We start from the raw sequence: 54053 nt of genomic DNA on the forward strand, positions 1-54053 counted from the left end.
GATGGGCCGGGAAAGGAGAGATCAAGGCGGCGGGCCTGCTCGATCCCGATGGTGTTGTTCTCGGCCGTTACGAGAAGGACTATCTACGCCATGACGGGCCGGAGCATGTCCTGTGCTTTGCCCCGACACGTTCGGGCAAAGGCGTCGGCCTCGTCGTCCCGTCGCTGCTGACCTGGCCGGGGTCGGCCATCGTCCACGACATCAAGGGTGAGAACTGGCAGCTCACCTCCGGCTTCCGCTCGCAGCACGGCCGCGTGCTGCTCTTCGACCCGACCAACCCGAAATCCTCGGCCTACAATCCGCTGCTGGAAGTGCGCCGCGGCGAGTGGGAGGTGCGCGACGTCCAGAACATCGCCGACATCCTCGTCGATCCGGAAGGCAGTCTCGACAAGCGCAACCATTGGGAAAAGACCAGCCATTCGCTGCTGGTGGGCGCCATCCTGCATGTGCTTTACGCCGAACCCGACAAGACCCTGGCAGGTGTGGCCAAATTCCTGTCCGATCCGAAGCGCCCGGTGGATTCCACGTTGCGCGCCATGATGAAGACCGCGCATCTGGGCGAAGCGGGGCCGCACCCGGTCGTTGCCAGCGCCGCGCGCGAGCTGCGCAACAAGTCCGAGAACGAGCGCAGCGGCGTGTTGTCGACGGCGATGTCGTTTCTCGGCCTGTATCGCGATCCGGTCGTGGCCGAAGTCACACGCCGCTCCGACTGGCGCATCAGCGATATTGTGGGAGGCGATCAGCCGGTCACGCTTTACCTCGTCGTGCCGCCCTCCGACATCAACCGCACCAAGCCGCTGATGCGATTGCTGCTCAATCAGATCGGCCGTCGCCTGACCGAAGACCTGCAGGCGAACGCCGGGCGGCATCGGCTCCTTCTGATGCTGGACGAGTTTCCGGCGCTGGGCAGGCTCGATTTCTTCGAGACCGCGCTGGCTTTCATGGCCGGCTACGGTCTGAAATCATTCCTGATCGCGCAGTCGCTGAACCAGATCGAGAAAGCCTACGGGCCGAACAACTCGATCCTCGACAACTGCCATGTCCGCGTCAGCTTCGCCACCAACGACGAGCGCACGGCGAAACGGGTGTCGGATGCGCTCGGCACCGCCACCGAGATGAAGGCGATGAAGAACTATGCCGGCCATCGCCTGTCGCCCTGGCTCGGGCACCTTATGGTCTCGCGCTCGGAAACCGCGCGCCAGTTGCTGACGCCGGGCGAGATCATGCAGCTTCCCCCACATGAGGAGATCGTCATGGTGGCGGGCATCCCCCCGATCCGGGCGACGAAGGCGCGCTATTACGAGGACGCCCGGTTTCGCGAGCGCGTTCTGTCACCGCCTGAATTGAAAGGTCCCGAAGAAACGCGGCCCGACGACTGGACCAAGCTTCCGATCCCGGCGCGACCGGAAGGCGCCACGGATCACGGCGACCAGAGAACCAATGACGAAGATCCGACCGAATCCGAACGCCGATTGCAGCCTGAACTCAGCCGCGTAAAGCCCGTGGAGAAGAAAAAGCCCCTCGAGAACGAATTCGAGATCGCGCCGCCCGATGAAGTTGAGGAAGAGGCCATGCAAAATCGGCGCATGATCCGCCAGGTGCAGGGCATTGCCCGGCAGGTTGCCATGGACCCGAACGACGGCATGGAGCTGTAGCGCCATGGCCAATCTCCGGAAGAAGAAAAAACTCACCGTCTATCTGGACCCCGATGTCGAAAAAGCCCTGACCGAGTTTGCCGCGCGGCGGGACCGGTCGCAGTCGATGATCGGCGAGGCGGCCATCGCCTCATTCCTGTCTCCCGACGATGCCGAACGCCGAGAGGCGATAATCGCCAAGCGCCTCGATCGACTCGATCGCCGCATGGACCGGCTTGAACGAGACGTCGGCATCGCCGTCGAAAGCCTGGCGGTCTTCATCCGCTTCTGGGTCAACACCACACCGGCCTTGCCTGAGCCGGCGGCAAAGGCCGCGAAGGCCAAATCAGCGGAGCGATACGAGGCGTTCATCACCGCGCTCGGTCGCCGCCTCGCACAGGGACCGAAGCTGCGGCAGGAGGTGTCGGAGGATGTGACGGATCAGAGAGTTGAATTTGGCCGCCTTAGTCGTTGACACGAGTTCCCGCTCCCGGTTGGCTGAGCAGTAACAAGGATCCGCCGGAAGCGGCCTTCGCGACTGTCGCGGTCTTTGGGATTTTCGCGAATTATCCTAAGGTGATGGCTGTATATTCACTCGACTTTGGAGGAACAGCCTTGAGACTTGCCATTGCCAGCCTGTTCGCCATCGGTCTCGCCGTCCCTGCCTTCGCCCAGACGGAACCGCCCGCAGATTTTGACGAAGCCGCATGGCAGGCCGAATGGGACGCGGGCGACACGGATGGCGACGGCAAGCTGAGCCGGGAAGAGGCGAAAGCCGGGAATCCGAACATGACCGATGAAGTCTTCGACCAGATCGACACCGATGGCGACGGTTTCATCAGCCCCGCGGAAGACAAGGCCGCGCTCTTCGAAGCACGCGGCAAAACCACAAATGAATAGGGTATGGGCGGGGGCTTTTGGCGCAACGGTGTTTGTCGCGGCAGCATCCGTGGCAGGCGCGGAGGCGCCCACGTCCGCCAGACCGGCCGGGTTGCCTGAGAACTATGTTCCTGAAATCCCCTCGCATGAGATGGAGCCGGACACCGGCCCGCTTTCGGCCGCCCTACAGGAGCGTTTCCGCGACCGTATCGCCGGTATCTTCATCGAGCGCGAGCCCGATTTCCATGTCGTCGTCAGGCTAACGGGAGACCGGGATGCGGGCACGCTTCAGTACCAATTGGGCGAAGATCGGGTGCGTGTCGAAGTCCTGACAGGCGCATCCCATACCGTCGATCAACTGGTCGCCGCGTTGGATGACCGCCAGATGATTACGCGCGTTCTTCCCGATGGCTACGGCGGATATGTCGATGAGCGCACCGGATATGTGGTTCTTACGGTTCTCCCCGGAACAGAGCTTGCCGGTGGCAGCGAAGCATCCCTTTCGGCTGCTTTGGGCGTGCCGATCCGCATCATCGAAGGGGAACCCGCTACAATCGGTCCAGCACCACAGCAGCGGGAAGAGCGGTAATCCATTGCGGCCCGGATTCCGGGCCGCGACGTGTCGCAAAAATCAGTCGCACAATTTTGACTTTCGCACGCGACATTTGCGACAGAAATTCCCCTGAAAATTCAACGTTGGCCTGACCTGCTACAAAAATCAGGGATCTTCGTGACGGCTTCTCAAAACTTATCGTTGCTTCCCGCTTCTCCTTTGATCGGCCCCCATAACAGCGCGACGAGGGCGAGATTGGCGATGGCGAGAGCTGCCAGCGCCACAAGAGTTTGATCGGTGCCCCCGACCGAAAGCAGGATCGCACCCACGGTTGGGCCGGCAGCTTGGGCGACGAGACTGGGCCGGGCAAGCCGCCCCATGATCGGCGCATAGCGGGAAGGTCCGAACAGGGCGAGCGGGAGCGCACCCTTGGCGATCGAGAAGATGCCATTGCCGGCCCCGTAGAGGATGAGCGACAGGCCGATGATGAGAAAACCTGCCGCGAGCATCGTCACCCCTGCCGCGCTCAGGACGGAGGCGGCCGCGAGTGTCCAGAAGGGATGATGCCTCCCCCCGCTCGCCATTTCGCCAATTCGGCCGGCGACTTGGGCCGGGCCTATCAGCGCGCCGAGGGCTACAGCTTCGCCCAGCGACAGCCCGCGTTGCTGCAACAGGGTCAGCAGATGCACCGATATGATGGTGACGCCCAATCCGGCCAGCACCACGATCGCCGTCATGATCAGATAGGCCCGGCGCTCATGGTCGCGCAGCTTGATCGCAGGAGCTTGGTCTTTGCCACCGATCGGCCTGGGCTTGCCGTTGCTCGGAAGGACCAGCAGCACGAGCGGCAGGCAGATCGCGAGATGAATGCCGGCATAGGCCATGCAGGCCCCGCGCCATCCCAGATGCTCCAGAAACAAGGCCGAGAGCGGCCAGCAGACCGTGCTTGCGAAGCCGCCCCACAAGGTCAGTGTAGTGATGGCGGATCGCGCGGAACGGCCATAATAGCCCCCGAGCGTGGCAAATGCCGCATCATAAAGGCCGGCCCCCATGCCGATACCGAGCACGATCCATCCGGCGACGAATACCCATAGGGACGGCGCAGCCGCAAGGATGACGAGGCCGGCAGCGAACAGCAGGCAAGCCAGAGCAAGGATGGGACGCCCGCCGTGCTGGCCAATGGCGTCACCCACGCGCGGGGAAACGACGCCGGCCGCGAGCAGGCCAATGGAGAGAGCGCCGACGATCCATGAAAGCGGCCAACCCGTATCGGCCGCGATCGGGGCGGCGAGAACGGCGAGCAGGTAATAGGAGCTGCCCCATGCAAATATCTGTACGATGCCGAGCGCGGAGATGACGGGCCACCTTCTCGCGTCGGGAGACAGGCCCGTTTGAGCCGGCAGGTTTGTCGTCACCGGACGCGCTTGAGCGCCATACGCTCTTCCAGCTTTTGGGCGGTTTCCTTGCGCTCGCTGTAGCGGTCGGTGAGGTAAGGAGCGACGTCGCGGGTCAGAAGCGTGAACTTCACCAGTTCCTCCATCACATCGACCACCCGGTCGTAATAGGATGAAGGCTTCATTCGACCCGCTTCGTCGAACTCCTGATATGCCTTGGCGACCGAGGACTGGTTGGGGATGGTGATCATCCGCATCCAGCGGCCGAGGACGCGAAGTTGGTTGACGGCGTTGAAACTCTGCGAGCCGCCAGAGACTTGCATCACGGCCAATGTGCGGCCCTGGGTGGGGCGAACTGCGCCAACCGCGAGCGGTATCCAGTCGATTTGCGCCTTGAGGACTCCGCTCATGGCACCGTGACGTTCGGGGCTGGTCCAGACCTGCCCTTCGGACCATTCCGAAAGTTTCCGAAGCTCCTGCACCTTCGGATGATCAACGGGCGCACCATCAGGCAGCGGCAGGCCGTGCGGATCGAACACACGGGTTTCCGCGCCGAAGTGGTTGAGGAGCCGTTCGGCTTCGAGCGTGAGCAGCTTGCTATAGGAGCGTTCACGCAACGAGCCGTAGAGCAGGAGAATGCGCGGCGGATGAGCAGAGGGCGTCGTTCGTAGGCGTTCAGCCGATGGGCTGTCGAGCACCGCGCGGACCACATTAGGAAGGTCGGAAACCGTCATGGCTTGGCCTCGGCCGGAACGGCAACGGGCGTCCCTTTCTCGGGAAACCACTTCGCGCCGAGCCTGAGCGCGACATGAACGAGCAGGATCAGTGCGGGCACTTCCACGAGCGGGCCGATGACGGCGGCGAAGGCCACCGGCGATGCGAGACCGAATGCCGCGATGGCGACCGCGATGGCCAACTCGAAATTATTGCCGGCAGCGGTGAAGGCGATGGCCGTGGTGCGCGGATAATCCGCCTCGATCAGCCGGCCCATCGCGAAGCTGATGAGGAACTGGATGACGAAATAAAGCGCCAGGGGAATGGCTATGCGCAGGACATCGAGAGGCAGCGACACCACGTCCGCGCCCTTGAGGCTGAACATGGCGACAATGGTGAACAGCAGCGCGGCTAGCGTTATGGGGCTGATGCGCGGCAGAAATTCGTGCTCATACCAGCCCGCGCCTTTGCGAGCGATGAGGATGCGGCGCGTCAGGAACCCGGCGAGGAAGGGAATGCCGAGATAGATCAGCACCGCTTCGGTAATGGTCCAGAAGCTCACGTCTATGACGCTGCCCTCAAGGCCGAAGAGGGGTGGCAAGACGGAAAGGAAAAACCACGCATAGGTGGAGAAGAACAGAATCTGGAATATCGAGTTGAAGGCAACCAGACCGGCGACATATTGATTGTCGCCGCGCGCGAGTTGGTTCCAGACCAGCACCATAGCGATGCAGCGGGCGAGTCCGATCAGGATCAGTCCTGTCATGTATTCCGGGTGGTCGCGCAGGAAGATCACGGCCAGCGCGAACATCAGCGTCGGGCCGATGATCCAGTTTTGTACCAGCGAAAGGATCAGCACTCGCTTGTCGGAAAAGACCCGGTGCAGTTCTTCGTAGCGCACCTTGGCGAGCGGCGGATACATCATCAGGATCAGGCCGATGGCGATCGGTATGTTGGTGGTGCCGACCGACATGGCGTTGAGAGCTTCCGGCAAGCCGGTGAATATCGTGCCCAGCACGACGCCGAGTGCCATCGCGGCGAAAATCCACACCGTCAGATAGCGGTCGAGGAAACCAAGGCGGGAAGCTGGCTTGAGGGAAGCCATCAGTATTCTCCAATCGCAGGCTGAAAGTCAGGCGGAAGCAACGCGCCGTCCATGTTCGTCAATGATCCGCTCGCCATCCTCTTTGACGAACTCGCCCCGTTGTGGGGGCAGCAGATCAAGAACGGCTTCGGACGGTCGGCAGAGCTTGACCCCTTGGGGGGTGACGACGAGGGGGCGATTGATGAGGATCGGGTGCGCCATCATGGCGTCGAGCAATGCGTCATCGCTCAATTCTGGATCGCCAAGGCCGAGGTCGGCATAGGGCGTTCCTTTCTCCCGCAAGATCGAGCGGGCCGTCAGGCTGGCGCGCTCGATGAGTTGCGCGAGCAGCGCCCGTGAGGGCGGGGTTTTCAGATATTCGATGATATGCGGCTCGACGCCGGAATTGCGGATCAGGCCGAGCGTATTGCGCGAGGTGCCGCAATCGGGATTGTGGTAGACAATGACATCCATGGATTGCCTCACGCCGCGCCAGAGCGGGGCGAGGCTGCCCCTTCGGATTGACCGATTTCGTTGAGCTTCATATTGAGCGACGATTTATCGAGGCTGGCGACGGGCAAGGCCACGAAGACCGAAATCCGGGTTTTCATGTAGCGAAACGCCGTGACAAAAGCCGCCATGCGCTGAATCTCGGTGCCCTCGACGGTGGCGGGGTCTTCGATACCCCAATGCGCGGTCATCGGCTGGCCCGGCCAGACCGGACAGGCTTCGCCGGCCGCGTTGTCGCAGACGGTGAACACGAAATCCATCACCGGCGCGTCGGGGCCGGAGAATTCTTCCCATCCTTTCGATCGGAAGCCTTCAGCCGGGTAGTCGTAGCTTTCGAGTACCTTCAGGGCGAGCGGGTTCACTTCGCCTTTGGGCTGGCTTCCAGCCGAATAGGCCCGGAAGCGACCCGCACCATCCTTGTTCAAGATGCTTTCGGCAAGGATCGAGCGGGCGGAATTTCCGGTGCAAAGAAACAGCACGTTGAAGATTCTATCGGAGTGATTGGCCATAGGCTCAGGCATGGGTGACGCCTTTCGTCGGTTTGCAGCAGGACAGCGCGGCGACTGCCGGGTTGCACACGTCCGGGTGGCCTTGGCAGCAATCGCGCATGAGAAATTCGAGCAGGCCGGACAGCGCCGGATAGGAGGCGCTGTAGATGATCGAGCGCCCGTCGCGCCGCGACTCGATGAGGTCGGCTTGTTCAAGGTGGCTCAGGTGGAAGGACATGCGCGACGACGATGCGCCGTCCATCGCTTCCCCGATCGCGCCGGCCGGCATCCCTTCCGGGCCGGCCGTCACCAGCAGGCGCACGATGCGCAGCCGGGTTTCCTGCGAGAGCGCCGCGAAGGCAGAGAGGGCTTGCTTTTCGTTCATGTATGCCTCAACATCTCAAGAGTAGTTGAATCATGGATACACGGACATGAACGCTTACGCCAGCCCCTTAATCACAGAATTTCCTGATGTTGCCTCGCTCGGGGCGATCCTCGATATTTTGGAGGGCCATGCCGACAAGGTTCTTGTGCTCGCCTATGGCGACGGGCAGCAGGTGCAGGCCGGCTATCACATCACGGAGGTCAAGGCCGGTTCCTTCGTCACGCTCGATTGCGGCGGCAATCCCGATGCGTGGCGGGAGACGGTCTTGCAGGTCGAGGATATTCCCCCGACCGAAGGCAGCATGCCGATGACCGTCGCCAAGTTCCGGTCAATCTTGGGAAAGGTCGGCAGCAGGGTCCAGCTTGACACGGACGCGCGGTTGACATGGGAGGTGAGCCGGCCCGGTGAGCCGATGCAGGTCTATGACGGGGCCGGAATCGAGATCGAGAAAGACCGGACGATTGTGCGTCTCAGCCCGCGCCCCGCAATCTGCAAGCCGAGGCATCGCGCGCAGCAGACGAGAGCGTCTGCCTGCTGCGGCTAAGCCCGCCCGAGCCATTGCCATGTCGCACTACTTCTAAATCCCGCTACGTTGCAGGTTCCGGGAATTTTGCGGCGATAGTTTCGGATAGCTGGCGAGGACTTCTGTTCATGCAGCCTTTGTTTTGCCTCGTGCCAGAACGCTCTCCACCAGCAAAAGCCCGACCCCACAGACAATCGCCACGTCGGCAAGGTTGAAGGCGGGCCAATGATAGCTGCCAATGTAAAAATCCAGGAAATCCGCCACCGCACCCTGCCGCAGCCGGTCGAGCAGATTGCCGAGCGCCCCCCCAACCACGAGCCCGAGGGCGGATGCCGTCAGGCGGCTGTCGCTTCGATGGATCCAGACAAGGAGGCCAGCGACTATAGCGAGCGTGAACGCCATCAGGAGCCAAGCCGGCGCCTGGCCGAACAATCCGAAGCTCACGCCGGTATTGAAGCCGAGCACGAGATTAAAGAAGCCGGTGACGGGGATGACCTGAGGCGGGTTCATAACATGGTTCAGGACCCACCACTTCGTCGCCTGATCAAGGAAAAATCCGCCAAGGGCGATGGGAAGGCCGAGCCTGAGCATGTCCAAATGTCCTTTAAACTCCGGCTTAGCCGATCCGGCCGAGGGCCGGGAAAGTCTGGAGCAGCCATATCGCAAAGCTGGTTAGATGGCCGGTGATCATGGCGATGCCCATCACCACCATCACCCCACCAGCGACGATTTTGAGCACCCGGCCAGTACGGCGCATCGACATCATCCGCGCCATGAACCCGCGCATGAACAAAGCGGCCAAGATGAAAGGGAGGCCAAGGCCGAGCGAGTAGACGGCGAGCAGCGTCGTTCCGCTTGCGACCGTGGCGTTGGCGGCGGACAGGGTCAGAATCGCGCCCAGCACTGGTCCGATGCAGGGAGTCCAGCCGAACGCGAAAGCGAGACCGAGGAGATAAGCCGCGCCGGCGCTTCCGCTGCCCGGATTGGCATGGAACCGCGCTTCACGATTGAGCCAGGGCATTGGTACGAGGCCTGTCGTGAACAGACCGAAGAGGACGACGATTACGCCTCCGATCAGGTTCGCTTCGAAAAGATACATGCGCAGGAGCCGGCTCAACACGGTTGCGCTGGCCCCAAGGAGGACGAACACGGTCGTAAAGCCGAGCACGAAGCAGAGGCTGAGGCCGAGAGTTCGGCTTGCCGCCTTGAATTCGGCATCGGCCGCAGTGCCATCCGGGCTAATCGTGCGGCCTGCGACGTAGGAGATATAGCCCGGCACCAGCGGAAGGACGCAGGGCGACAGGAAGGATACGACACCTGCGGCGAAAGCCGTCGCTATTCCGATACTGGAGAACTCCATCAGCCAATCTCGCCCGCCAGGCGGCGGAGCTTCTGCAATCGAATCTCACGCGGCTCGTGCATGTCGAGCGTGCCGACGAATTGGCTCTCGGCATCCATTAGGTAAACGCCGGCGGTATGATCCATTGTGTATTCGCCCCCTTCCAGAGGCACTTTTCGCGCATAGGCCGCAAAGGCCTTCACCACAGCGTCCGTTTCCTGTCGATTTCCCCGCAGTGCGAGGATGCGGTTATCAAAGGCTGTCATGTACTGAGCCAGCAATTCTTGTGTGTCCCGTTCGGGATCGACGGTGAAGAACAGGACGTTGAACTGGTCGGCCACCGGCCCGAGCTCGTTCATGAGATCGCTCAGTTCATAGAGCGTCGTCGGGCACACATCGGGACAATGGGTGAAGCCGAAGAAGGCGAGATAAGGCTTTCCGGCCAGCGCAGCATTGTCGATCGTTTCGCCTCGATGGGATGTGAGCTGGAACGGGCCGCCGATGGCTGCCGTGCCTGTCGAGGACGCGACCGCCACGGTTTGCTGTTGCCAAGGCTTGGATACGGACAGGCCGATGAAAAGCCCGCCGACAGCGGCGACGGCAACCCATGCAACAAGGCGGAAAAGTTTGACGCCGCTCATTGGACAGCCTCTCCGTGTCCGTCATGTTCGTTCGCAGATTCCGGACGAGCGCCCATGTTCTGCACAACGAACTCAACGTCGATCGCAGCGGCCTGCTCGAACACAAGAGTCGCGGCAAACCGCTCCCCATCCTTCAAAGGGCGCGATGGCTTCAAGAACATGATGTGCATACCGCCAGGTTGAAGCTCGACGGTCTCGCCAGCTCCAATTTCGATGCCATTTTGCACAGGCCTCATGCTGGCAACCCCATCGCTCACGGTCGACTCATGGATTTCCACCCGGTCTGACAGAGGTGATGAGATTGAAACCAGGCGATCGGCCATATCGCCATCGTTTGTCAGCGTCAGATAGCCGCCGGCTACCGGCGTGACCGGCGGAGTCGCGCGTGACCACGGGTGATTGATGGTGATCGAACCAGCTTGGAAGTCGTGACCCACAGCAGGAGAGATCGACACTGCAAGGGCAAGGAAGGCGGCGGATAGGGCTCGCAAACTAGTCATGTTCCTTTTCTCCTTTTCCAGCTTCGCCGGCCTTCTCAAGGATTTCGAAGCCGCTTCTGACAACGACTACAACCACACCCAAGCCAATGATCAGATCCGGATAAGGCGAATTGAAAAGAATTACTGCAAGACCAGAAACAGCGATCGCCGAGTTCACGAGCATATCGTTTGTCGTGAATATCCATGAGGCTTGCAGATGCACGCCACTTTCCCGATGTGATTTCAGGAACCACATGCAGATCATATTCGTAAGCGCGCTCGCGATTGCCACGGCGATCATGACCGGCCCGATCGGATCGGAGCCAGTGAAGAAGCGTCGGCCAACCTCAAACAGAAGCAAACCGGCGAATACTATCAGGAGCATACCCGACAGCCGCGCAACGCGAACCTTCGCCGCCAAACCGCGACCTACGACGAAAAGGCTGATGGCGTAGACACCGGCATCGCCAAGATTATCGAGTGCAGAGCCCATCAATCCTGTTGACTGAGCCCACCAACCTAATCCTCCCACAATGGCTGCCTGGGCAGTATTAATCGCAAGTACCCATGCGAGCGCCCATTGTTCGCTCTTCTCGGATGAATTGGCACTGCCCTGGGACTGATTACTCATAAATTATACCTCGGCTTTCTTGGCGAGAAGTGGAAGCCGCGACCTGCATGTGCGCACTGTTCAAGCTCATTTGTCGCGGGTGCCGCGCCAGGTCAGCAGGCGCAGCGCATTGGCCGTAACGAGGACAGTAGCGCCCGTATCGGCGAGGATGGCCATCCAGAGCGTGGTAATGCCGAATAGAGTCGTCACGAGGAAGACAGCCTTCAGACCAAGCGCTATTGCGATGTTCTGCCAGATATTGCCGAGCGTCGCCTGCGACAATCCGATGAGATCAGCGATACCCGTCACCCGGTTTCTGAGCAGCGCGGCATCAGCGGTTTCCAGCGCGACGTCGGTGCCCGCACCCATGGCAACGCCAACGGAGGCAGCAGCGAGCGCCGGAGCGTCGTTGATACCGTCTCCCACCATGGCAATCGGTCCATCAGCCCTGAGGCGGCCGATCTCGGCGAGCTTGGCGTCGGGCAGAAGTTCGGCGCTCGCCTCAAGGCCGAGATGAGCCGCAATGGCGTCGGCCGTGCGCTTGTTGTCGCCGGTCAGCATCAGAGGGCGCACGCCGCGATCTGTCAGCCGCTTCACACCTTCGATAGCGTCGTCGCGCGGCTCGTCGCGCAAGGCGATCAATCCCTCGATGGTCTTGCCCTTGATGAGCACGACGACCGTCTTGCCCTGGCTCTCCAGCCCGGTGATCGTGTCAACGATGCTCTCTTCGAGGCCCGTTTGTTCGGCGGCGTGACGGGGAGACCCGACCGAAGCGAAGCCGTCCTTCAACCGCGCTGTGACCGCTTTGCCGGGTGTGGCAACGCCGCCCCCGAAGGTGGCGGGCAGTTCGAGCCCCCGCACCTTTGCCGCCTCCACGATTGCAATCCCGAGAGGATGGCTGGTGCTGCGCTCGACGGCCGCCGCGATGGCAAGGACGGAGTTCTCATCACCATTGATCGGCACAATGTCCGTCACCTGGGGGTGGCCACGCGTCAGCGTTCCCGTCTTGTCGAAGGCAACGGTTACGACCTTGCCAAGTGTTTCCAGCGTCGCGCCGCCCTTGATCAACAGTCCCTGACGCGCACCGGCGGCAAGACCCGAAGCAATAGCCGCCGGTGTGGAAATCACGAGCGCGCAGGGACAAGCAATCAGCAACGTCGCGAGACCCCGATACACCCATGTCATCCAGTCACCGCCGAAGGCGAGCGGCGGCACGACAACGATCAGAGCCGCGACGACCATCGCGCCCGGCGTGTACCAGCGGCTGAAACGGTCGATCATACGCGCCGTCGGGGCCTTTGATTCCTGGGCTTCCTCGACCATGTGGATGATACGGGCGATGGTGTTGTCGGCCGCGACATGGCTGATCGACACCCGCAACTCGCCATTTGCATTGATGCTGCCGGCATAGACGTTTGCGCCGGCTTCTTTCAGCACGGGCACGGATTCGCCTGTCACCGGGGCCTCATCGACCTCAGAAACGCCGTCAATCACCGTGCCGTCAGACGGCACACGGTCACCAGGCCGAACAACGACAACATCACCGACGGCCAGATCTTCTGCGGCGACCTTCTCAACAACACCATCACGCTCGCGGAACGCGGCCCGAGGCACGAGATCGATCAGTGCTTCAATGCCAGCGCGCGCACGGCCGGCCGCCACGGTTTCAAGCAATTCGCCCACTGCGAACAGAAAGATCACGACAGCAGCTTCTTCGGCCTCGCCGATGGCGACCGCGCCGAGTGCCGCGACCGTCATCAGCGTCTCGATGGTGAAGGGGGAGCCGGACATCGCGCCGGCGACCGCCCGCCTCGCGAACGGGATGATGCTGATCAATGCAGCGCCCGAGTATAGCCATTGCTCCGATTCGGGCAGGACACGCGCGAGGGCGAAGGCAAGGATGAACAACGCGCCGGTAAGGAGCACAAGCCGACCCTTGCTGCCTTTCCACCACGCCTCCGTGCTGCGTTTCCGAGGTGGGCTCGCCTTTGCCTCGGTCTGCTCGATCACTGGTGTGTAGCCGAGCGCTCGGATCTTTTGCTCAATGGTGCCGAGAGCCGTACGGTCCTCATCCAGTTGCAATGCGAGCGTCTCGTTGGCGTAGCTGACATGAATGTCGCTAACGCCCGGCAGGCGTTGCATCACCGTTTCAATTTTCAACGCGCAGGAGGCGCAGTCCATGCCTTCTACACGCAGTCTGTAAGGGCTCGCTGCCGCCATGATGTCACCTCGACTTTCCCGATGTGACATTGTAGATAGACCCTGTAGTAACTATAGGGTCAAGAGATGAACGACAGAATTCTGATGATCGGCCAATTGGCTAGACGAACGGGGACCAAGGTCGAGACGATCCGGTTCTACGAGAAGAACGGTCTCCTGCCCGCACCCTCGCGTACCGATGGCAACTACCGTGCATATGAGCCGGGCCACCTCAACCGCCTCAGCTTCATCAGGCGTGCGCGCGAGCTTGGTTTCTCGCTCGATCAGATCAGGGAGTTTCTCAAGCTGGCCGACGATCGTTCGCAGTCCTGCGCGGCGATTGATGCGATTGCAAAGGAGCACCGGAAGGAAGTCGAGCGAAAAATCGAAGACCTAACTGCGCTCAAGTCGGAACTGGACAGGATGATAGACCAGTGTGGATGCGGGCTGGTCGCAGATTGTAGGATAATAGAGAGCCTGTCTCCGCTGCCAGCCAGAACCTAATGACTGCTCACCGCAGCGCCGGGCCTCTCGATGCCAAAATCTTTGCGGCGATCGGTGACGTAATCATCTGGATCACAGCGAAGAAGGCGGCAGGCACGGCGATTTCCGAGGGCAACCCGGACGCCGCTACGAACGCCGCCGCAATGGAGAACTCCTTTTTGCTCACCGTGAACAGGTAGGCGATCAGCTCTTGCCGGTCGGCCACAAAGACTTTTGCGATGGACCCGACCGCATAGCCGATCAGGTTCAGCGTGAGCGCGGCCAGCGCGATTAGGAGGGCGAACCAGCCATAGCCGAGGATTGTTTCGGCGTTTGGACCCACGACCGCCAGAAGCAGGAGCAGGTAGAGCACCGAACCAAGAGAGGGATAGAGGCCATCGTGTCGGCCGACCGCTTCCGGGTATCGCGTGCGTAGGTAGACCCCGATCACGGTCGGCAGCACCACGATCAGCACTAATTCCATGATGATCGCCCCGATGGGAACTTGCAGCTCGATTCCGGTGAGAAGCAGGAACAGGATCGGCACGATGAAGGGCGAAAGCACTGTGTTGACCGCATTGAGGACCGCCGCGAGGGCGACATTGCCGCGTGCGAGCAGGACCAGCAACGGAGCGGAAACGTCAGTCGGCAGAGTGCCGACAAGGGTTTGACCGGCGGCCAGCGGCCCAGAGCCGAAGAACAGCCGCCCGGTGAGCCATCCGGCGAGCGACATGGGACCATAGACGAGGCCAAGCGCCCAAAGCTGCCGGCTCGGCTTCCGGAAAACCAGCTTCACGGCGTGAGCGTCGAATGTCAGGCTGATGACCAGCATCAGCAATGCCAGAAGCGGGCTTATGCCGCTTTCAAGGACCATGCCGAGCGAAGGGACGAGCAGGCCAAGCGCGGCCGTTACAACGGCCAGCAGCAGGAGATTGTTTTCAACAAAGGCGAGGGCTTTCTGCATCGGCAGTCCTATTCGCAGCGGATCGTACCGGTTGGGCGGCCCTCGCATTTCGCGAACAGGGCAATCGCTTGATCGCAATATTTGCAGTGACCTTGGCAGCAGTCGTGCATGAGGAAGGCGACGAGATCGGAGAGCGCCGGCCAGTTGGCGCTGTAGATGATCGACTTGCCATCTCGCCGCCCCTGCACGAGTCCGGCACGCTCCAGTTCCTTGAGATGGAAGGAGACGCGCGACGGCGGCGCATCATCGAGCGCGCCGGCGATGGCACCAGCGGCCATGCCGTCAGCCCCCGCGACGACCAACATGCGGATTATCCGCAAGCGGTCCTTGTGAGAGAGCGCGGCGAAGCCCGCGAGCGCGTCGTTTTCGTCCATATCATTTCAACGTTTCATGTTTTGTTGAAATTATTGCTTATAGATGGAGCGCGCGCGCCTCAATCTCGCGCAATTCCTGAAACCCGCAATAGATCGGCTGCACCCGGAAAGTCGCGGCTATTCGTTTCACAAGACTTTATCGCAAGTGCTAAGCCACTTGCGACATGATTTCCGAGAGCGGACCACCTGGGGCGAACGTCGGCTCGGTCCCGGCGAGGCGGCCTGACGCCACGGGCCGGTCGAATCAGTCGAGAGCATGCCGGTGTGCCTGCAGATCATCCGACTGGTCAGGCACACCGCCGTTCTCCTGTAATTTTATCCCACACTACTACGACGACCGAAACTTGTTGAAACGACCTGTTTTGTGTCTCTTTTAGTGATCCCCATCCGGGGATCGTCTCTCGCCTCCCCGGTGGAACGGGGACGAGATGCCAGGCATCAACCACAAACAGGCAAATGTGGACCGCGGCGCGCGCATGCTCCGGACAGCGCTCGGGCCTGCCATCTCAACCCTGCTGCAAGACCCGTCTGTCGTCGAGGTCATGCTGAACCCGGACGGACGCATCTGGGTGGACCGGCTGTCCGAAGGGTTGGCCGATACGGGCGAAATACTGTCCGCCGCTGACGGTGAGCGCATCGTGCGGCTGGTCGCCCACCATGTCGGCGTCGAAGTCCATGCGCGCAGCCCGCGCGTCTCGGCCGAACTGCCCGAAACCGGCGAGCGCTTCGAGGGGTTGCTGCCGCCGGTCGTGTCCGCACCCGCCTTCGCCATCCGCAAGCCCGCGGTCGCAGTATTCACGCTAGACGACTATGTGGCCGCCGGCATCATGTCCGCCGATCAGGCGGAAACGCTCCGCGCGGCCGTCGCGTCCCGCGCCAACATCCTTGTCGCAGGCGGCACGTCCACCGGTAAAACGACGCTGACCAATGCGCTGCTCGCCGAGGTGGCGAAGACGCAGGATCGGGTCGTCATCATCGAGGACACCCGCGAACTGCAATGCGCAGCGTCGAATCTCGTGGCGATGCGCACCAAGGATGGTGTCGCCACCTTGTCGGAACTGGTGCGGTCTTCGCTGCGCCTGCGTCCGGACCGCATTCCGATCGGTGAGGTGCGCGGCGCCGAGGCGCTCGATCTCCTCAAAGCCTGGGGCACCGGCCATCCGGGCGGCATCGGCACCATCCATGCTGGTTCCGGCATCGGCGCCCTGCGCCGCCTCGAACAACTCATCCAGGAAGCCGTCGTCACTGTGCCGCGCGCGATGATCGCGGAGACCATCGACTTCGTGGCCGTCCTCGCTGGCCGCGGCTCCGCGCGCCGGCTGGCCGAACTTGCCTGCGTCGAAGGGCTCGGCCCCGACGGCGATTACCGGATTTCCCTCGCTTTTCCCGACACCTCAATCCCTCACGTTCCAGGAGAACCTGCATGATCCGTTGCGCCGTTCGTATCCGTCATCATCTGGCGACCGCCGCCGCCTTCACCTGGGCGAGCCTGATGACTGCCCCCGCCCAAGCGTCTGGCTCCTCCATGCCCTGGGAAGCGCCGCTGCAATCCATCCTTGAATCCGTCGAAGGCCCGGTGGCCAAGATCGTGGCAGTGATCATCATCATCGTCACCGGCCTGACGCTCGCATTCGGCGATACCGGCGGCGGCTTCCGTCGCCTCATCCAGATCGTCTTCGGTATCTCCATCGCCTTCGCGGCGTCCAGCTTCTTCCTCTCGTTCTTCAGCTTCGGCGGCGGAGCGCTGGTCTGATGGCGGTGAGTTTCGAGGCGCTCGACGCGGTTCCGGGATTCAGTGTGCCGGTTCACCGCGCCCTGACCGAACCGATCCTGCTTGGCGGAGCGCCACGCTCCGTCGCGATCCTCAATGGCACGCTGGCCGGAGCCGTGGGCCTCGGCCTCCAGCTCTGGCTGGCCGGCATCCTGATCTGGGCCGTCGGTCACATCGCCGCCGTCTGGGCCGCCAAGCGCGATCCGCTCTTCGTCGAGGTCGCGCGCCGCCACCTCCGCATCCCCGGTCATCTTTCGGTGTGAGGAAGCCCATGATGAATCTCGCCGAATACCGCCGTACCGCATCCCGCCTCGCCGATTACCTTCCCTGGGTAGCGCTGGTCGGCTTCGGCGTTGTCCTCAACAAGGACGGCTCGTTCCAGCGCACCGCGAAGTTTCGCGGTCCCGATCTGGATTCCGCCGTCGCGGCCGAGCTGGTCGCGGTCGCTGGCCGCCTTAACAATGCCTTCCGTCGCCTCGGCTCCGGCTGGGCGATCTTCGTCGAAGCACAGCGGTCGGAAGCCGCCACCTATCCGGCGAGCCGCTTCCCCGATCCCGCATCGGCGCTGGTCGATGCCGAGCGCAAGGCCGATTTCGAGGAGAAAGGCAGCCATTTCGTCTCTGGCTATTTCCTGACCTTCCTCTGGCTTCCGCCCGCCGAGGATGCCGCCCGCTCCGAGTCCTGGCTTTACGAGGGCCGCGAAACGTCGAGCGTGAACCCTTGGGAACTGGTGCGCGGCTTTGCCGACCGCACCGACCGCGTGCTGGCGCTGCTCGACGGTTTTATGCCGGAATGCCGCTGGCTCGATGACGCCGGGACGCTGACTTACCTGCATTCGACGATTTCGATCAACCGGCATCGCGTCCGCGTGCCCGAAACCCCGACCTATCTCGATGCGCTGCTGGCCGATCAGCCGCTGACCGGCGGGCTGGAGCCGCGCCTGGGCAATCAGCATCTCCGGGTGCTGACGATCACCGGCTTTCCGGCAACCACCACCCCCGGCCTGCTCGACGAAATGAACCGGTTGGCCTTTCCCTATCGCTGGTCGACCCGCGCCATCCTCATGGACAAGACCGATGCGACCCGGCTGCTGACGAAGATCAGGCGCCAGTGGTTCGCCAAGCGCAAGTCGATTGCCGCCATCCTGAAAGAGGTGATGACCAACGAGCAATCCGCGCTCGTCGACACCGACGCCGCCAACAAGGCGGCCGATGCCGACATGGCCCTGCAGGAACTTGGCGCCGACATGGCGGGCATGGCCTATGTCACGGCGACCGTCACCGTTTGGGACGAGGACGCCCGCCGCGCCGACGAAAAGCTGCGGCTGGTCGAGAAGATCATCCAGTCCCGCGATTTCAGCGTCATGGTCGAAACGGTCAACGCCGTCGACGCCTGGCTCGGCAGCTTGCCCGGACATGCCTATGCGAATGTCCGGCAACCGCCGGTCTCGACGCTCAACCTTGCCCACATGGTCCCTTCGTCCGCCGTGTGGGCGGGACCGGAACGGGACGATCACTTCGGCGCGCCCCCGCTGCTGTATGGCAGGACCGAAGGATCGACCCCGTTCCGGTTTTCCCTCCATGTCGGCGATGTCGGCCATACGCTTGTCGTCGGGCCGACGGGTGCCGGCAAATCGGTGCTGCTGGCGCTAATGGCCTTGCAGTTCCGGCGCTACGCGCGCTCACAGGTCTTTGCCTTCGATTTCGGCGGCTCGATCCGGGCCTGCGCCCTCGCGATGCAAGGTGACTGGCACGATCTTGGTGGCGAGCTGACCGACGCTTCCGAAACATCCGTCTCGCTGCAACCTCTGGCGCGCATTCACGAGACGGCCGAACGCGCCTGGGCCGCCGACTGGATCGTGGCGATCCTGACGCGCGAGAACATCCAGATCACCCCGGAGGTGAAGGAGCACATCTGGACGGCCCTGACCTCGCTCGCCTCCGCCCCGGTCGGGGAACGCACCATCACCGGCCTCGCCGTGCTGCTCCAGTCGAATGATCTGAAACAGGCGCTCCGCGCCTATTGCGTCGGTGGTCCCTATGGCCGGCTGCTCGATGCGGAGACCGAACATCTTGGTTCAGCAGACGTGCAGGCATTCGAAATCGAGGGCCTTGTCGGGACCGGCGCGGCGCCCGCGGTCCTCTCTTATCTCTTCCACCGCATCGGCGACCGGCTAGACGGGTGGCCCACGCTGCTGATCATCGACGAGGGCTGGCTGGCGCTCGACGACGAAGGCTTCGCGGACCAACTCAGGGAATGGCTCAAAACCCTGCGAAAGAAGAACGCCAGCGTCATCTTCGCCACGCAGTCACTGTCCGACATCGACAATTCAGCCATCGCGCCGGCGATCATCGAAAGCTGCCCAACGCGGCTGTTGCTGCCCAACGAGCGCGCCATCGAACCCCAGATCACCGCGATCTATCGCCGTTTCGGCCTCAATGACAGGCAGATCGAGATCCTCGCACGGGCCACGCCCAAGCGGGACTACTACTGCCAGTCGCGGCGCGGCAACCGCCTGTTTGACCTCGGATTGTCGGAAGTCGGGCTGGCGCTTTGCGCCGCATCGGCCAAATCCGATCAGGCCCTGATCAGCGAAATCCTCACCGAGCATGGCCGCGACGGGTTCCTCGCCGCCTGGCTCAAGGCGCGTGGCGTCGAATGGGCCGCAGAACTGATCCCGGACCTCAGCAATCTCGCGACCGAAAGCGAGGATCTGCCGTCCGTCATTTTCGATGAGGACGCGTTCGAGCTCACCCTGGAAGAAGAGGAAAGTACCCCATGACGCGCACAAAGACCCGGATTTCCCGCATGGCCAGCGCTTCGGCGCTCGCCCTTTCGCTTGCCGCGCCGCTGGCGCTCGCGCCGGACTTCATCACCCCGGCCCATGCCTTCTTCGGCGGGTTCGGCCGGATCGTCTATGATCCGACCAACCACGCGGAGAATCTGCTGACCGCCGCCCGTACGCTGGAGCAGATCAACAACCAGATCACCTCGCTTCAGAACGAGGCGCAGATGCTGATCAACCAGGCCCGCAATCTCGCGAGCCTGCCTCACAGCTCGCTTCAGGCGCTTCAGCAGAACGTCCAGCGGACCCAGCAGCTTCTCGGGCAGGCCCAGAACATTGCGTTCGACGTTCAGAACATCGATCAGATGTTCCAGCAGGACTACGGCAAGCTGTCTTTGACCGCGACCGACACCCAGATGATCGCCGATGCGCGCTCGCGCTGGGAAAACACCGTCGGCGGCCTGCAGGACGCCATGCGCGTCCAGGCCGGCGTCGTCGGCAATATCGACAGCAATCGCACGCAAATGTCGGAGCTTGTCGGCCAAAGCCAGGGGGCGACCGGCGCGCTTCAGGCGACCCAGGCTGGCAACCAGCTTCTCGCCCTCCAGTCGCAGCAGCTTTCGGACCTGATCGCTGTCATCTCGGCCAATGGCCGGGCGAATGCCTTGACCGAGGCCGAACGCGCCACGGCAGCCGAACAGGGACGCATTCAGCGCGAGCGTTTCCTGACGCCGGGGTCAGGCTATCAGCCCGGCAACGCGCGAATGTTCAACTGAGGAAAGGAGGCGGAGTATGGAGGGGAAGGTGCTGGCCCGGATCGCGGCCATTGTGTTCGTGGCCGTGGCCATCACGGCGGCGATCATCGAGATGTCGCGTGAGGAAGGCCCCGCGCCAGCACCTTCCGTCCCAGCGCTTCAGCCCGCCACCGATCCGCTGCGTCTGGAACAGCGGCGTTGCCAGGCATTGGGCGAGGCGGCGGCCAATGATGCCGACTGCCTCCGAACCTGGGCCGAGACCCGCGATCGCTTCCTCGGCAAGACACCCGCGCCAGCGACCCCCGCACAGAACGGGAGACCGTGAGCCATGGGCGGAACGGGGGTCATCGATAATTTTCTCGGCATCTTCACCAGCTATATCGACTCCGGCTTCGGCCTGCTCGGCGGCGAGGTGGCGTTTATCGCCACGACGCTGATCGTCATCGACGTGACGCTCGCCGCACTGTTCTGGGCCTGGGGCGCCGACGGCGACATCATTGCGCGGTTGGTGAAAAAGACGCTGTTCGTCGGCGTCTTCGCCTATCTCATCAGCAACTGGAACAATCTCGCACGGATCGTCTTCGAGAGCTTCGCCGGGCTCGGGCTCATGGCGTCCGGCACTGGCTTCTCGGTTGCCGATCTGCTGCGCCCCGGCCGCGTTGCCCAAACCGGGCTGGACGCCGGTCGCCCGCTGCTGGAATCTATTTCGGACCTGATGGGCTGGATCGCCTTCTTCGAGAACTTCATCCAGATCGCGTGCCTGTTGTTCGCCTGGGCGCTGGTGGTGCTGGCCTTTTTCATCCTGGCAATCCAGCTTTTCGTCACGCTGATCGAGTTCAAGCTGACCACGCTGGCCGGCTTCGTGCTGATTCCATTCGGCCTGTTCGGCAAGACCGCCTTCATGGCCGAGCGGGTGCTGGGCAATGTGATCTCCAGCGGTATCAAGGTGCTGGTCCTCGCCGTCATCATCGGCATCGGCTCCACGCTCTTCGGCCAGTTTACCGCAGGCTTCGGCGGTGCGACCCCGACAATCGACGACGCCATGGCGATCGTGCTGGCAGCCCTTTCCCTTCTCGGCCTCGGCATCTTCGGCCCCGGCATCGCCACCGGCCTCGTCTCCGGAGGCCCGCAACTCAGTGCCGGCGCCGCCGTCGGGACTGGCCTTGCGGTTGGCGGCGCTGCGATCGCAGCCGGTGGCGCGACCATGCTCGCGGCGCGGGGTGGCGCAGCCGCACTCTCGGGCGGGGCAGCACTTGCCCGCGGCGGTGCCTCGGCCGCCGGTGCGGCTTCGTCCGCCTATACCCTCGGCTCCTTGGGCGGGTCCGGCACGGCCGGGGTCGCCTCCGGCCTTGGCGGTGTGGCGCGCGCCGGAGCCTCCGCCGCCGTTTCACCACTCAAGCGCGCCGCCTCCCGCGCCAGCGACAGCCTGAAATCCAGCTATTCCGATGGTGCGAAAGCCGGATTCGCGGCATCCGGCGGCACGTCGACCATGGGCACCGTCGGCAGAGATTCGTCGCCTGCGCCGTCAACCCCCTCAACCCCTGATGGGCCGCCGGCCTGGGCGCAGCAGATGCGGCGTGGCCGGGCCATGAGCCACGGCGTCACGGCTGCTGCTCATGCTGTCCGATCCGGCGACAGCCACGGCGGCGGCTCCTCCGTCAGCCTTTCCGAAAGTGACCGCACATGAACATCTTCAAACGACCGACGACCCATTACGGCAAGGTGCCGGAACCCGAGACTCCCTATCAAAAAGCCGCACAGGTCTGGGACGAACGCATCGGCTCGGCCCGCGTGCAGGCGAAGAACTGGCGCTATATGGCGTTCGGCTGTCTGATCCTCTCGGCCGGCTTTGCCGCCGCGCTCGTCTGGCAATCGGCGCGTGGAACCGTCGTGCCCTGGGTGGTGCAGGTGGACAATCTCGGTCAGGCGCAGGCTGTCGCGCCCGCGAACGCCGATTATCGCCCGACCGATCCGCAGATCGCCTTCCATCTCGGCCGCTTCATCGAGCAGGTCCGCGCGATCCCGGCGGACGCGATCATCGTCCGGCAGAACTGGCTTCGGGCTTACGAGTTCACCACCGACCGGGGCGCGGCGGCCTTGAACGATTATGCGCGGGCCAACGATCCCTTCACCAAGGTCGGCCGCCAGCAGATCGCCGTCGAGGTGTCGAGCGTCATCCGGGCTTCGCCGGACAGTTTCCGCGTCGCCTGGACCGAACGCCATTTCGAGAACGGCCAGCTTTCCACGACCGAGCGATGGACCGCGATCCTGACTGTCGTGATCCAGCCCCCGCGCGATGCCGAACGATTACGCGCCAATCCGCTGGGAATCTACATCAACGCAATTTCATGGTCGCGGGAGATGAGCCAATGACCCGCACGACTTTCCGTAGAGCCGGTTTTCCGGTTTTCCGTAAACCCGCTTTCGCGGCTTTGCTGCTTTCCGCGACCATGTTGGCCGGCTGCGCGACCAACCGGACGCCGCAATTCAACTATGACGCCGACGTGCCGCCGCTGCCCACCGTGCAGACGGTCGCCACCGACGACCGGCCCCGGCCGCTTCACACGCCGCCGGCCTGGACGGTCGCGCGGGGCGGAACTGCTGCCAGCACTCCGGACGGCCGTGTCGAAAACGCCAATGCCGCCGCCCGTGTCGAACCTCGCCGTGAGGGCTATTACAACGCCATCCAGATTTATCCGTGGAGCGAAGGCGCGCTCTATCAGGTCTATGCGGCCCCCGGCCAGATCACAAATATCGCGCTGGCGCCGGGCGAAAGCCTGACCGGCGCGGGACCTATTGCGGCCGGGGATACGACACGATGGATCATTGGCGACACCGAATCCGGTTCGGGCGCGAACCGCCGCGTCCACATCCTCGTGAAGCCGACACGCCCGGACATTTCCACCAACCTTGTCGTGACCACCGACCGGCGCACCTACATGATCGAGCTGCGCGCGCGGGAATCGCTCTACATGCCTTCCGTCGCATGGGCCTATCCCGCGGCGCCGGCGGGAAGCCGTGCCACCACGCCCGCCGCGCCCATCATCCCCGCCGAGGCGGCGCGGAACTATCGCTACGGATTGCAGGTGCGGGGCGACAGCCCGCCATGGCGGCCGCTCTCCGTCTTCGACGATGGCCGCCGCGTCTATGTCATTTTCTCGCGCGGCATCGTGCAGGGCGAAATGCCGCCTTTGTTCGTCATCGGGTCGGACGGAGAAACGCAGATCGTCAACAGCCGTGTCCACCAGAATGTCCTGATCGTGGACCGCCTGTTCGGTGCGGCCGAACTGCGCCTTGGCAGCGGCGATCGGCAGCAAGTGGTCAGGATCGTCCGCATCAACCCGACGCAGGCCGCAGCAGAACCAGCCAGCACGACCACGGGAGGATCGTCGTCATGAGCGATACCGATACCGCCGCCCCCATGCGCCTGCGCGCCGAGCCGCCTCGTGTCACCCGCCTGTCCCGAAAGTTGCTGGCAAGCGTTGGCGCGGTCGCGCTTCTCGGCATCGCCGGAACCTTGATCTATGCGCTCCAGACCCGCGATGCGGGGCCGGGTGGCGGCGAACTCTATTCGACCGAAAACCGACCCACGGCTGACGGCCTCGCCGGTCTGCCGCGCGACTATACCGGCCCCGTCCTGGGACCGGCATTGCCGGGCGACCTTGGCCGTCCGATCCTCGACGCGCAGAACCGGGGGCAGCCAGTCGCGCCTCCGGCAATCACCACACCAGCCGTCGATCCCGAAGAGGAGCGCCGCCGCGCCGAGGAAGAGGCCGCGCGCTTGAGCAACGTGTTCTTCCAGTCCGGGTCGCGTTCTGGCGGGACAGCGGGAACGGCCATGCCAGGAATAGCCGGGATAGGCTTGCAGCCGGACGGCACAGGGCAGAACAGGCACGCGGCTTTCCTCAATAGCCCGGTCGACCGACAGACGGTTGCGCCAGATCGCGTCACGCCGCCGGCATCGCCCTACATCCTTCAGGCTGGAGCCGTCATTCCGGCCGCACTCATCACCGGAATCCGCTCCGATCTGCCGGGCCAGATCACCGCGCAGGTCACCGAAAACGTCTATGACAGCCCGACCGGCTCGCTGCTTCTGATCCCGCAGGGAACGCGCATCATCGGCCAATATGATGACGGCGTGACCTTCGGCCAGCGCCGCGTCCTGCTGGTGTGGAATCGCCTGATCCTGCCGGGCGGCCGCTCCATCGTTCTGGAGCGCCTGCCGGGCGCGGACGCTTCCGGTTACGCCGGGCTTGAGGATGGCGTCGATTATCACTGGTGGGATCTGATGAAAGCGGCAGGGCTTTCCACACTGCTCGCGGTCGGTACAGAGCTGGCGACCAGCGACGAGGACCGGTTGATCCGCGCCATTCGCGACGGCGCACAGGATACCGTCAATCAGGCCGGGCAGCAGATCGTCCAGCGCCAATTGCAGGTCGCGCCGACGCTCACCATCCGGCCCGGCTTTCCGGTCAGGATTATTGTGACCCGCGACCTGGTATTCGAGCCCGCAGGAGGTTGAGCATGACAAAACTGAAACTCGGTCCCATCGTCGAGGACAAGCCCGTCAAGGTTACGGTAGAGCTGCCGGGGCCGCTTCATCGCGATCTTGCGACCTATGCCGAGGTGCTGGCCCGCGAGACCGGCCAACCCGCCGCTGATCCTGTCAGGCTGATCGTGCCAATGTTGGAGCGCTTTATCGCCACTGACAGGGGGTTCACGAAAGCACGGCGCTCCGTCCTGTCTCCGAAGTCGCAGGTCTGACGGCCATTGCTTTCGCCAGACTGAGAAAGCGACGGAAGGCGGGATTGTCGTTGCTCGCCGACCAGACGGCCGAAAAGGGCAGAACCTCGCCGAGGATCGGTCGGTAAACCACACCCGGAAATTGTGCGACGGTGATGGCTTCGCTCACCAAAGTCAGCCCTCGGCCGAGGGCGACAAGCGGCACCAGATTATCCCGACCGACATATTGCACCTGGATCTCGGGATGCCTGCCGAGATCCGCCAGCCGCCGCACCAGATGATCGTAAATTTCCTGTCCCGGAGCAGTCTCGCTGACGATAAAGGACTCGTCGGCCAGATCGCGCCATACGACTTCCTCCCTGTTGGCTAAGGCATGATGGTCAGGCAAGACCACGAACACACGCTCCGACCACAAGAGGACGCGTTCGCAATCCGGCCAGTCTCGTGTTCCAGTGATGAAGGCGACGTCGAGATTGAGTTGCCGGATCGCTGCGACATGCTCTGCGGGGTTCCCGTCAGCCACTTCGATTCTCACCGCGCTATGTCGCCTGCCGTAAACTTCCAGCAACTCCGCCAAAAAGCCGGAAGCGATCGAGGAATAAATACCGATCCGGACACGTCCCTTTTCAGAACGACCTGCGGAGGCAACCTCTCGAGCGCCTTCTCCAACAGTCCTGATGACCCTGCGGGCGTGTACGAGGAATCGCTGGCCGGCATAGGTTTGCGATACGCCCCATGTATGCCGGTGAAACAAGGAGGCGCCAATCTCGTCTTCCAGCTTGGCAATGGACCGACTGATTGCAGCTTGCGACCGTCCAACCGCAGCTCCTGCTTTGCGAAAGCTGCCATGCTCGACCACAGCCACGAAATAGCGGAGATGGCGAAGCTCGACTTTATCCGAACACTTGACCCCTTTCCGCATTATGCGGCCACCTTGCTTCTGGTCGCCAACATCAATGTCTGGAGAAAGCCCAAACGAATCCGTATGTCGGCACCATCATCGAGGTCCGCGGCATCATCTGCATAAACGTACCCTTCCGCGATCAGCGAGCCGAATAATTTGTCGACGGACGAACGGTTCTTCGCTTGGTCCTTCATTTCTGCCGCCTTGCATTGACGAAACGGGTATCAAGCAAGATCGTGCAGCCTCCAACCATTGGAAGGTCAAGACCGAAATTGCTTAAGTCCCGGTCTTAACCGCAGCGTGAAGATTGCCGTGTCGGCGATAAGTGCTGCTGCCTGCTTCAACGAACGCATTAGCGGCCCGCTCTTCAGCGGTACAGGCATCACATCGCCAAGAAGCCTTGTTTGTCAGTCATCAAAGTGCTCCTCGTCGATGTGGGTTGCCATGTCGATCAGCATGTCGCTCACGTGACTGTCTGCCACTTCGTAGAAAACCTGCTTTGACCGACGCTCCCCCCTGACGAGCCGTGCACCTCTGAGCAGGCGTAAATGGTGGCTAACCAGTGTCTGCGACAGTCCCAGGCTCTCAACAATGTCGCCGACGGACTTTGGACCCGGCAGGCAAAAGAGCAGAATTCTCAGCCGTGTAGGATCGCCCAGCAGGCGAAAAGTCTCTGCCAGTACGGTTACGTCGTTCTGCGACAGGGACGGGGCTTGCTTCAACGTTCATGCTCCTGCTTGCTGTGGACATGCTCAGGCCCATGGTTGTGGTGATGCCCATCATGGTCGTGTCGATCCCCATGCGCGTGCCCCGTCAAGGCAGAGGCTTGCGACAGGCTGCACGCGTCCGCATCGTCATTCCAGTCGATGGCGATGGTCGGATGTTCGATCTTAAACTGTGACTTCAACTCACGCTCGACCGCGCGCATCACCGAGCGAGCATCGACATCGGCTTTCGGCCGCACATGTAGGGTGGCCAAGGTCCGCCCGGACGTGATCGACCAGACATGGATGTGGCTCACCGACGCCACGTCAGCGATGTTCTCGACAAGATGGCGTTCGATCTTCTCGGGCGTCGCGTTATCTGGCGCACCTTCAAGCAGGATATGTATCGACTTGCCGAGGAGATTCCACGCGGCGCGCAGGATCAGCAGGGAGACAAACACCGAGAGGATAGGATCGATCAGCGTCCAACCCGTGTACATGATCACGATGGCGGCTGAAACCGCTGCCACAGAGCCGAGGAGGTCGCCCAACACATGAAGGATGGCACCCTTGATGTTCACGTGCTCGGTATCTCCGCGCGTCAGAATCCAGAACACGAGAATATTGATGAGGAGCCCCGCAATGGCGACGCCAAGCATCGGACCCGCGAGGATAACATGCGGTTCCTGAAAGCGCTGCCAGGCTTCATAGACAATCCAGACGACGATCGCGAATAGCGTGATTGCGTTGATAAAACCGGCAAGGACCTCGAAACGCAGATAGCCAAAGGTCCGCTTGGAGTCTGCCGCCCGCCGTCCGAACCGAAAGGCGGCATAAGCTAGCGCCAGCGCAGCCGCGTCGCTCAGCATATGTCCAGCGTCGGCGAGCAGCGCCAGCGATCCTGAGATCAGACCGCCGATCACCTCCACGATCATGAACGTGAGGATCAGGAAGAACGAGAGAAGGACCTTGCGCTCATTATCGCTCGTGACGGTCGGCGCATGGGAGTGATCATGGGAATGGTCATCATGAGAATGACCATGGCTGTGTGAATGGGACATTTCAGGGCTCATGCGGTTGACATACAACACATGAATATGTGTTCATATGTTGTATGTCAACCGCTCCGCTTGCAATTCGTCCAAGCAGGCGTCTGCGCAAGGCCTACGGCGGGTAGCGCGCCACGGAACCGCGCCGTAGGCTTAATGACTATCCTGTCAATGGACAGCGATCGTGCCGGTAGAAACCTGTCCCCTCTTAGCGTTGACCAGAACCGCGGCAATGACTGCGGCAATCACGAGGGCAGCTCCAGCTCCCGCAAGCGCAAGACCATAACCGTGGATCAGCGCATCGCTGGCCGATCTCACTAGCCCGGCGTCACCCGTCTCCCGCCCGCGATAGAGGGCGGCGAGTGCACCCGGCAACCTGCCAGCCGTGGCAGAGACTGCGATGGTCGAAAGGACGGCCAGCCCCAAGGCGACGCCGATCTGTTGCGAGGCGTTGAAGAGCGCCGATGCGATGCCCGTCTCCTGTGTCTGCACGCCTTTGACGGCGGTCAGCGCCAGTGCAATCACGGCCCCCACGAAACCGAAAGCGGTGAGGAAGGCCGCGGGCATGAAGTGCCACATATAGTTGAGTTCCTGTCCGATATTGGCGAGCCAGAACAAGGCAGCGCCGCCTATTAGTGCGGCGGGCGCTGCCACCTCGCGCGGCGCAAACCGCGTGACAAGCTTGGAACTGACAATGGCCCCAACGATAATACCCGCACCGAATGGCAGGAACGCCAGCGCGGTCATGATCGGGCTGTAGCCGAGGATGTGCTGCAAATAGAGCGTCAGCAGATAGATCATCCCCATCGGACCGAAGCCCAGCAGCAGCATGGCGAGGTAGGAACCCGCCCGGTTGCGCTCCTTGAACAGACGTGGCGGCAGAAGCGGGTCTTTGCTGCGCGACTGCAAGATCAGGAACAGCGGCAGCAGGATCGCGGCGGTAGCGAACGAGGCGAGCGTGATGCTGTCCGTCCAGCCATGTTCGCCGCCACGGGTGATCCCATAGACGAGCGCGGCCATGCCCACAATGCTGGTGAGCGCGCCGGTGAAGTCCGGGCGGCCTTTGTGCAGTTCCGCCTCGACAAGCGTTCTTGACCCCGCCAGCACAGCCAGGCCGATGGGAATGTTGATGAAGAAGGCCCAGCGCCAGCCCAGCAGCCCCGTCAGCAGCCCGCCGAGGATCAGCCCGGCGATGATACCAAGGCCGGACATTGCTCCGTAAACGGCCATCGCTCCGTTGCGCGCCTTGCCTTCGGGGAAGGTCGTCGCGATCAAGGCAAGAGCATTGGGGGCCGTCAGCGCCGCACCCACGCCCTGTAGACCGCGTGACGCGATTATGCTCATGCTGTCCTGGGCAAGCCCGACGAACAGGGAAGCAATGGTGAAGATCGCCATGCCCGCCTGCAGCATGCGCCGCCGGCCATAGATATCGCCCAACCTGCCGCCGAACAGCAGCAGTCCACCAAAGGCGAGAACGTAGGCGTTGATCACCCAAGGCAGGCTCGCAGCCGACATTCCGAGTTCGTTCTGGAGTGTCGGCAGGGCGATGTTCGCGATGGTATCGTCAAGCACCACCATGAGCTGAGCCGTCGCAATGACGGCCAGCGGCAATGTCGTGCTTGCAGGTGACGAAGCCACCGGAGGCTTCGGCGTTTGGGGGGAGAGCGTAGACATCCGGAGTTCCTGTTATTTTTCATGGGGCGTTCAGATGTCGCAGACCCCTAATCCTTCCAACGGCTGGAAGGTCAAGAACAAATTGCTTCCCAAATCCGCTGAAACTTGATCTATAAGCCGATGAGCTGCACATCGCCCACATTTTGCATGCGAGAAGCGCCGATCAGGCAATGGCGATCAGTGGTCTAGCTGGCCATGACATGACCAGATTCGTCGTTCACGGACGGGCCGAGCGGCCTGGCGCGGCAGGAACGGGCGGCGGTCAGACGGTCCTAGCAGCAAATTCGCCGGAACAAGGTTCGTCTTGACATGCTTCCTTCCTGATCCATTGCACCCCAGATGGGGCTTCCAACAATGGGAAGGTCAAGGCCGCCTTGGCCGCGATATCATTTTTCCTCGTTGACCCTTGACCTTGCCAACGTGGCAAGGACCAGATTTGTCCGTGAACGCCCAACAGAGGAGAGTTCGCATGTTCCGATTCACTGCTCCCGACATGACTTGCGGCGGCTGCGCGCGCCGGGTCAACAACGCGCTTCTGAGCGTCGATCCGGCGGCTGATGTCACCACCAATCCACCCACCCGCGAAGTGACGGTCACCACGAAGGTGGACGAGCAGGTACTCCCCGCCGCCTTAACCGAGGCAGGCTATCCGGCCGAACGCAAGGACCAGTCGGCGGCCGCGTGAGGCTTCTGGGCGCGGTGGCGGCTCGGCTGCGCCCCTTCGTCTCCGCCATTCTCAACAGCTCGACTCGACGTGCAAGTACACTCAAGAACCGCTCCACCAGAGAAATGCGCCGGCGACAAAGAGATAGCGTGCCGCTTTGCCGATCGACACGAATATGAGAAAACGAGAAAGGTCAACTCGCAGTGCTCCTGCCACAACTGTCAGCGGATCGCCGATAATCGGCAGCCAGGACAAGAGTAGAGACCACACGCCATAACGTCCGTACCAATCTGATGCACGGCTAAATGACCTGTCGTCAATCGGAAACCAGCGATGGTCTCGAAACCCTGAGAGGAACCTGCCCAGCGCCCAGTTCACCAAGGAGCCGAGCACATTTCCTGCCGTTGCGACGCCCACTAGGGTGACGAGGTTGGCCTGTCCCATTGTTAGAAGAGTCAGGAGCGCTGCCTCGGACGACCCTGGTAGGAGGGTCGCCGACGTGAACGCGCTTACGAAAAGGGCGGCATATGCGACAAGATCAGTTCCGATGTCTGCAACCAATGCCGTGCTGCCTCGAAGTTCGTCATGCACGCCGGCTCTGCTCATCGACGCCAATAGCTATTCTCAATTCTCAAGTCTGGCGCCAGAGCTGTTTCGCTCCGGCGCCGCGCTGCTTACTGGTTCGATCCGGCGTAGACTATGCCGTTCGGGCGATCGCCGACCGGCACGGTCTTGAGCACTTCCTGGCTCGCCACGTCGATGATCGAAACGCTGTCATCGGCAATGTTCGTTACGAACACGAATGCCCCGTCAGCCGATGCCGAGACGCCGTGGGCGCCGCTCCCGGTGGTGATCGTCTCGATCACGTTTCCGGACTCAATCTCGATCACGGAGACCGTGTCGTTCGGTTCCGCCTCGGTGCCCTGATTGGCCACATAGACGTAGGCTCCATCCGGGGTGGCGAACATCTGGATCGGGTTCGGCCCGACGTCGATCCTGTTCGTCACCTCGCGGGATGCGGTGTCGATGACGGCCACCCGGTTCTCGTCTCGAAGAGAGACGTAGACCTGATCGCCCGAGGGCGTGAACCCGACCTGAACAGGCGCTGCGCCCACCGGAATGCGCGCAACCTCGGTCAGCTCCTGCGTGTCGATGACGGAGACCGAGCCGTCCTCGACATTGGCCACATAGAGCTCGCTCTCATCCGGGTTGAGGCGCAGCCCGTGCGGATAGGCTCCGGTCGTGATGTGCTCGATCACCGAAGCCGCTGCGAGATCAACGACCGCAATCTCGTTCCCGCCGGACAGCGAAACATAGGCGCGGCCGCTACGATCGGCGACGACATGCGCCGGATGCGCACCGACTTCTACAGTGCCGACGGGTTGTGACAGCTGCTGCGGATCGAGCACCACCAGAAGCCCGTTGCCGGCATCGGCATGTCCCTGGTCATCCGATCCGTGAGCGTGATCGGAGGCAGCGCTCCCGACGGCGAGCAACAGCCTCCCGTCCGGTGTCCGATCGACATTGTGCGGTGAGACTCCGATCTGCACCGTCTCGACCGAACCCGTGCCGAGTTCGATGGCGCTGATCGAATTGTCGCCCTCGTTGGCGGAGTACACGGTTCCGCCTGTCTCGACCAAGCCGGCAGGCTGCTGGCCGGCATTCCTGTCCAGCCACGCCTGCATTTCGGCGATCTCACGTTCCTGTGCTTCAATGATCTGAGACGCCCACTCTCTTGTCTGCGGGTCATCTCCGTATCGCTGCACGATCTTCGCCATGTCGACCGCACCCTGATGGTGCGGGATCATGCCCCGGATGAAAGCGACGTCCGGGTCCTCGGCCATGACGCCCTCCATCATCGGACCGTGCATCTCCTCCATCGCATCGACATAGGCCTTGGTGAAGTCGGCGACATCGGCGTCGGCTGGAGCCGACTCTCCGCCTTGGGGAGCGGCCATCCCACCGTGCATCATGCCGCCCTGCATCATCTGCTGCATGGCGTCCATGCACGCTTGGGGCATGGTCTCCATCATGGCCCGGCATTCCTTCGGCATGTCCTGCATCGAAGGCATCTGTCCTGAAGTGGACATGGAGGCAGGGGCCCGTTCCTCCTGGGCCTGCGGCGTCTGAGGGTGATGGGCGTCATGCTCTGCCTGCTGCGCCAGAGCAGCGCCGGAGACTCCCATCAAGAGACTGGCAGAAAGGGCAACTATTGTTCGGTACGTCATGGTTCATCCTTTGGCACCGGAGAGCCGCGTCTAATTTCTGGACGCGCGCCTACCGTGGCTTCGTCTGACTGTTTGCTGCTTGAGTGCCGAGAAGAACACCTCCCGGCCGATGCGTTCACTACGCAGGGGCGGTCAGACGCGGTGGTGTCAGGAGGACTGAAGGATTTCGGCCCAGATCGCTGGCCTGGAAACCGAGCAATGGCTCGCCGTCCGAGGATGGCATCACAGGCGGCGCCTCGGGTAGCAGGGCAACAATGGTGCAGAGCTGGCCGCAATCGCGGTCCGGCGCCGTTTCAGTGTGACAGCATCGTTCGTCCGCAGCCTTGCTTCGGTCGTCGGAGTAATTCGAATGGGCCTCATGCTGTGCACCCGCAACGGTCTGATCCTGATACGAGCCGTGTGTGCCCGGGCTGGCATGCGCCGCTGCCAGGAAAACAAAAGCGCTGAACGCAAGCAGCAGCAGGCCTGTCAGGAACTGGCGGAGCCAGTCGCCTTTCGATCCGAAAGCCGCAGTCGAGCTCCTGCTCATGGCTTGGCTTCTTTGTCGAGGTCGGGATGGAGAGTTGCCACGCACCAGATGACATCCTTGCGGCCGTCAGTATCCGAGCCCAGGCAACCAGAGCTCCTGACAAAGGCAGGGTCTGCCCCGCAGGCCCGGTTCTGGATCGGACTGATGGCGACCGGATGGATCATGAGCACCGTTCCACTCAGATCTCCCGCGCGCCGCGGAAACGCCCGAAGGTTTTCTGGACGGAAGGGCCGAACAGGAACACCTCGTATGGCTCGGGGACCACGCCGGGAAAGTCCATGCCGGGGGAGCCGGCGGGCATTCCGGGAACCGCAAGCCCTGTCGCGAGCGGGCGCGCGGCCAGGAGGCGGCGAAGCGCGGCGGCCGGCACATGTCCTTCGATGACATAGCCGTCCACTTCGGCCGTATGGCAGGAGTACAACGCCGCCGGGACGCCGAGCCGCTGCTTGAGGCTTTCGACCTCGCTCGATTCCACGACGCTCACCGGGAAGCCGGCCGCCTCGATATGCTCGACCCATGCGCCGCAGCACCCGCAATTCGTATCCTTGGTGACGGTCACCAGAGGCAGTCCTGCCGAGCGAACCGTTCCCGCCGTTGAGAGCAGGAGGGGGAACGCGGTGGCGCTGGCGAGGAAGGAGCGCCTGCTGATCATATGGATGGTTTGCATCTCAGTTCCTCCATCTGGGCCGCAACTTCGTCAAAGCTGGATCACCGGAAAAATACGTATTTGATCAAAGCGGCGGCGGTAAGGAGCACGAGCACCAGAAGAACGATGCCCCACATCATCCCGCCCGACATCATGACATTGCATCATGGCCTGTTCTGCCCTTCCGTCGCAAAGATACTCATAGCGGCCCCCTTCGCCGCAGACTTTGACTTAGCGCAAGGATGGGACGGTATCCGGGCTGTTGGCGCCACCATCGTCACCAATTTTTCCAGATGGAGGACCTTCGCCCACGTCAGCCTCCTACAATCTCGTGACCCGCAGCCGGGAGGCGTTCGCGATGACGCTCACCGACGACAGCGCCATGGCGGCGGCCGCGATGATCGGCGACAGCAGGATGTCGAAGAACGGGTAGAGCACCCCGGCCGCCACCGGCACGCCGAGCGCGTTGTAAATGAAGGCGAAGAATAGGTTCTGGCGGATGTTGCGCATGACAGCCTCCGAGAGCCGGCGCGCGCGGACGATGCCCGTGAGATCGCCCTTGAGCAATGTGACGCCTGCGCTTTCCATTGCCACATCGGTACCGGTGCCCATGGCGATGCCCACATCGGCCGCCGCCAGCGCCGGTGCGTCGTTCACGCCGTCGCCTGCCATCGCCACCACCTCGCCTGCCGCCTTGTGACGCTGCACGACCGCGCTTTTCTGGTCGGGCAGGACCTCGGCCTCGACCTCGTCGATGCCGAGCCGGCGGGCGACCGCCTTGGCCGTGGTCCAGTTATCACCCGTAAGCATGACAACGCGGATTCCCTGCGCCTTCAGCGCGGCAAGCGCCTCGGGCGTCGAGGGCTTGACCGGATCGGCGATGGCGAAGATGGCAGCGATGCGGTTGTCCACTCCCATGAAGATCGCGGTTGCCCCGTCCTCGCGCAGCCGGTCGGCCTCATCCGCCAGTGGGGCGACATCAACGCCTTGCTCGGCTAGGAACTTGGCATTTCCAAGGGGAATGCGCTTGCCTTCGACCGTGCCGTAGGCGCCTTTGCCGGTCGGCGAGTCGAAATCCGCGACCGGTGCGGTCACGATCCCCCGCTCCTCGGCAGCGCGAACGATGGCCAGCGCCAGCGGATGCTCGCTGGCCCGCTCCACGCTGGCGGCAAGCCGCAAAGCCTCGTCCTCGGTGAACCCCGGCGCCGGCACGATTGCGGTGACGGCGGGTCGTCCCTCGGTCAGCGTACCGGTCTTGTCGACTATGATGGTATCGACCTTCTCCATATGCTCCAGCGCCTCGGCGTTCTTGATCAGCACGCCCGCCTGTGCGCCACGCCCGACGCCGACCATGATCGACATCGGCGTTGCCAGCCCGAGCGCACAGGGACAGGCGATGATCAGCACGGAAACCGCCGCGATCAGACCGAAGGAGAAGCGCGGCTCCGGACCCCAGATCGACCAGGTTATGAAGGCAAGGATTGCGACCACGATCACCGCCGGCACGAACCAGCCCGACACCTGATCGGCGAGGCGCTGGATCGGCGCGCGACTACGCTGCGCCTCGGCGACGAGCTGGACGATCTGCGACAGCATGGTGTCGCGGCCGACCTTCTTCGCCTCGATCACCAGCGCGCCGGACTGGTTCATGGTGCCGCCGATGGCGGTGGCGCCGACCTCCTTGGTGACCGGCATCGACTCGCCAGTCACCATCGATTCATCGACGGCGCTGCGTCCTTCCAGAACTTCGCCATCGACCGGCACCTTCTCGCCGGGACGCACCCGCAGGCGGTCGCCGACCCGAACGGTGTCGAGTTGAACCTCCTCCTCGGTGCCGTCGTCACGAATGATCCGGGCGGTCTTGGGGGCGAGGTCGAGCAGCGCCCGGATCGCGCCGCTGGTGCTCTCGCGCGCCCGCAATTCCAACACCTGCCCGAGCAGCACGAGCACAGTGATGACCGCGGCCGCCTCGAAATAGACCGCGACCGAGCCGTCATGCTGGCGGAATGCATCTGGGAAGATGCCCGGCGCCAGCGTGGCGACGACGCTGTATATCCACGCCGTTCCCGTGCCCATGGCGATCAGTGTAAACATGTTGAGGCTGCGGTTGACGAGCGACTGCCAGCCACGCTGGAAGAACGGCCAGCCCGCCCAGAGAACGACCGGCGTTGCGAGGATCAGTTGCAGCCAGTTCGAGACCTGCTGCCCGATGGCATGAGTCAGCCCGAACAGATGCCCGCCCATCTCGAGAATGAACACCGGGATCGCCAGAACGAGGCCGATCCAGAAGCGGCGTGTCATGTCGATCAGTTCGACATTGGGCTCGGCCTCAAGGCTGACCAGTACCGGCTCCAGCGCCATGCCGCAGATCGGGCATGATCCGGGGCCGTCCTGCCGGATCTCAGGATGCATCGGGCAGGTATAGACCGTCCCCTCGAGAATCGGTACTACCTCCGCCGCCGCCGGATCGAGATAGCTTTCGGGCTCGGCCAGGAACTTCGCGCGGCACCCGGCCGAGCAGAAATAATAGGGCCGGCCCGCATGCTCGGCCTTGTGCTGGGCCGTGTGGGGATCGACAATCATGCCGCAGACCGGGTCCTTGACCTTGTGCGTGTCGTCCTGCGCGACGGCCCCGTGATCATGCGCATGACCTTGGGCGGAATGAGCGTGACTCTGATTCTGGTGATCGTGTTCGGTCTTGCTGGCCATTTTCACGCCTCCTCGGCGTCTTATCCTAAGCTTGCTCTTCGCCTATTCTGCGCCTTCCAACCGTTGGAAGGTCAAGAGGTGATCGGAATCCGGGGTTCCTGCCAATCAGTGATTGTCGTGGATCTTTCCGATGCTGGTCCGTTCTTGCCCCGTCTGAGACTGCATGATGTCAATCTCGGCCGCAGAGTCCTCGCCGTCGAGGCAGTATTCCTCGATCTGCAACGTCGAGAAGTAGATGTTGAAACGCTCGCGCAGGAGATTGCTTGCTTGTCGCAGCACCCGTTCGCCTTCCTGAAAGTCCCCAACGCAGACGTGGCTTGAGAATACATTGCGCCCGGATGTCAGACTCCAGGCATGGACGTGGTGCACGTCGGTAACCCCCTCTAGCTGCCGTATGGCCTCGATGGCGGCCTCCAAGTCGAGGTCTTCGGGCGTGCCTTGCAGCAGGATGTGCAATGCCTCGCGCATAATACCCCAGGAAGCCCAGAGCAGCAGCAGTCCGAAGGCCATGCCAAGCAGCGGATCGATGGCCACAAAGCCCGTGAATCGGATCACCAGCGCCGAGACGATGATGAGGAAGCTGCCGACGAAGGTCTGCAGGATGTGCCAATACGCACCCCGCATATTCAGGTTGTCCTTCTGGCGCTCGTACATGAGCCAGAGCGCGACAAGCTCGGTGGCGATGCCGCCCGCTGCGGCGATCAACATCGGCGTCGTGGCCAGTTCGATGGGCTCCATGAGGCGCATCGCGCCCATCCACAGCACGTAGAGAGCCATGGCGACGAGGAAGAGGCCGTTGAAGAGGGCCCCCAGGATCTCCGCCCGAATGTAGCCGAAGGTGCGCGAGGGGCTGGATTTTCGCTCACCCAGACGCATGGCGACCAGCGCAATGAGCACGCCGCCCACGGCCGAGAAGGTGTGGAAGGCATCCGACATGACGGCGACTGAGCCCGTCCAGATGCCGATCCCGAGTTCCACGATGAAGTAAAGGCCGGTAAGCCAGCCCGAAATGACGAGCGCTTTGCGATCACCACTCGCCGGCATGTGGCCGGCATGACCGCCGTGAGACATTGACATAGGGTTCACCTCCTTGTTGCACAGGAGGACGCCGGTGCCGGCGTCCTCCTGCCAGCACGCTGCCTATGCGCTGACCGCGAATTCGGTCATCATGCCTGTTTCAAGATGCGGCATGTGATGGCAATGCAGCATCCAGCGCGCGGCTTCTCCGGCATCGAGTGCCACGTCGACCATCGACATCGGCGGCACATACACCGTGTCCCGCTGCGCGCCCGTGACCGCACGTCCATTCAGCCCGACGACCTGGAACACATGGCCGTGGAGATGCATCGGGTGACCCATCATCGACATATTGTGGAAGGACAGCACGATCCGTTCGCCGCGCCTCGCGGTAACCGGGCGATGCTGGCCCCAGACGGCACCGTTGATCGTCCACACATAGGGCTGCATCGAGCCGCCCAGCATCACCATGTGGCTGCGGTCCACCGGCCGCTCCGGCAAGGATTCGGAAGCGATCAGGCGCGTCTCCTGCGCAAGGTCGGTGTCAAAGGCCGGTGCTTCGGTCTCTGCCAAAGCATCAATGTGCCGTATCTCGGCGCCCGGAGTGGCAAGGATCAGACCGGTGCGCTCCCGCGCGCCTTCTCGCAGCGCGAGGATCGGCCAGGCACCGCCCTCCGAAGGCAGGTCGATCTCAAGGTCGAGCCGTTGGCCCATGGCCAGACCGAACCTCGTGCCGGAGAGCGGCTGAACGGCATGGCCATCAACCGCGACGAGCCGGGCCTGCGCTTCGCCGGTGTCGAGCCAGAACACCGTCGCCGCAGCGGCGTTGATGACCCGCAGGCGGATACGCCCGCCGCGCTCGACCTGCACCACTTCCGGGTCCGAGAGCGTACGATCATTGGCAAGATAGGCGTCCCAGTCGTAGTCGTTGAGGTCCATCGTCATGCCGTCCATGGTCCCCATTCCCATCATGCCGCCCTTGGCGCCGTGATCCATGCCAGTCATCGGCATGTTTCCCATCGCGCCGTGGTTCATACCTGACATTCCGCCCGTGCCTGTGCCTGTGCCGCTTCCGTGATTGCCCGTGGCACCATGGCCGGACTTGATCTCCGCCATCACCTCTTCGGGTGCCTTGAATGAGAAATCATGCAGAAACAGTACCACCTCCTGCCGGTCAGCGGCGACATCCTCGGCGCTGCGCACGATCAGGGGCGCGGCCAGAAGGCGCATCTCGTGCAGCGGAACATGCGCGTGCATCCAATAGGTGCCGGGCAGCGGTGCGAAGTCATAGGCGCGAGTCTCGCCGGGGGCGAGCATCGGCAAGGGCATGTCGGGCACGCCATCCTGCGCATTGGGCGGGATCTGGCCGTGCCAGTGGATCAGTGTGGCGGTGTCGAGTTCGTTCGTTAGATCCACCCGGAACGGCATGCCGGGATCGAGTGTCAGGCCCTGTCCGGATGGCCCGGCAAGGCCCCAGACAGTGGCGGCGCGTCCGTCGATGTCGAGCGTGCGGCTGGCGGCGCGAAGCGATAGCGGCGTGGCGTCCTGCGCTGCCGCCATCCGGGGCACCTGAGCGTAGGCCAGCATGGCCGCGCCAGCGGCGAGAAAGCCGCGTCGTGAAAGGGTATTCATGGTCGTCTCCTCGGGACCGCAGTCCCGTTCCTCAAAGCTGTCGGAAGGCCGCGGGCCGAATGCCCGGGCGCGATCAGAGGAGACGGATCTTCGGAGGGCGTTCGTTCAGTCCGAGCGCCCGACCGGGAATGCTGGCATCAGGCGGCAGAACATAGGCGGTTGACGTGTATTGGTTTCCAGAACCACCGCTCGGTGATACGAGAAAGATTGAAAAACCTGCACAAACCAGTTCACAGGTTCCCGCATCCATGTCTGCCGATCCGCAGTGTTTGCTGGTGCATGCAGGCTCAATGCCGGCTGCAGAGTTTGTAATCTCGCCCACATGCACAGCCTGTTCCGGCGGTATGCTCATTCGTGCCGCGTGCGCGGAGAATGCCATCGTCATGACGGCGACGCCGATTATGGCAAGCATGGAGACAACGCGCGCAAACATACTGGAACGATAGGTACTACTCACCGGAATGTCTATTGCAAATGGTGTCGCACCACTGGCAAATCCTCCTTGCCATCTCGTGCGTTGCAATTCCTCGTTACTGAACATGCGTGCCATGCGAAAGAAGCTCCTAAATACATTCTGGGCAGGGTCGCTCCTCGCAGGTGCGATCGTGGCGACATTGGCTGGGTGGCATTACGCCCGTTCCGAATCCATCGCTGCGGCATCAGCGGAGGTCGTCGAGCAGGGCCGACAAGTCTATGCGGATCAATGCGCGTCTTGCCACGGTGCGAATCTCGAAGGGCAGCCGGACTGGCGCTCGCCGCCTCCCTCCGGTCGGCTGCCCGCACCGCCGCACGACGAGAGCGGCCACACCTGGCACCATGCCGATGAGATGCTGTTCCGCATCGTCAAGGAGGGTACAGCGGCCATCGTCGGAGGGAGCTATGAGAGCGACATGCCTGGTTTTGCCGATGCCCTGAGCGACGGCGAGATCCGGGCTGTCCTCGCTTTTATTAAGAGTACTTGGCCGGAACGAGAGCGCGGATATCAGGAGGAGGTCTCCCGCCGCCGCTGAGTTTCGGAGTCCCGCCTACGCGGGCAGTTGTTGACCTGCGAAGTCGGCATTGACCCGTCCCGTTTCCGGCTCATCCATCCTTGGGCCTCATTGAACGGATGATGTCCTAGTGATGCCGCTGACATTTTTTCGGAGGCACAGGAAGTTCTCCGATAGCCAGATAAGCTTGAGACAACGGCTTGTGCGAAGCTGCGACGCCGAGCCCTCGCGCATCAATCAGTTCAAGAGCCTGCAATAGCTTCTCGGCAACTTCCATGTCGCCGTCCGAACATGCCCGTTTGAACAGGTGCAGGATTTCGCCGGCAAGCGTCATGGCTATTGCTCCCTGGCACCGTGACCGCTTCTTTCCGCCTTCGCCGACACGACGGGCCTCGTGTGCTCGAACCTGTTCCCTGTCGCGCCGGAACGATCGCGGGTGTGTGTGGGGCTGGTCTCAGGGTCATCAGTCGTCGCCAACTCATCGATGATCGGGCAGTCCGGCCGGGCATTGCCCCGGCAGTTCTCGGCAAGGTGCTTGAGCGTCATGCTCATCTCCCTGAGTTCACGCGCCTTCCGTTCAAGTTCTTCGACATGCTCGAGCGCCACGCGCTTGACGTCCGCGCTCGCCCGGTCTCGGTCTCGCCAGAGCGCAAGCAGTTCCGTCATTTTCTCGACCGAGAAACCGAGATCGCGCGCACGCCTGATAAAACGCAACGTATGCACGTCCTTATCGGAGTAATCCCGGTATCCGCTATCCGTCCGCGACGCTTCCGCGATCAATCCGATCGATTCGTAGTAGCGGATCATCTTCGCCGAGACGCCTGATGCCGCCGCTGCTTTACCGATGTTCATCGCTGGTTCCTTTCTTCGACTTATGTAGGCGCTTCTTCGGGCGTAAAAAACACGTCCGCATGTATGTCCTCGCCGCGCAAGCCCAGTTCGCGAAGCATGATGCCGGAAGCATCGATCATGGCAGGCGGTCCGGCCATATATGCCTTCCAGCCATTGAGGTCCTGCACGTCACTCACGATCGCATCCGTTACCAGGCCGGTTCGGAAGTGATCGGATCGGCTCACCTCCGAAAGCACGGGCATGAAGGTGAGGTTGTCGTAGGTGCTCGCCAGAAGACTGAAATGATCGACGAGATAGAGATCACGTTCCGTCCGTGCCCCGAAATAGAGATGGATCGGCTGCCGCAGGCCGCTTGCCAGCGCCGTTTCGACAATCGACTTGATCGGCGCCAGTCCCGATCCGCCGGCGACCGCCAGAATTGGACCCGTATGCTGTTCGCGCAGAAACGAACTGCCGAGCGGCCCGCGAACCGAAACCTCGTCGCCGACCTTGAGTGACCTGGCGACGTGTTCGCTCGTCGCTCCACCGGGCACATGCCTGATGTGGAATTCGAGATGGTCTCGACCCGGCTGGTTCGCCATCGAATAGTCGCGCGCCGGAACGCCATCGAACGTCACCTGCGCATACTGGCCCGCCTTGAACGCGACGGCCTCTCCCGTTTCGACCTCCAGCCTGATTTGCCGGATGTCGTGGGTTGCGTCATCGATCGCGACAACCCGCGTGCGATAGGTGCGGACGGGAAGATCAAGCTGTTCTTCCTCCTCATCGAGCCATGCGACCGTGCAATCCGTGAGCGGCTGCGCGCGGCATGCAAGGATCAGTCCCTGAGACCGCTCATCGTCCGTCAGGGCAAAGCGCGTGTGCGGCAGAAGATCGACCTCGCCGCTGACCAGTCGGGACTTGCACGAGCCGCAGCGGCCCGAACGGCATCCATGAGGATATGCGATCCCTTCTTCTAGCGCTCTCTCCAGAATGGTTCGGCCATCCGGCACGTCGATGATGCGCCCCGCCTGCCGAATTTCGATTTGTCTTCCCATGACAATCTCCCTCAGGCGGCGCCCGATGACAGGGCTTCCGCCAGACGAGGTTTCTGGTCAGCAAAGGTGCCATAGAAGACCTGTTCGTTGACAATCGTGATCGGGGCAACGCGCACGCCGGTCTGCGCTTTCGCCTCTTCGGCGATCTGCGGATCTGACAGGTCACGCTCTTCGAATGGGACACCCTGGTCAGCAAGCCATCGCTTGACGGCATGGCAATCGGGGCAGGTTGGCGTGGTATACAGCACCACTGACGGAGTTCCCGTATTGGTCATCGCTTCATTCCTTTACATGTGGCGAGCCTGCCGAAGCAGGCTCGCCTGTTTCTCATTCCGCAGGCGCAAGTTCAGGCTGACGGGGCCGGACTGCGCCGCTTTCCGCCTGCGCGGGCGCGCGGAAGGTCTTGAGCCTCAGCGCGTTGCCGAGGACGAAGACGCTCGACAGGGCCATCGCGCCGGCGGCAAAGACCGGCGACAGCAGGATGCCGTAGGCCGGATAGAGCAGACCGGCGGCAACGGGGATCAGAGCCGTGTTGTAGGCAAAGGCCCAGAACAGGTTCTGCCGGATGTTGCCGATCGTCGCCTTGGACAGTGCGATCGCGTTCGGCACGCCTTGCAGGCTGCCCGACATCAGCACCACGTCGGCTGCCTCGATGGCAATGTCCGTACCCGTGCCGATGGCAAGGCCCACATCCGCTTCGGCCAGCGCCGGAGCGTCGTTGATGCCATCGCCGACGAAAGCGACCTTGCCATGCTGGGCTTTGAGGCGGCGTACAGCGTCGACCTTGCCGTCCGGCAGCACTTCCGCCACCACCTCGTCGATCCCCAGCCGAGCCGCGATGGCTTTTGCCGTGCGGGCATTGTCGCCGGTGATCATCGCGACCTTGAGGCCGAGATCGTGCAGCGCCTTGATCGCTGCGGGCGTCGTCTCCTTGATCGGATCGGCCACGGCGATAATCGCCGCGAGCTTGCCGTCGATGGCGGCATAGAGCGGTGACTTGCCCTCATTGCCGAGACGTTCGGCAATCTTGGCGAAGGCAGCTACGTCGTGGCCGAGGTCTGCCATGTAGCGGTCAGCGCCAATTTCGACTTGGCTGCCGCCGACCATGGCCTTGACGCCGAAACCCGTCACCGACTCGAAGTCCGACACGGCCGGCAGCGGGATGTCCTCCCCGGCGGCCGCATCCACGATCGCACGGGCGATCGGATGCTCCGACTTCGCTTCGACGGCCGCAACCAAACCGAGGACATTTGCCCGGTTGAATCCGATGGCCAGTTCCAGATCGGTGAGCGCAGGCTTGCCTTCGGTCAGTGTGCCCGTCTTGTCGACGGCGACGACCCTGGCGTCCTTGAGCAGCTGCAACGCTTCGCCCTTGCGGAAGAGCACGCCCAGTTCCGCACCGCGGCCCGTGCCCACCATGATCGAGGTCGGCGTCGCCAGACCCATGGCGCAGGGGCAGGCGATGATCAGGACGGCGACGGCATTGACCAGAGCGAAGGTCAGCGCGGGCGACGGGCCGAACCACATCCATGCGGCGAAGGTGAGGATCGCTACCGCAAACACCGCCGGCACAAAATACATCGTGACCTTGTCGACCAGCGCCTGGATCGGTAGCTTTGAGCCTTGCGCTTCCTCGACCATGCGGATGATCTGCGACAGCACCGTGTTGCCGCCGACCGCCGTCGCACGGATGGCAAAGGCGCCCTTCTGGTTCACCGTTCCGGCCACGACCTCGCTGCCATTCGTTTTGGACACCGGGATCGGTTCGCCCGTGATCATCGATTCGTCGACATAGCTCTGGCCTTCGATGACCTCGCCATCCACCGGGATGCGATCGCCGGGACGAACCTCGACGATGTCTCCCGACAGCACGGCGTCGATCGGCAGTTCGATCGTCTTGCCGTCCCTGCGCACGCGCGCCATCTTGGCCTGAAGGCCGACGAGACGCTTGATCGCCTCGGAGGTGCGTCCCTTGGCACGAGCCTCCAGCAAACGGCCGAGCAGGATCAGCGTCACGATGACGGCGGCAGCCTCGAAATAGACGTTCACCGTTCCGGCAGGCAGGAAACCGGGCGCGAAGGTCGCGACCAGCGAATAGCCATAGGCGGCGAGCGTGCCGACCGCGACCAGCGAGTTCATGTCGGGGGCGAGCCGCCACAGGGCGGGCAGCCCCTTGTCGTAAAAGCGGATACCCGGAACGAACAGGACGATGGTCGTCAACACGAACTGGATATACCAGTTCGTCTGCATGCCGATGGTTGAAGCGATCAGGTCATGCATGCCCGGAATGACGTGTGAGCCCATCTCCAGGATGAAGACAGGCACCGTCAGCACCGCCGCGATGGTGAAATCGCGGGTCAGTTCACGACGTTCCGCTTCCTTCTTTTCGGTACGATCATCCGTCTCGCCCTGGCTGGTTCCTGCCGCCGTGGCGATCACCCTGGCGTCGTATCCCGCGCCCTCGATGGCAGCCACCAAATCCGCCGCATCGGCGCTGCCCTGGATCGTGGCCTTCTCGGTCGCGAGGTTGACGACGGCATTAGTGACGCCGGGTACGGCCTTGAGCGCCTTTTCGACGCGTCCCACGCAGGATGCGCAGGTCATGCCCTCGATCGCCACTTCAAGCGAGGCTGCCGTCGGCGCGGAGAAGCTTGCCGCAACCTCATAGCCTACATCCTCCACGGCCTTGACGAGAGTGGCAGGATCGACCGCAGCGTTCGTGGTGATGCTCGCCTTTTCGGTCGCCAGATTGACGACCGCATCGGCGACGCCAGGCACGGCCTTGAGGGCTCTTTCGACACGACCTACGCAGGATGCACAGGTCATCCCCTCAATGGGGAGTGATATCGTTCCAGACAGGTCTGTTGCTCGAACGGGGGCATTCATAGCCGCCTCCTTTTTTGTCCCGAAATTCCAGTTCGGACAGAAGATGGGGTTTCCAACCATGGGAAGGTCAAGAGGACAAACAGAGAAAAATCGCCATTGACCTTCCCATGGTTGGAAGCCCCACATTTGGCAACGTGAGACCAAACAAGGAGAATTCTCATGGAACTCAGAATCGAGAACATGACCTGCGGTGGCTGCGCAAAATCCGTCACCAAGGCGATCCAGTCAGTCGACCCCACCGCCAGGGTGGAGACGAATCCGGAGGCGCGGGCGGTCAAGGTTGAGACGACTGCTAGTGCGGGGGCTATTCAGCAGGTTCTCGAAGAAGCCGGCTATCCTGCAACTGTAAACTGACCAGGAGCTGTGTCATGAACAAGCTCACCCCGATCTTCATTGCCGGCGCGTTCGTCATTGCTGGCGGACTCGCCTACGCACAGTCTCAGATGGACGAGCAAGGCCAAGGAGCGACCATGAATCACGGCGAACATGCCGGACACGGCGCCACCGCGCCTTCGGATAACCCTGTCATTCGCGCCTACCAGCAAGTCAACGACAAGATGCATGCCGATATGGCGATCGAGTTTACGGGCGATGCGGATGAGGATTTCATGCGCGGCATGATCCCCCATCACCAGGGCGCCATCGACATGGCTCGTGTCGTTCTCGAACACGGATCAGACCCCGAGGTGCGAGCACTTGCTGAGGAGGTCATCTCCGCCCAGGAGGCGGAAATCGCGCAGATGCAGGAATGGCTGGCCAAGCGCAGCCAATGAGACGGTGAAGGGCGGATCAATTCCGCCCTTTTCCTTTGCCGGTCATCAGCACGAGGACGGTTGCCACCGCGAAGGCGACAAGCGCCCCATCGGTGCGCCTTCGGTCAAGGCAAACGGCTCGCGTGGACGCTGAACCACGTCTGGAACCCTGTTTCGAAAATGGTGATGCGTCCGCGGGCCTCGACCAGGGATAACAGCGTATCGGCCAGATCCCTGACCGCAAGCAACCCGACCCGAAGCTCTCCAACTGCGGCGATCAGATTCTCGGCTCTGATCTTCATGTCCATCTCCTTCGTTTGGCCCTCCAAGATGAGGGTTCCAACCATTGGAAGGTCAACCCCACTGATGATCGCGACAATGGTGCAAAGCAGACAGAAAGCGCCGGCGAGATTTTTTGATCGGAGGGAACCAAGATGGCTCTCGAACCTTAAATATACCCATACGGGGTATTTTACGGCCATGTGCCAGAAGGACAACAAAGCCCTCCGCGCGAGGCTCAAGCGAATCGAAGGACAGGTGCGAGGGGTCAGCCAGATGGTGGCCGATGACCGTTACTGCATCGATATCCTGCATCAGATCCACGCCATCAAGGCGGCGCTGGCCAAGGTCGAGACCGAAATCCTCAAGACCCACGCCGCTTGCTGTGTCGAGGAAGCGATAGCGGCAGGTGATGCGGACGCGCAACGCCGCAAATTCAGCGAGTTGGTCGAGGTGTTCGCAAAAGCAAAACTCTGAAATCGAAGGACTGACGACATGGCCACTTCCACCGCAAAACGCGCCGACCTGCACAGGATGGTGACCCACGAACATACCTGTCCCTACGGTCTCAAATCGCTCGACCTCCTGAAACGGCAGGGCTACGAGGTCAACGATCATGAGCTGACGTCGCGCGCCGAGATCGATGCTTTCAAGAAAACGCACGGCGTCGACACCACACCGCAGACCTTTATCGGCGGCAATCGCATCGGCGGCTACGACGATCTTCTCGCCTTCTTCGGCAAGGAGGTAAAGGACAAGGACGCCACCACCTATACGCCGGTGATCGCGTTGTTCGCGATGGCTGCGTTGATGGCGCTAGCGACGAGTTGGGCCGCGTTCGGTACCCTTGCGACCGTTGCGGCGGCAGAATGGTTCATTGCCATCGCCATGTGTCTGCTCGCCCTGCAGAAGCTCAAGGACGTGGAAAGCTTCGCTACCATGTTCCTCAACTACGATCTGTTCGCCCAGCGCTGGGTGCGCTACTCCTACGTCTATCCGTTCGCCGAAGCGCTGGCGGGCATCCTGATGATGGCCGGCGCGCTGATGTGGCTGTCGATCCCCGTTGCCCTCTTCATCGGCACTGTCGGAGCCGTATCGGTCTTCAAGGCGGTCTATATCGACAAGCGCGAACTCAAATGCGCCTGCGTTGGCGGTGACAGCAACGTTCCGCTCGGCTTCGTCTCGCTGACGGAGAACCTGATGATGGTCGGAATGGCGATCTGGATGCTACTCAAGCCCATGGGCATCGGTCTCGGACATTAAGCGAAAACCAAGGAGCCACGAGATGACCCAATCGTCCCATAATGGCAAGCACGAACACGCCGATCACGGCGAAGGACGTCCCTACCTGATGTTCTGGATCAACATGGCGCTCGGCCTGATCGTCATGTACGTCGTCATGTTCTCGATGATCGACGGATTTCAAGATTTCCGAAACAATCTCAACATGTTCTACATGGCCGTGACCATGTGGGCGCCGATGGGCATCTTCATGCTGGCAACGATGCCCGGCATGTTTCCGCGAAAAGGGCTCAATATCACCCTCTACGCCGTCTTCCTCGTCTTGACGATCGCCTCATTCGCAGCCACACGAAGCCAAACCCTGATCGGTGACGGGCAGTTCATCGATTCGATGATCCCGCACCACTCGGGCGCGATCCTCATGTGCCGGGAAGCAGACCTGCGCGATGCTGAATTGCTGACGCTTTGCGAAGAAATCATCGCAGCCCAGCGCAGCGAGATCGAGCAGATGGAGACAATTAAGGCTCGTCTCGATCAAAGGCCCTAAGACCTGTTGCCTTGCCCAATAGCGTCCGAGAATGGCAGGCTCAATGAGGATTGCATGACAAAACATCATGAGGATGGTCGCAGCTTCGTCACGGTCGTCAGCAAAAGCCAGCCGTGCCGGACCTGCGGCGGCTATTCGAGACCTTGAATGCCGCTCACGAGGTCTTCTCTTGAGATCTCGCCCATGTGTACCGATTGCAGCGTCCCGTCGCTCTTGAGGAACAACGTAGCCGGCAGGCCCGGTACCTCGTAATGACGACCGAACTCACCGAGTCCGTCGAGCACCACATGCTCAAGCTCAAGATTCTCGGCTGTGAGGTAGCGCTGAATGATCTCCTGGCCTTCACCTTGGTTGACGAAGACAAGTTCGGCAGCGTCCGTATTTGCGGCAACGTCCGCCATCATCGGCATTTCACGGCGGCAGGGCGGGCACCACGTCGCCCACAGGTTGATGACCACAGGTTGACCTTCGAGTTCACTTGGATTGAACCGTTCTCCGGCCAGCGTGCGGTAGATGTCTCCGGTCGGCAGCGGTGTCGCCGGCACGCCGGCGCTGAGCTGCAGTACGAAGAACGCGACATAGGCCGCAGCGGCGCTCGGCAGGGCCGTCCACAATGTGAGCCGCAATTCGCGCCGGAAGCGAAAGAACGTGTAGGCGAACGCCAGCGCAATGCCGGCTTCGATCATGAAGCCGCCCTGCCACATGTAGAATACGCGCAGCGGCTCGGCGAGGAAACTGCTCGCGTGCTGGATGACGTGCCCGACGCGCGCGCCGACCACGAAAGCGACGGTCGCGCCCCAGGCCCAGGACGAAAAGCGCTGATCGACCTTGCGGGCGAGGATCTCGCTCAGCAGGAGAAAGGCGGCGATGGCGAGGATCGCGGCGAAGCGGTCGGGTGCGAAGACGAAAGGCCCGATGGCGACTGCGTTCATCTCACTGCCTCGCCTGAGAGACCGATGTCAGCAACGTATCGGTTGTCACATCGCCGATGAGGCGGGAGCCGTTTGCCTCCGAGGCATTTCGGTTGAAGAAGATCATGGTCGGTGGGCCGACCACAGCAAGATCGCGCATCAGACCCTGACTGGCCTCATCCAGTCCGGTCAGATCCACCTTGACACGCTGGAAGTCGTTCAGTGCGGCAACGATTTCCGTGCTCGAAAAGACGTCGCGTTCGATCGTCTTGCAGATGACGCACCAGTCGGCCGTGAAATAGACCAATGTCGGACGTCCGTTGGCAGAGGCAATCGCTTGCTCGACCTGCGGCGTCGAGTTTGCCTCGATGAATGTCATCTCGGACTGGGCGATCTGCTGGCCCGAACCGGTCATGACGAAGTGGGCGAGCGGACGTAGCGGGTCGGTCCCGCCCGACGCCGCCCCGATCGCCAGGATGACGCCGCCGAGGGAAACCCCAAGTCCGGCGGCTTTGCGGAAACGTGGCCAGGCACCCGCATCGGCCAGGAGCCGATCAGCGACGCCGATGAAGACCGCAACAATCAAGAGGAGGCCCGCCCAAAGCGCCAGCGTCACTTGCGGCGGCAGGATTCGGGAGACCATCCAGATCGCCGCGCCGAGAAAGACGAAGCCGAACGCGTATTTGACCTGCACCATCCACGCCCCCGCACGCGGCAGAGCGCGGCTCCCCATCGTGCCAAAGGCGATCAGCGGAATGCCTTGGCCGAGCCCGAGGGCAAACAGCGCACTCGCGCCGATCCAGGCATCGCCCGTATGTGCGATATAGAGAAGTGCCGCGGCGAGCGGCGCGGTGACGCAGGGACCGACGATCAGCGCGGAAAGGAAGCCCATTCCGGCGGCTCCGCCCACCGAGCCGCGCGTGCCGGCCTGTACCCCTGCCATCCGGCTGACCCAGGTGGTCGGCAGTTGCAGTTCGAACAGGCCGAACATCGCCGTCGCCAGCACGACGAACAGCGCTGCGACGGCGCCAATGGCGTAGGGCGATTGCAGCACCATCTGGAGGTTTTGGCCGGACCACGCGGCAACCACGCCAAGCAGGCCAAACGCTGCGGCCATTGCCAGCACATAGGCCAAAGACAGGATGAAGCCGCGCCGGGCCGTCAATGCCTCGCCCTCGCGCGCCAGGGTCGCGCTCAGGATCGGATACATGGGCAGCACGCAGGGCGTGAAGGCGAGCAACAGCCCGAAGGCGAGGAAACTCACGATCACCCAGATCGCACCGCCGCTGGCGAGAAGCGAGCCGACCATGCCGCCGTCCTGCGTGTCCTCAGCCAGGCTGAAGCCGCCGTTTCCCGTCCCTCCGGCAGGGGCGGCCGGAGTTGGACCTATGCCAAAGCCGACAACGGGTTCGGAAACCTGAAGGTTTGCCGTGTTGACCGTCAGGGTCAGCGGCGGATAGCAGATCGAATCCTTCTTGCAGCCCTGATAGGTGACTGCGACCTGCCCGGGCGCTTCAGTGCCGAGACGTGCCACCGCTTCAAGATAATAGACCTCCGAAGGACCGAAGTTGGCATCCTCTGTCTCCACGACGCCCGGTCCAGTCGACAGCGGGATCGGCTCGCCGGTCGCGGCATCCTTCGCTTCCAGATGATCGCGATAGAGGTAATAGCCTTCCTCGATTTCCCACCGGAGTTGGATCTGCTGATCCGCATTCCGCTCAACCGAGAAACGGAAGGCTTCCTCGGCTTGCAGGAGATCCTCCTGTTGCGCCGCGGCGGGCAGCGACAGGAAGACGAAGAACAGGCCAGCAAGGAGGCGGAGTATGGGCATTGAGGACATGAAATTACTCGGATGATCGCGATCGGGATGCATCAAGACGCTTCGCGAGCGTCTGCGACAACCTGGCGGAAGCCGTCCTCGTCGAGGGCGGAGGCGACGAGAAACCGACCGATCAGAAACACGGGCGTGCCACGCAGACCGAGCCCCTCGGCCTGCGCGTTATTGCGCTGAAGCAAGGCGGTGATCTCGGCGTCGCGGCGGTTGGCTTCGGTCTCGAGACCCGCCGTGTCGAAGCCGGCACCTTCCAATGCCTGTCGCATCTGCTCTTCTGGCACCCGCGACCCTTCGATACCCATCAACGCCAGATAGGCTTCCTCGTAGCGGTTCTGATACCCGGCCGCCAACGCCAGCTTTGCGCCATAGACCGAAGACTGCGCGAGGATCGGCCAGTCCTTGTAGACGTGACGCACATTGCCGTCCGATTCCAGCACCGTATTCAGCGGCTCGACGGTGCGCTTGCAGAAAGGACAGTTATAGTCAAAGAACGAGACGATCGTCAGGTCGCCGTTCGGGTTGCCGCCGACCGGCGCCTCCGGGTCGTTCAGGATCATCTCGGCTGACATGTCGTCGGCACGCACGGGCATGGCAAAGCCGGCGGCAGCGAGCGCCGCCAGGCCCGAGAGCAAGGTCCGCCGACTCAATGCACCGCGGAACGGCGGCCTACCCATAGCGAAAGGATGAGGTCTACGTGTGCAGAGGCGCCGATCGTGCATGGTCTCAAAGCTCCAGATCATGGATATTGAAGCGAGCGCACTCTCCCGAGCTTAAGACAGTCTTAAGGACCGCATTGAGCCGAAGATGCGACGGCAGTTTATCCTGACTCCGGACTATCGGGTGAACGGCCGCAACCGCCGCATGAGATCGCGCCTGCTGAACGGTCCGACCGAACGGGTGCCGTTGTATTCCTGTCCGGTGGCTGCATCCACGACGAAGAATGTCGGCGGGCCGCTCGCTCGAAGGTGGGAGAGGAGCTGGCGGTTTCCCTCGTCCATCGCCGTGACGTCCACCTTGACGAGAGGGACAGCCTCAAGGTGTTGCAGCACAGCAGGGTGGGCGAGGATTTCCCGCTCAATGCGGTGGCACACCGCGCACCAATCCGCACGGATGTCGATGAGCGCGAAGCTATGTGTTCGTGCGATCTGCTCCAGTCTCTCCCGGTAGGAAGCGACGTCCGTGACCATTGCAGCCGGATTGGCGGCGGCCATCCCGCTGGGAGTCGCCAACAATCCTACCGGCACCACCAGGCCCCCGAGCAGAAGCTCGCGGCGGGTCCATTGGTCATTCTTGCGTCGAGCATCAGCATCGATGCCGCATCCAACACCTTCCGCGGACGCTACGGCGTTGTTTCTTAAAAGTCGCGTCCGCATCCTCGTCTCCTTCACAGGACCGGCGGCAAAGCGGGCGTTCCTTAAGGCCCGCTTAAGGGCGGAAAAGTGCTCCTCGCCTGCGACGCAAGCCCGCGTTTCCAACAAAGTGCCCCCACCCAATCGAAAACCTGTTCGGCCGGATCACTTGAGCCGCAGGCCGGCGCCTGAAGTCCCCGCCGCTTCGCTATCTTCGGCCGCGCTTACCTTAAGCTGCTCTTAAGATGGGCATCGTGCTGTGCGGCCTGATTGATCGCAAAGCAGAGAGCGTACGAAACGTGAGCAAGCTACCGACACCCGCAATCGCGCGACGCGCTTTCCTCATTGGCGCCAGCGCAATGACTCTCGCCGGATGCGTTTCCACGAGGCAAACACCGCAAGTCGCGCAGCCGGTCTCGATGCCTCCTCCGCCGCCGACGCCCCCGATGTACTACGCACTGCCGAACGAGCGCTTCCCGATCCCGGAAGTCGACGTTTCCAAGGTCGATCCGAAATGGTGGCGGACGGAAGTCGACTATCCAACCGATGAACGAGCCGGAATCGTCATCGTCGATACGCCAAACCGTTACCTCTACCACGTTCAGCCTCACGGCCGCGCAACCCGATACGGTGTGGGTGTCGGCAGGGACGGTTTTTCGTGGGCTGGTCGAGGGCGTCATATCGCATACAAGCGGGAATGGCCGCGCTGGACACCTCCCGATGAAATGGTTGCGCGCCAACCCGAGTTAGAGCCCTACTCAATCGCCAATGGCGGCATGGACCCGGGGCTGAAAAATCCACTTGGAGCACGCGCCCTCTACATTCATGAAGGAAACCGGGACACGATCTATCGCATCCACGGAAACCCGGAATTCTGGACCATCGGCCAGGCCGTTTCATCAGGATGCATCCGGATGATCAATCAGGATGTCATCCACCTCGCCGACAACGTTCGCGACGGGAGCCCGCTGGTTGTGATAGCAGATCCGGCTATGGGGCATCTTTTGGTGGGATAGCTTCGTCGCGCGGCGAGAAGATCACTCCCTGCGTTGGCGCATCCTGCTGGCACTCCATCTTCTTGAAGATGAGTTGGCTGCGCCCCGCACCATGTATGTGCAACGGGTCACGCGGCGTTCGCCATCACCGCTTGCAGCCCTCCGCAATCGCGATTCTGAAGTCGTAGGTGCCAACCACTCCGCCCGAGCGCCAGTTCGACGATCGCGAGACCGAGACCGCTGCCGACCGGTACTTTGTTGCGGCCGCGAAAGAAGCGTTCGGTGACGCGGGCCAACTCCTCCTCGGGGATACCGGGACCATCATCCTCGATGATCATCTGGCCCTCTTCGGCGGGGCCGGCCACACGACACCTGACGACGCCTCCGGGCGGCGAATGGTTCACAGCGTTCTCCATCAGATTCCGGGCAGCAAGAGCGAACAGATCCGGCTCGATGTCCAGCTCGATGCGGTCAAGATCAGGGGAAACCTCGACCGCAACGCCCCTGGTCGGATCTGCTAATTCGTCCGCGAGCGCTCTCAGTATACTCCCGGGCCATACCTTCCCACTACGCTCGCCCTGGTCGAGCGCCTCAACCGCCGACATATCCAGCAATTGCCGAACGAGCCGGCCGGTGCGGTCTACGCCAACCATGATCTGACGCAATGCCTGCTCGCGGATCGTGCCATCGCCGCTTGCAAGCGCGACCTGCGCCTGCGTCTTGAGGCCGGCCAACGGCGTGCGCAGTTCGTGGGCGGCAAAGGCGGTGAAGTTGCGCTCGCGTTCCCGAAGCCCGGCCACGCGTGCAAACAATCCGTTGAGCGACTGCAAGACCGGCGCAATCTCCTTCGCGGTCTGCACGTCCTCGATCGGGCTGAGGTCGGAGGCGGGTCGTGCTTCCAGGTCGCCTGCGATCTTCCTTAGCGGCTCAAGGCCGCGCCTGACGCTGAGCCAGATCAGGACAGCAAGAACCGGCAACATCAGCAGGACCGGCAGGAGAAGACCGCGGATGACGTCGTTCACCAACCCGTTACGGATACTCAGATTGTCGCCGACCAGAACGCGAACACCGCGCTCGGTATTGGTGATTGCATAAACCCGCCACCGCTCACCATTTATCACGGTTTCGGAGATCCCGTCGGTGTGCTCCGACATTGCTTGATCGGGCGCCGCATCCGATCGCCCGATCAATGTCCCCTGCAGCGACCAGATCTGGCACGAAAGCTGGCGGTCATAGGCGCTGTGGCCGCGCACCGGCAGATCGGACGTGATCGTTTGCGTCGGATCGATGGCGATCTCCTGGCTGACGATCAATGAG

At 62.4% G+C, this 54053-nt stretch carries 63 protein-coding genes (2 of these 63 only partly in view); 25 read left to right on the top strand and 38 right to left on the bottom strand.

Features of this window, described 5'->3' with window-relative positions; all coding sequences use genetic code 11:
• The 4 genes from J9800_RS21240 to J9800_RS21255 all read left to right on the top strand — a co-directional run.
• Positions 1 to 1655: the 3' portion of a conjugal transfer protein TraG gene (locus J9800_RS21240; protein ID WP_012092636.1), read on the top strand. 331 nt of this gene lie to the left of the window's left edge; 1655 of the gene's 1986 nt are visible here — the last part of the coding sequence; its start codon lies beyond the left edge, outside the window; its stop codon occupies positions 1653 to 1655.
• 4 nt (positions 1656 to 1659) lie between these two features.
• On the top strand, positions 1660 to 2109 hold the full coding sequence (locus J9800_RS21245) for a ribbon-helix-helix domain-containing protein (protein WP_012092637.1): 450 nt from the start codon (positions 1660 to 1662) through the stop codon (positions 2107 to 2109).
• A gap of 140 nt (positions 2110 to 2249) precedes the next feature.
• Positions 2250 to 2534 carry an EF-hand domain-containing protein gene (locus J9800_RS21250; RefSeq protein WP_036749074.1) on the top strand — a complete coding sequence of 95 codons (285 nt, stop codon included), beginning with the start codon at positions 2250 to 2252 and terminating at the stop codon, positions 2532 to 2534.
• Positions 2527 to 3102 (top strand): hypothetical protein, encoded by a 576-nt coding sequence (locus J9800_RS21255; protein ID WP_028034399.1) that lies wholly within the window; start codon positions 2527 to 2529, stop codon positions 3100 to 3102. The genes J9800_RS21250 and J9800_RS21255 overlap by 8 nt, the downstream gene beginning before the upstream one ends.
• A 152-nt stretch (positions 3103 to 3254) precedes the next feature.
• On the opposite strand, the gene J9800_RS21260 is transcribed toward J9800_RS21255, so the two are convergent.
• From J9800_RS21260 to J9800_RS21285, 6 genes are read right to left on the bottom strand one after another with little or no spacing between them, the layout of a single operon-like run.
• Positions 3255 to 4451, bottom strand: a complete 1197-nt coding sequence (locus tag J9800_RS21260; RefSeq protein ID WP_151665539.1) for an MFS transporter — start codon at positions 4449 to 4451, stop codon at positions 3255 to 3257.
• 26 nt (positions 4452 to 4477) lie between these two features.
• Entirely contained in the window at positions 4478 to 5194 is a 717-nt protein-coding gene (arsH, locus tag J9800_RS21265; RefSeq protein WP_012092640.1) for an arsenical resistance protein ArsH, read from the bottom strand.
• Positions 5191 to 6279, bottom strand: coding sequence for an ACR3 family arsenite efflux transporter (gene arsB / locus J9800_RS21270; protein WP_012092641.1), 1089 nt, complete (start codon positions 6277 to 6279; stop codon positions 5191 to 5193). Before arsB ends, arsH begins: the two co-directional genes overlap by 4 nt.
• Before the next feature lie 27 nt (positions 6280 to 6306).
• The gene (arsC, locus tag J9800_RS21275) at positions 6307 to 6732 is read right to left on the bottom strand and encodes an arsenate reductase (glutaredoxin) (RefSeq protein WP_012092642.1); all 426 of its coding nucleotides are present in this window, start codon (positions 6730 to 6732) and stop codon (positions 6307 to 6309) included.
• 8 nt (positions 6733 to 6740) lie between these two features.
• On the bottom strand, positions 6741 to 7289 hold the full coding sequence (locus J9800_RS21280) for an arsenate reductase ArsC (RefSeq protein ID WP_012092643.1): 549 nt from the start codon (positions 7287 to 7289) through the stop codon (positions 6741 to 6743).
• Entirely contained in the window at positions 7282 to 7641 is a 360-nt protein-coding gene (locus J9800_RS21285) for an ArsR/SmtB family transcription factor (protein WP_012092644.1), read from the bottom strand. Before J9800_RS21285 ends, J9800_RS21280 begins: the two co-directional genes overlap by 8 nt.
• Positions 7642 to 7687: 46 nt before the next feature.
• Here J9800_RS21285 and J9800_RS21290 point away from each other — a divergent pair, with 46 nt between their 5' ends.
• On the top strand, positions 7688 to 8185 hold the full coding sequence (locus tag J9800_RS21290; RefSeq protein WP_012092645.1) for a DUF6428 family protein: 498 nt from the start codon (positions 7688 to 7690) through the stop codon (positions 8183 to 8185).
• Between the two features lie 105 nt (positions 8186 to 8290).
• Here the strand turns inward: J9800_RS21290 and lspA are convergent, their stop codons facing one another.
• From lspA to J9800_RS21320, 6 genes are all read right to left on the bottom strand, one after another.
• Positions 8291 to 8755, bottom strand: a complete 465-nt coding sequence (gene lspA / locus J9800_RS21295) for a signal peptidase II (RefSeq protein ID WP_012092646.1) — start codon at positions 8753 to 8755, stop codon at positions 8291 to 8293.
• A 25-nt stretch (positions 8756 to 8780) separates the two neighbouring features.
• Positions 8781 to 9524 carry a cytochrome c biogenesis CcdA family protein gene (locus tag J9800_RS21300; protein ID WP_012092647.1) on the bottom strand — a complete coding sequence of 248 codons (744 nt, stop codon included), beginning with the start codon at positions 9522 to 9524 and terminating at the stop codon, positions 8781 to 8783.
• Positions 9524 to 10144: an SCO family protein gene (locus J9800_RS21305; protein WP_012092648.1), complete on the bottom strand. Its 621-nt coding sequence runs from the start codon at positions 10142 to 10144 to the stop codon at positions 9524 to 9526. The genes J9800_RS21300 and J9800_RS21305 overlap by 1 nt, the downstream gene beginning before the upstream one ends.
• On the bottom strand, positions 10141 to 10644 hold the full coding sequence (locus J9800_RS21310; RefSeq protein WP_012092649.1) for a copper chaperone PCu(A)C: 504 nt from the start codon (positions 10642 to 10644) through the stop codon (positions 10141 to 10143). The genes J9800_RS21305 and J9800_RS21310 overlap by 4 nt, the downstream gene beginning before the upstream one ends.
• Positions 10637 to 11254 (bottom strand): cation efflux transmembrane domain-containing protein, encoded by a 618-nt coding sequence (locus tag J9800_RS21315; protein ID WP_012092650.1) that lies wholly within the window; start codon positions 11252 to 11254, stop codon positions 10637 to 10639. Before J9800_RS21315 ends, J9800_RS21310 begins: the two co-directional genes overlap by 8 nt.
• Positions 11255 to 11320: 66 nt before the next feature.
• On the bottom strand, positions 11321 to 13453 hold the full coding sequence (locus tag J9800_RS21320) for a heavy metal translocating P-type ATPase (RefSeq protein WP_028034401.1): 2133 nt from the start codon (positions 13451 to 13453) through the stop codon (positions 11321 to 11323).
• A 66-nt stretch (positions 13454 to 13519) separates the two neighbouring features.
• Between J9800_RS21320 and J9800_RS21325 the strand changes: the two genes are divergently transcribed.
• A complete protein-coding gene (locus tag J9800_RS21325; protein WP_012092652.1) occupies positions 13520 to 13936 on the top strand; it encodes a MerR family transcriptional regulator in 417 nt (138 codons plus the stop codon).
• A 7-nt stretch (positions 13937 to 13943) separates the two neighbouring features.
• Here J9800_RS21325 and J9800_RS21330 read toward each other — a convergent pair whose 3' ends face one another.
• Complete coding sequence (locus J9800_RS21330) at positions 13944 to 14879, bottom strand: bile acid:sodium symporter family protein (protein ID WP_012092653.1); 936 nt, start codon at positions 14877 to 14879, stop codon at positions 13944 to 13946.
• 8 nt (positions 14880 to 14887) lie between these two features.
• Entirely contained in the window at positions 14888 to 15253 is a 366-nt protein-coding gene (locus J9800_RS21335; protein WP_012092654.1) for an ArsR/SmtB family transcription factor, read from the bottom strand.
• 428 nt (positions 15254 to 15681) lie between these two features.
• Between J9800_RS21335 and trbB the strand changes: the two genes are divergently transcribed.
• From trbB to J9800_RS21390, 11 genes are read left to right on the top strand one after another with little or no spacing between them, the layout of a single operon-like run.
• The gene (gene trbB / locus J9800_RS21340; RefSeq protein WP_151665537.1) at positions 15682 to 16680 is read left to right on the top strand and encodes a P-type conjugative transfer ATPase TrbB; all 999 of its coding nucleotides are present in this window, start codon (positions 15682 to 15684) and stop codon (positions 16678 to 16680) included.
• Complete coding sequence (locus J9800_RS21345; RefSeq protein ID WP_012092656.1) at positions 16677 to 17006, top strand: TrbC/VirB2 family type IV secretion system protein; 330 nt, start codon at positions 16677 to 16679, stop codon at positions 17004 to 17006. Before trbB ends, J9800_RS21345 begins: the two co-directional genes overlap by 4 nt.
• Complete coding sequence (locus J9800_RS21350; RefSeq protein WP_012092657.1) at positions 17006 to 17287, top strand: VirB3 family type IV secretion system protein; 282 nt, start codon at positions 17006 to 17008, stop codon at positions 17285 to 17287. The genes J9800_RS21345 and J9800_RS21350 overlap by 1 nt, the downstream gene beginning before the upstream one ends.
• An 8-nt stretch (positions 17288 to 17295) precedes the next feature.
• Complete coding sequence (trbE, locus tag J9800_RS21355; RefSeq protein WP_012092658.1) at positions 17296 to 19806, top strand: conjugal transfer protein TrbE; 2511 nt, start codon at positions 17296 to 17298, stop codon at positions 19804 to 19806.
• A complete protein-coding gene (gene trbJ, locus J9800_RS21360; RefSeq protein ID WP_012092659.1) occupies positions 19803 to 20585 on the top strand; it encodes a P-type conjugative transfer protein TrbJ in 783 nt (260 codons plus the stop codon). Before trbE ends, trbJ begins: the two co-directional genes overlap by 4 nt.
• 16 nt (positions 20586 to 20601) lie before the next feature.
• Positions 20602 to 20889 (top strand): putative entry exclusion protein TrbK-alt, encoded by a 288-nt coding sequence (gene trbK-alt / locus J9800_RS21365; RefSeq protein WP_012092660.1) that lies wholly within the window; start codon positions 20602 to 20604, stop codon positions 20887 to 20889.
• Between the two features lie 3 nt (positions 20890 to 20892).
• Positions 20893 to 22251 (top strand): P-type conjugative transfer protein TrbL, encoded by a 1359-nt coding sequence (gene trbL / locus J9800_RS21370; RefSeq protein ID WP_012092661.1) that lies wholly within the window; start codon positions 20893 to 20895, stop codon positions 22249 to 22251.
• Entirely contained in the window at positions 22248 to 22937 is a 690-nt protein-coding gene (gene trbF, locus J9800_RS21375) for a conjugal transfer protein TrbF (protein WP_012092662.1), read from the top strand. Before trbL ends, trbF begins: the two co-directional genes overlap by 4 nt.
• Positions 22934 to 23962 (top strand): P-type conjugative transfer protein TrbG, encoded by a 1029-nt coding sequence (trbG, locus tag J9800_RS21380; protein WP_012092663.1) that lies wholly within the window; start codon positions 22934 to 22936, stop codon positions 23960 to 23962. Before trbF ends, trbG begins: the two co-directional genes overlap by 4 nt.
• The gene (locus J9800_RS21385; protein ID WP_012092664.1) at positions 23959 to 25086 is read left to right on the top strand and encodes a TraB/TrbI/VirB10 family type IV secretion system protein; all 1128 of its coding nucleotides are present in this window, start codon (positions 23959 to 23961) and stop codon (positions 25084 to 25086) included. The genes trbG and J9800_RS21385 overlap by 4 nt, the downstream gene beginning before the upstream one ends.
• Positions 25087 to 25088: 2 nt before the next feature.
• Complete coding sequence (locus J9800_RS21390) at positions 25089 to 25328, top strand: DUF2274 domain-containing protein (RefSeq protein WP_012092665.1); 240 nt, start codon at positions 25089 to 25091, stop codon at positions 25326 to 25328.
• Here the strand turns inward: J9800_RS21390 and J9800_RS21395 are convergent.
• The 5 genes from J9800_RS21395 to J9800_RS22150 form a co-directional block, all read right to left on the bottom strand.
• Positions 25282 to 26229: a LysR family transcriptional regulator gene (locus J9800_RS21395; RefSeq protein WP_012092666.1), complete on the bottom strand. Its 948-nt coding sequence runs from the start codon at positions 26227 to 26229 to the stop codon at positions 25282 to 25284. The two genes, J9800_RS21390 and J9800_RS21395, sit on opposite strands and share 47 nt — an antisense overlap.
• Positions 26229 to 26405, bottom strand: coding sequence for a hypothetical protein (locus J9800_RS21400; RefSeq protein WP_012092667.1), 177 nt, complete (start codon positions 26403 to 26405; stop codon positions 26229 to 26231). Before J9800_RS21400 ends, J9800_RS21395 begins: the two co-directional genes overlap by 1 nt.
• A 213-nt stretch (positions 26406 to 26618) precedes the next feature.
• Entirely contained in the window at positions 26619 to 26933 is a 315-nt protein-coding gene (locus J9800_RS21405) for an ArsR/SmtB family transcription factor (protein ID WP_012092668.1), read from the bottom strand.
• On the bottom strand, positions 26930 to 27976 hold the full coding sequence (locus J9800_RS21410) for a cation diffusion facilitator family transporter (RefSeq protein ID WP_040128397.1): 1047 nt from the start codon (positions 27974 to 27976) through the stop codon (positions 26930 to 26932). The genes J9800_RS21405 and J9800_RS21410 overlap by 4 nt, the downstream gene beginning before the upstream one ends.
• Before the next feature lie 156 nt (positions 27977 to 28132).
• Positions 28133 to 29638 (bottom strand): MFS transporter, encoded by a 1506-nt coding sequence (locus J9800_RS22150; protein ID WP_012092670.1) that lies wholly within the window; start codon positions 29636 to 29638, stop codon positions 28133 to 28135.
• Positions 29639 to 30107: 469 nt separating this feature from the next.
• On the opposite strand from J9800_RS22150, the gene J9800_RS21420 reads away from it, so the two are divergent.
• Positions 30108 to 30323, top strand: a complete 216-nt coding sequence (locus tag J9800_RS21420; RefSeq protein WP_012092671.1) for a heavy-metal-associated domain-containing protein — start codon at positions 30108 to 30110, stop codon at positions 30321 to 30323.
• A gap of 81 nt (positions 30324 to 30404) precedes the next feature.
• Here J9800_RS21420 and J9800_RS21425 read toward each other — a convergent pair whose 3' ends face one another.
• The 8 genes from J9800_RS21425 to J9800_RS21460 all read right to left on the bottom strand — a co-directional run bounded on the left by J9800_RS21425 (position 30405) and on the right by J9800_RS21460 (position 39613).
• Positions 30405 to 30893, bottom strand: coding sequence for a YqaA family protein (locus tag J9800_RS21425; protein WP_231771508.1), 489 nt, complete (start codon positions 30891 to 30893; stop codon positions 30405 to 30407).
• An 83-nt stretch (positions 30894 to 30976) separates the two neighbouring features.
• Entirely contained in the window at positions 30977 to 32530 is a 1554-nt protein-coding gene (gene copM, locus J9800_RS21430; RefSeq protein WP_151665536.1) for a CopM family metallochaperone, read from the bottom strand.
• A gap of 118 nt (positions 32531 to 32648) precedes the next feature.
• Positions 32649 to 33059 carry a hypothetical protein gene (locus J9800_RS21435; protein WP_028034404.1) on the bottom strand — a complete coding sequence of 137 codons (411 nt, stop codon included), beginning with the start codon at positions 33057 to 33059 and terminating at the stop codon, positions 32649 to 32651.
• Positions 33060 to 33237: 178 nt separating this feature from the next.
• A complete protein-coding gene (locus J9800_RS21440; RefSeq protein WP_012092675.1) occupies positions 33238 to 33726 on the bottom strand; it encodes a DUF411 domain-containing protein in 489 nt (162 codons plus the stop codon).
• Between the two features lie 300 nt (positions 33727 to 34026).
• Positions 34027 to 36414: a heavy metal translocating P-type ATPase gene (locus J9800_RS21445; protein ID WP_012092676.1), complete on the bottom strand. Its 2388-nt coding sequence runs from the start codon at positions 36412 to 36414 to the stop codon at positions 34027 to 34029.
• A gap of 105 nt (positions 36415 to 36519) precedes the next feature.
• A complete protein-coding gene (locus J9800_RS21450) occupies positions 36520 to 37491 on the bottom strand; it encodes a cation diffusion facilitator family transporter (protein WP_012092677.1) in 972 nt (323 codons plus the stop codon).
• Positions 37492 to 37554: 63 nt separating this feature from the next.
• Positions 37555 to 39063, bottom strand: a complete 1509-nt coding sequence (locus J9800_RS21455; protein ID WP_012092678.1) for a multicopper oxidase family protein — start codon at positions 39061 to 39063, stop codon at positions 37555 to 37557.
• A gap of 73 nt (positions 39064 to 39136) precedes the next feature.
• Positions 39137 to 39613 (bottom strand): hypothetical protein, encoded by a 477-nt coding sequence (locus tag J9800_RS21460; RefSeq protein ID WP_197057541.1) that lies wholly within the window; start codon positions 39611 to 39613, stop codon positions 39137 to 39139.
• 55 nt (positions 39614 to 39668) lie between these two features.
• On the opposite strand from J9800_RS21460, the gene J9800_RS21465 reads away from it, so the two are divergent.
• Positions 39669 to 40073, top strand: coding sequence for a c-type cytochrome (locus J9800_RS21465; protein WP_244471115.1), 405 nt, complete (start codon positions 39669 to 39671; stop codon positions 40071 to 40073).
• A 106-nt stretch (positions 40074 to 40179) separates the two neighbouring features.
• Here J9800_RS21465 and J9800_RS21470 read toward each other — a convergent pair whose 3' ends face one another.
• Genes J9800_RS21470 through J9800_RS21490 form a run of 5 tightly spaced genes read right to left on the bottom strand, consistent with a single transcriptional unit; the run spans position 40180 to position 44827 of the window.
• Positions 40180 to 40386, bottom strand: coding sequence for a hypothetical protein (locus J9800_RS21470; protein WP_028034408.1), 207 nt, complete (start codon positions 40384 to 40386; stop codon positions 40180 to 40182).
• Positions 40387 to 40388: 2 nt separating this feature from the next.
• A complete protein-coding gene (gene cueR, locus J9800_RS21475; protein ID WP_012092680.1) occupies positions 40389 to 40904 on the bottom strand; it encodes a Cu(I)-responsive transcriptional regulator in 516 nt (171 codons plus the stop codon).
• A gap of 20 nt (positions 40905 to 40924) precedes the next feature.
• Positions 40925 to 41941, bottom strand: coding sequence for a 2Fe-2S iron-sulfur cluster-binding protein (locus J9800_RS21480; RefSeq protein ID WP_012092681.1), 1017 nt, complete (start codon positions 41939 to 41941; stop codon positions 40925 to 40927).
• A gap of 11 nt (positions 41942 to 41952) precedes the next feature.
• Complete coding sequence (locus J9800_RS21485) at positions 41953 to 42216, bottom strand: glutaredoxin family protein (RefSeq protein ID WP_210845927.1); 264 nt, start codon at positions 42214 to 42216, stop codon at positions 41953 to 41955.
• Between the two features lie 52 nt (positions 42217 to 42268).
• Positions 42269 to 44827, bottom strand: a complete 2559-nt coding sequence (locus J9800_RS21490) for a heavy metal translocating P-type ATPase (RefSeq protein WP_012092683.1) — start codon at positions 44825 to 44827, stop codon at positions 42269 to 42271.
• Positions 44828 to 44986: 159 nt separating this feature from the next.
• On the opposite strand from J9800_RS21490, the gene J9800_RS21495 reads away from it, so the two are divergent.
• Positions 44987 to 45181, top strand: coding sequence for a heavy-metal-associated domain-containing protein (locus tag J9800_RS21495; protein ID WP_012092684.1), 195 nt, complete (start codon positions 44987 to 44989; stop codon positions 45179 to 45181).
• A 14-nt stretch (positions 45182 to 45195) separates the two neighbouring features.
• Positions 45196 to 45600, top strand: a complete 405-nt coding sequence (gene copM, locus J9800_RS21500; RefSeq protein WP_012092685.1) for a CopM family metallochaperone — start codon at positions 45196 to 45198, stop codon at positions 45598 to 45600.
• A 104-nt stretch (positions 45601 to 45704) separates the two neighbouring features.
• On the opposite strand, the gene J9800_RS21505 is transcribed toward copM (J9800_RS21500), so the two are convergent.
• Positions 45705 to 45881, bottom strand: a complete 177-nt coding sequence (locus J9800_RS21505; protein ID WP_156122387.1) for a hypothetical protein — start codon at positions 45879 to 45881, stop codon at positions 45705 to 45707.
• A gap of 178 nt (positions 45882 to 46059) precedes the next feature.
• On the opposite strand from J9800_RS21505, the gene J9800_RS21510 reads away from it, so the two are divergent.
• From J9800_RS21510 to J9800_RS21520, 3 genes are read left to right on the top strand one after another with little or no spacing between them, the layout of a single operon-like run.
• Positions 46060 to 46335, top strand: a complete 276-nt coding sequence (locus tag J9800_RS21510) for a metal-sensitive transcriptional regulator (RefSeq protein WP_028034411.1) — start codon at positions 46060 to 46062, stop codon at positions 46333 to 46335.
• Between the two features lie 18 nt (positions 46336 to 46353).
• A complete protein-coding gene (locus J9800_RS21515; protein ID WP_012092687.1) occupies positions 46354 to 47121 on the top strand; it encodes a glutaredoxin family protein in 768 nt (255 codons plus the stop codon).
• A gap of 22 nt (positions 47122 to 47143) precedes the next feature.
• Positions 47144 to 47647, top strand: coding sequence for a DUF305 domain-containing protein (locus J9800_RS21520; protein ID WP_012092688.1), 504 nt, complete (start codon positions 47144 to 47146; stop codon positions 47645 to 47647).
• 131 nt (positions 47648 to 47778) lie between these two features.
• On the opposite strand, the gene J9800_RS21525 is transcribed toward J9800_RS21520, so the two are convergent.
• From J9800_RS21525 to J9800_RS21540, 4 genes are all read right to left on the bottom strand, one after another.
• The gene (locus J9800_RS21525) at positions 47779 to 48579 is read right to left on the bottom strand and encodes a TlpA disulfide reductase family protein (RefSeq protein WP_210845928.1); all 801 of its coding nucleotides are present in this window, start codon (positions 48577 to 48579) and stop codon (positions 47779 to 47781) included.
• A 1-nt stretch (position 48580) separates the two neighbouring features.
• Positions 48581 to 50398 carry a protein-disulfide reductase DsbD gene (gene dsbD / locus J9800_RS21530; protein ID WP_034658536.1) on the bottom strand — a complete coding sequence of 606 codons (1818 nt, stop codon included), beginning with the start codon at positions 50396 to 50398 and terminating at the stop codon, positions 48581 to 48583.
• A gap of 32 nt (positions 50399 to 50430) precedes the next feature.
• Positions 50431 to 51039 carry a DsbA family protein gene (locus J9800_RS21535; protein ID WP_037092232.1) on the bottom strand — a complete coding sequence of 203 codons (609 nt, stop codon included), beginning with the start codon at positions 51037 to 51039 and terminating at the stop codon, positions 50431 to 50433.
• A 186-nt stretch (positions 51040 to 51225) separates the two neighbouring features.
• Positions 51226 to 51765, bottom strand: coding sequence for a thioredoxin family protein (locus tag J9800_RS21540; protein ID WP_012092692.1), 540 nt, complete (start codon positions 51763 to 51765; stop codon positions 51226 to 51228).
• Between the two features lie 335 nt (positions 51766 to 52100).
• Between J9800_RS21540 and J9800_RS21545 the strand changes: the two genes are divergently transcribed.
• A complete protein-coding gene (locus J9800_RS21545) occupies positions 52101 to 52757 on the top strand; it encodes a L,D-transpeptidase (RefSeq protein WP_109707754.1) in 657 nt (218 codons plus the stop codon).
• 107 nt (positions 52758 to 52864) lie between these two features.
• Here J9800_RS21545 and J9800_RS21550 read toward each other — a convergent pair whose 3' ends face one another.
• A protein-coding gene (locus tag J9800_RS21550; RefSeq protein ID WP_012092694.1) for an ATP-binding protein crosses the window boundary here: on the bottom strand, positions 52865 to 54053 show its 3' portion. It continues 152 nt past the right edge of the window; the window shows 1189 of its 1341 coding nt (coding positions 153-1341); the start codon falls outside the window, past its right edge — the gene reads right to left on this strand; it ends in the stop codon at positions 52865 to 52867.

Origin of the sequence: Ochrobactrum sp. AP1BH01-1, assembly GCF_018066705.1 — a bacterium.
In the GTDB taxonomy this organism is placed as follows: domain Bacteria; phylum Pseudomonadota; class Alphaproteobacteria; order Rhizobiales; family Rhizobiaceae; genus Brucella.

What these genes read in the sequence shown, in the direction of transcription:
- J9800_RS21305 (WP_012092648.1), bottom strand. Translation starts at nt 10,144, where the DNA reads ATGAGCGGCGTCAAACTTTTCCGCCTTGTTGCATGGGTTGCCGTCGCC.
- J9800_RS21280 (WP_012092643.1), bottom strand. Translation starts at nt 7,289, where the DNA reads ATGCCTGAGCCTATGGCCAATCACTCCGATAGAATCTTCAACGTGCTG.
- J9800_RS21325 (WP_012092652.1), top strand. Translation starts at nt 13,520, where the DNA reads ATGAACGACAGAATTCTGATGATCGGCCAATTGGCTAGACGAACGGGG.
- arsH (WP_012092640.1), bottom strand. Translation starts at nt 5,194, where the DNA reads ATGACGGTTTCCGACCTTCCTAATGTGGTCCGCGCGGTGCTCGACAGC.
- J9800_RS21510 (WP_028034411.1), top strand. Translation starts at nt 46,060, where the DNA reads ATGTGCCAGAAGGACAACAAAGCCCTCCGCGCGAGGCTCAAGCGAATC.
- J9800_RS21310 (WP_012092649.1), bottom strand. Translation starts at nt 10,644, where the DNA reads ATGACTAGTTTGCGAGCCCTATCCGCCGCCTTCCTTGCCCTTGCAGTG.
- J9800_RS21515 (WP_012092687.1), top strand. Translation starts at nt 46,354, where the DNA reads ATGGCCACTTCCACCGCAAAACGCGCCGACCTGCACAGGATGGTGACC.
- J9800_RS21520 (WP_012092688.1), top strand. Translation starts at nt 47,144, where the DNA reads ATGACCCAATCGTCCCATAATGGCAAGCACGAACACGCCGATCACGGC.
- J9800_RS21435 (WP_028034404.1), bottom strand. Translation starts at nt 33,059, where the DNA reads ATGAGCAGGAGCTCGACTGCGGCTTTCGGATCGAAAGGCGACTGGCTC.
- J9800_RS21255 (WP_028034399.1), top strand. Translation starts at nt 2,527, where the DNA reads ATGAATAGGGTATGGGCGGGGGCTTTTGGCGCAACGGTGTTTGTCGCG.
- J9800_RS21505 (WP_156122387.1), bottom strand. Translation starts at nt 45,881, where the DNA reads ATGAAGATCAGAGCCGAGAATCTGATCGCCGCAGTTGGAGAGCTTCGG.
- dsbD (WP_034658536.1), bottom strand. Translation starts at nt 50,398, where the DNA reads ATGTCCTCAATGCCCATACTCCGCCTCCTTGCTGGCCTGTTCTTCGTC.
- J9800_RS21315 (WP_012092650.1), bottom strand. Translation starts at nt 11,254, where the DNA reads ATGAGTAATCAGTCCCAGGGCAGTGCCAATTCATCCGAGAAGAGCGAA.
- J9800_RS21495 (WP_012092684.1), top strand. Translation starts at nt 44,987, where the DNA reads ATGGAACTCAGAATCGAGAACATGACCTGCGGTGGCTGCGCAAAATCC.
- J9800_RS21455 (WP_012092678.1), bottom strand. Translation starts at nt 39,063, where the DNA reads ATGAATACCCTTTCACGACGCGGCTTTCTCGCCGCTGGCGCGGCCATG.
- J9800_RS21330 (WP_012092653.1), bottom strand. Translation starts at nt 14,879, where the DNA reads ATGCAGAAAGCCCTCGCCTTTGTTGAAAACAATCTCCTGCTGCTGGCC.
- J9800_RS21385 (WP_012092664.1), top strand. Translation starts at nt 23,959, where the DNA reads ATGAGCGATACCGATACCGCCGCCCCCATGCGCCTGCGCGCCGAGCCG.
- J9800_RS21545 (WP_109707754.1), top strand. Translation starts at nt 52,101, where the DNA reads ATGACTCTCGCCGGATGCGTTTCCACGAGGCAAACACCGCAAGTCGCG.
- J9800_RS21410 (WP_040128397.1), bottom strand. Translation starts at nt 27,976, where the DNA reads ATGTCCCATTCACACAGCCATGGTCATTCTCATGATGACCATTCCCAT.
- J9800_RS21290 (WP_012092645.1), top strand. Translation starts at nt 7,688, where the DNA reads ATGAACGCTTACGCCAGCCCCTTAATCACAGAATTTCCTGATGTTGCC.
- J9800_RS21395 (WP_012092666.1), bottom strand. Translation starts at nt 26,229, where the DNA reads ATGCGGAAAGGGGTCAAGTGTTCGGATAAAGTCGAGCTTCGCCATCTC.
- J9800_RS21525 (WP_210845928.1), bottom strand. Translation starts at nt 48,579, where the DNA reads ATGAACGCAGTCGCCATCGGGCCTTTCGTCTTCGCACCCGACCGCTTC.
- J9800_RS21460 (WP_197057541.1), bottom strand. Translation starts at nt 39,613, where the DNA reads ATGGCACGCATGTTCAGTAACGAGGAATTGCAACGCACGAGATGGCAA.
- J9800_RS22150 (WP_012092670.1), bottom strand. Translation starts at nt 29,638, where the DNA reads ATGTCTACGCTCTCCCCCCAAACGCCGAAGCCTCCGGTGGCTTCGTCA.
- arsB (WP_012092641.1), bottom strand. Translation starts at nt 6,279, where the DNA reads ATGGCTTCCCTCAAGCCAGCTTCCCGCCTTGGTTTCCTCGACCGCTAT.
- copM (WP_012092685.1), top strand. Translation starts at nt 45,196, where the DNA reads ATGAACAAGCTCACCCCGATCTTCATTGCCGGCGCGTTCGTCATTGCT.
- J9800_RS21420 (WP_012092671.1), top strand. Translation starts at nt 30,108, where the DNA reads ATGTTCCGATTCACTGCTCCCGACATGACTTGCGGCGGCTGCGCGCGC.
- J9800_RS21285 (WP_012092644.1), bottom strand. Translation starts at nt 7,641, where the DNA reads ATGAACGAAAAGCAAGCCCTCTCTGCCTTCGCGGCGCTCTCGCAGGAA.
- copM (WP_151665536.1), bottom strand. Translation starts at nt 32,530, where the DNA reads ATGACGTACCGAACAATAGTTGCCCTTTCTGCCAGTCTCTTGATGGGA.
- trbL (WP_012092661.1), top strand. Translation starts at nt 20,893, where the DNA reads ATGGGCGGAACGGGGGTCATCGATAATTTTCTCGGCATCTTCACCAGC.
- J9800_RS21440 (WP_012092675.1), bottom strand. Translation starts at nt 33,726, where the DNA reads ATGCAAACCATCCATATGATCAGCAGGCGCTCCTTCCTCGCCAGCGCC.
- J9800_RS21390 (WP_012092665.1), top strand. Translation starts at nt 25,089, where the DNA reads ATGACAAAACTGAAACTCGGTCCCATCGTCGAGGACAAGCCCGTCAAG.
- trbB (WP_151665537.1), top strand. Translation starts at nt 15,682, where the DNA reads ATGCCAGGCATCAACCACAAACAGGCAAATGTGGACCGCGGCGCGCGC.
- trbJ (WP_012092659.1), top strand. Translation starts at nt 19,803, where the DNA reads ATGACGCGCACAAAGACCCGGATTTCCCGCATGGCCAGCGCTTCGGCG.
- J9800_RS21350 (WP_012092657.1), top strand. Translation starts at nt 17,006, where the DNA reads ATGGCGGTGAGTTTCGAGGCGCTCGACGCGGTTCCGGGATTCAGTGTG.
- J9800_RS21470 (WP_028034408.1), bottom strand. Translation starts at nt 40,386, where the DNA reads ATGACGCTTGCCGGCGAAATCCTGCACCTGTTCAAACGGGCATGTTCG.
- J9800_RS21400 (WP_012092667.1), bottom strand. Translation starts at nt 26,405, where the DNA reads ATGAAGGACCAAGCGAAGAACCGTTCGTCCGTCGACAAATTATTCGGC.
- trbK-alt (WP_012092660.1), top strand. Translation starts at nt 20,602, where the DNA reads ATGGAGGGGAAGGTGCTGGCCCGGATCGCGGCCATTGTGTTCGTGGCC.
- J9800_RS21480 (WP_012092681.1), bottom strand. Translation starts at nt 41,941, where the DNA reads ATGGGAAGACAAATCGAAATTCGGCAGGCGGGGCGCATCATCGACGTG.
- arsC (WP_012092642.1), bottom strand. Translation starts at nt 6,732, where the DNA reads ATGGATGTCATTGTCTACCACAATCCCGATTGCGGCACCTCGCGCAAT.
- J9800_RS21445 (WP_012092676.1), bottom strand. Translation starts at nt 36,414, where the DNA reads ATGGCCAGCAAGACCGAACACGATCACCAGAATCAGAGTCACGCTCAT.
- cueR (WP_012092680.1), bottom strand. Translation starts at nt 40,904, where the DNA reads ATGAACATCGGTAAAGCAGCGGCGGCATCAGGCGTCTCGGCGAAGATG.
- J9800_RS21335 (WP_012092654.1), bottom strand. Translation starts at nt 15,253, where the DNA reads ATGGACGAAAACGACGCGCTCGCGGGCTTCGCCGCGCTCTCTCACAAG.
- trbG (WP_012092663.1), top strand. Translation starts at nt 22,934, where the DNA reads ATGACCCGCACGACTTTCCGTAGAGCCGGTTTTCCGGTTTTCCGTAAA.
- J9800_RS21485 (WP_210845927.1), bottom strand. Translation starts at nt 42,216, where the DNA reads ATGACCAATACGGGAACTCCGTCAGTGGTGCTGTATACCACGCCAACC.
- J9800_RS21490 (WP_012092683.1), bottom strand. Translation starts at nt 44,827, where the DNA reads ATGAATGCCCCCGTTCGAGCAACAGACCTGTCTGGAACGATATCACTC.
- J9800_RS21540 (WP_012092692.1), bottom strand. Translation starts at nt 51,765, where the DNA reads ATGCGGACGCGACTTTTAAGAAACAACGCCGTAGCGTCCGCGGAAGGT.
- J9800_RS21320 (WP_028034401.1), bottom strand. Translation starts at nt 13,453, where the DNA reads ATGGCGGCAGCGAGCCCTTACAGACTGCGTGTAGAAGGCATGGACTGC.
- J9800_RS21450 (WP_012092677.1), bottom strand. Translation starts at nt 37,491, where the DNA reads ATGTCAATGTCTCACGGCGGTCATGCCGGCCACATGCCGGCGAGTGGT.
- J9800_RS21245 (WP_012092637.1), top strand. Translation starts at nt 1,660, where the DNA reads ATGGCCAATCTCCGGAAGAAGAAAAAACTCACCGTCTATCTGGACCCC.
- trbE (WP_012092658.1), top strand. Translation starts at nt 17,296, where the DNA reads ATGATGAATCTCGCCGAATACCGCCGTACCGCATCCCGCCTCGCCGAT.
- J9800_RS21300 (WP_012092647.1), bottom strand. Translation starts at nt 9,524, where the DNA reads ATGGAGTTCTCCAGTATCGGAATAGCGACGGCTTTCGCCGCAGGTGTC.
- J9800_RS21345 (WP_012092656.1), top strand. Translation starts at nt 16,677, where the DNA reads ATGATCCGTTGCGCCGTTCGTATCCGTCATCATCTGGCGACCGCCGCC.
- trbF (WP_012092662.1), top strand. Translation starts at nt 22,248, where the DNA reads ATGAACATCTTCAAACGACCGACGACCCATTACGGCAAGGTGCCGGAA.
- lspA (WP_012092646.1), bottom strand. Translation starts at nt 8,755, where the DNA reads ATGCTCAGGCTCGGCCTTCCCATCGCCCTTGGCGGATTTTTCCTTGAT.